Here is a 57,671-nt window from a genome sequence, read left to right as displayed (position 1 = left end):
GCGGTAAAAAGGTGATGGTTGGGGCCATTGACGTGGCAAGCAATACCATTGAGACGCCGGAGGAAGTCGCCGCGACGCTTCGAAAAGCGCTTCAGTTTGTCGACGCCGACAAACTCTACCCTTGCACTAACTGCGGCATGATCCCTTTACCTCGCGGCGTAGCAAGAGGCAAGCTGGATGCGTTAAGTGCAGGCGCAGAAATCGTCCGCAAAGAACTCTTGGCCAAATAACGTCGCCAAATAGTCGATGGTTTGAAAGCAGCTCAGCCCGGCGTTAGCCGACTGAGCTGTTCTTCGTTGCGATGTTTATGGCGAGGCAACCTACATCACGTATTTATAATATTGCCTCAAAGCGGAAAAGAGGATTACCCAGTCACCTGTTTCAATGCCCACAGGGTTACAGCAACTGGCCGCCAGAAATATCGAACGTTGTGCCGTTTGCCCAGGCCAGGTCCTCAGAGAGGATAGCGGCGACTGCACGGCCTATATCGTCCGGCAGCCCCACACGCCCCAGCGCGATCCCCTGAGCCACAAAATCATTCACCTCTTTATTGTCGCGTACCGCGCCACCGCCAAAATCGGTAGCGATCGCTCCCGGCGCAATGGCGTTAACCCGGATCTGACGCGAGCCTAGTTCTACGGCCATAAAACGGGTCAACACCTCCACTGCGGCCTTCATTGCCGCATACAGGCTGTATCCCGGCAGAGTAAAGCGCACGAAGCCTGAAGAAACGTTCAGGATACGGCCACCGTCTTCCAGCAGGGGTAAAAGCTTCTGCGTCATGAAAATCGGGCCACGAAGGTGGGTAGCGGCCAGCGAATCAAACTGTTCGATGGTCGCATCGGCAAAGTTTGCAAAGAGACCATTGCCGGCATTGTTGATGAGGAAGTCGAAGCGATCGCGGCCGAATCTGGTCTTTAGCGTAGCCGCGACTTCTTCTGAAAAAGCCTGATAGCCGGCGCTGTCCGTAATATCGAGCGACAGCATCGCAGCCTTGCCGCCCAGTGCCTCTATTTCTTGTTTAAGCGTATCGGCTTGCGCAACGCCGCTACGATAGGTGCCGATGATGTGGATCCCGCGTTTCGCGAGGTGAAGCGCTATGTTGCGCCCGAGGCCGCGGCTGGCGCCGGTGATGAGTGCAATCTGATGGGTCATGGGCTGTCTCTTTAAGATTAGGGAGCACCTGCCGGTGCGTTATTGACCACGCCATAATAAGCAACGCCCCCCCTTTCCCCCACGCCTGATAATCTCAATTCATTGCCTGATTGTATCAACCGTCTTGTACGGTATCCGGGCTGCAGTATACTCGGCTCATGAAACATGAACTTGCCCCCCATCTTGATTTAGCCCGGCGCCATGCCCTGTCGGGGACTACTTTTACACCGATCCCGCGCGTGGAACTTTCCGTCGGCCAGGGTTCTGTAGATAAAGCCCCTTGTCTGTATCGCTCAATGATCTGTTTCATTTTGCAGGGCTCCAAGCAGGTGGCGCTTAACGAGCATCTTCTGAGTTACGACAGTAAACACTATCTCATCAGTGCGCTGGACTTGCCTTTAACCGGGCAAATTTTTGATGCGGAAGATGGGCAGCCTTACGTTGCCGTATCACTGGTGTTGGATCCCGCCATACTGTCGGAATTAGCGGCAACCATGCCACCCGACCGCGAGCGCAGGCAAAGTGGCATAGGTATCGTGATAAACCTGATGAATGCGTCACTTCGCGACACCTTGTTGAGATTGTTGTCTCTGCTGGATACGCCAGAGGATATTCCGGTTCTTGCGCCCCTGTTTGAGCGTGAATTGCTTTATCGCCTCCTGCAGGGCCCACAGGGGCAACTGCTGCGTCAGATTGCCCAACCCGAGGGCGCACTGAACAGTATCCGGCGGGCAGTCGCCTGGATCAGAGATAACTACAATACCCGGCTCCGTATCGATGCACTGTGCGATATCAGCGGTATGAGCCGGGCAAGCCTGCATCGCCATTTTCTTGCGATAACAGGCAGCAGTCCCCTTCGCTACCAGAAACAGCTAAGGCTGCAGGAAGCCCGCCAGCTTTTACTCACCGGCGAACATCGTGCGTCGGACGTTGCCTTTATCGTCGGTTATGAAAGTGCATCGCAGTTTAACCGCGAATATTTGCGACAGTTCGGAGCGCCTCCCGGGCGCGACATGCAACAGATACGAGAGGCGATTGATGTATCGACAACAACACAGCGTCACGGTTAGTTCGGGCGTTTGCGAGTCGGGTCCAATATTCTCTCCCGCAGTGCGTTCAACCGGCTCAACACATCCAGTCAGAATGACAGTTTAAGGAAGTAATTTGACCGGATAGGTAACTATCAGGATGCGCAATGGTCGTATAATCGTGTTTTCCGCCATCGATAAGGCAATAACATGAAATTATACAGCCACAGTTTTAAAGACGGTGAGGTCATCCCAGGCAAGAACAGCTTTGCCGTTTATGATCCTGAAAACCGTATTCGTTTATCCGACAACCTCAACCCGCACCTTGCCTGGGAAGACGTGCCGGCAGGCACACAGGCGCTGGTGCTTCTGTGCCACGATCCCGATGTTCCAACCCGTGCAGAAGACGTTAATCAACCGGGGAAAACCGTTTCGGCGTCTCTGCCCCGGGCAGATTTCTATCACTGGTCGCTGTTGAACATTCCGGCGGATCAAGGCGAAATCATTGAAGGCGCTCAGTCCAGCGGCATTTCTGCCAGAGGCAAGCCAGGCCCTTCCGCTCCGGGCGGCCTGACTCATGGCATCAATGATTACACCGCGTGGTTTGCCGGCGATGAGTCGATGGCCGGAACATATTATGGCTATGATGGCCCCTGCCCGCCGTGGAATGATGAATTGGTTCATCATTACATCTTCACGTTATATGCGATTCCGACGCCGGCATTAAACGTAGAGGGGGAGCTGACTGGCGCTAACGTTCGTCGTGCGCTGGAAAACAGCAATGTACTGGCGACGGCCACGCTGACAGGGATCTATACCCTGAATCCGGACGTCCACGTTTAACGCACCGCGAGCCATCAACAGGTAAATCATGACCAGAGAAAGTCGGTTAGTTGTCCCGGATGAACAAGACGCCATGAGCAATGAATCGCTTTCCTGGTCAGACTATTGTGGCCACAATCTCAGCCGCGATAATCTGGTTTCGGTGGCTTATCCGCAGCTCAGGGTGGGGCAAAGCACACCCTCATTTTGCTTCTTCGAACTGACGGTGCTCATCGTACTGGCGGGGAGAATTGAATTTCTGACCTCAGGAGAAAGCCATAGCCTGGCTGAGGCTGCCGCCGTGGGGTTTATAGATCAGGGCGTCATTGCCGATTATACCAAGTACCCTCCGGATAACGGCTCCCCGTTCCGATCGCTGTTTCTGACTTTCAGCGCCGATGTGCTGGAATCTTTTTATCAGTTCTCGCAAAGCCATTTATCTCTCTCGGGTGAGAGAAAGAAGCCGAAATTTACCGCGACGACGCTTAACGGCGCGCTGCGAGAGTCGTTGCAAACGCTGCTGAAAAACCTGGCGCAGCCGAATCTCAGTGATGCAAGAATACGTTTGAGGATATTCGACTTGCTGCTGGTACTGGCAGAACAAAACATTCATTTTGCTCTGCCCCGGCGACAGGGCGTTTTACCGCGCTTAAGCAATCTGCTGCGCGCTTCGCCAGAAACCGACTGGACCGCACGCTCTGCCGGCGAAGCGCTGGCGATGAGCGAATCCACCCTGCGCAGACGCTTACGCGAAGAGGGTAGCCGCTTTGAGAAGCTGCTCGTGGATATACGCATGCACCACGGCCTGATGCTGATACAGACCACCCGCTGGAACATGGCGCAGGTGGCCGATGCCTGCGGCTACAAATCGGTTTCGCGTTTTGCTGAACGATTCACCCAGCGCTTTGGCCTGCCGCCCTCACGGTTGCGCTAGCCTTTTCATCAGGGGCCGGTTAAAGGTTTGCGGCAGATTCCCGGGCCTCTTTGCCCCGCTCGGCATTTTCCGCCCCTTCGCCCTGTATGAGCCCTGTCACAAAATATGAATGAAGTTTTTAGCCTGTAATGAACCGGGCAGTACAGGACAATCTTGTTAACTACCCGTTGCAGCTTATCGCAGCCAATTGTTAACGATTATTCATGCGCCAGGCGCATCAGTTCATGCGTTTATTGCGCTTATTTACTTTATTTTCATGGTCCAGTCTGCATCAACAGGCGCGGCAAAAGCGCTAAAGCAAACTGGAGATAAAGATGCATTCACCTAACGCACCCATGACGACTCGGGCAAGGATCGGCGCGATACTGCGCGTGACCTCCGGCAACTTTCTGGAGCAGTTCGATTTCTTCCTGTTCGGGTTTTATGCCACCTACATCGCCCACACCTTTTTCCCGGCCAGCAGTGAATTCGCTTCGCTGATGATGACCTTCGCGGTCTTTGGCGCGGGCTTTTTGATGCGCCCTATCGGCGCAATAGTGCTGGGCGCATACATCGATAAAGTCGGCAGACGCAAGGGGCTGATTGTTACCCTGTCGATCATGGCCGCAGGGACCTTCCTGATTGTCCTTATCCCGTCCTATCAGACGATTGGCCTCTGGGCACCGTTGCTGGTGCTGGCCGGCCGTTTATTGCAAGGCTTCTCTGCGGGCGCCGAGCTGGGCGGCGTATCGGTTTACCTGGCTGAGATCGCCACGCCAGGCCGTAAAGGCTTTTACACCAGCTGGCAGTCCGGCAGCCAGCAAGTGGCCATTATGGTGGCTGCGGCGATGGGCTTCGCACTGAATGCCTTCATGGAGGAAAGCGCCATTCGCGAGTGGGGCTGGCGTCTGCCTTTCCTGTTCGGCTGCCTGATTGTGCCTTTCATCTTTTTCCTGCGCCGCAAACTGGAAGAAACCCAGGAGTTCACCGCCCGCCGCAACCACCTGGCGATGCGCGACGTGTTTAAAACCCTCCTGGCGAACTGGCAGGTGGTTATCGCCGGCATGCTGATGGTCGCCATGACCACCACCGCGTTTTATCTGATCACCGTCTATGCGCCGACCTTCGGTAAAAAAGTGCTGATGCTCAGCGCCTCCGACAGCCTGCTGGTGACCCTGCTGGTGGCGATCTCCAACTTCCTTTGGCTGCCGGTAGGCGGCGCCCTTTCGGACCGTTTTGGCCGCAAGCGCGTCCTGGTGACCATGGCGCTGCTGGCGCTGGTCACTGCCTATCCGGCACTTAGCCTGCTTGCCGAAGCCCCCAGCTTTTCGATGATGCTGACGGTACTGCTGTGGCTGTCCTTCCTCTACGGCCTCTACAACGGCGCCATGATCCCGGCGTTAACCGAGATCATGCCGACGGAGGTCCGGGTTGCCGGTTTCTCGCTGGCCTACAGCCTGGCGACTGCCGTCTTTGGCGGGTTTACGCCGGTTATTTCTACCGCACTGATTGAGTACACCGGCGATAAAGCCTCACCCGGCTACTGGATGAGCTTTGCGGCGCTATGCGCATTACTGGCGACGCTTTATCTGTACCGCCGCAGCACGTTGTCACTACAAACCGCACGTTAAATAAGGGATTACGTCATGCAAAAAATTTATCGTTCACTGCTCGCCACGCTGGTGCTTTCCTCTGTCAGCACCGGAGTGCTGGCCAAAGACGTGACCGTCATGATTTCAGGCGGGTTTAAAGCCGCACTGGAAAAACTGGCCCCGCAATTTGAAGCCAAGAGCGGCGACAAAATCATTTTGATTTCCGGCCCTTCTATGGGGAAAACCCCCCAGGCGATCCCGGCGCGTCTGGCTCGCGGAGAAAAGGCCGATGTGGTGATTATGGTGGGTGATGCGCTGAAAAACCTGGAAAAGGATAACTGGATCCAACCGGGTTCGCGCGTGGAGCTGGCCGACTCGCCAATTGGCATGGTGGTCAAGCAAGGCGACCCCAAACCCAATATCCAAAAGGATAGCGATCTGCGCAATACCCTGCTGCAGGCCAAATCCATTGCCTATTCGGACAGTGCCAGCGGCCGCTATGTCAGCGACCAGCTGTTCAAAAAACTGGGCATCGAAGATCAGGTGAAAGAGAAAGCGCACATGATTGAGCGCATTCCGGTGGCATCCGAGGTGGCGCAAGGGAAATATGCGGTAGGTTTCCAGCAAGTGAGTGAATTGCTGCCGGTTGCGGGCGTCACCTTTATTGGCGAGCTGCCTGACGATGTGCAGTACATTACCCGCTTTGCCGGCGCGGTCACCGCCAAAGCGGAACACCGCCAGGAAGGCAAAGCGCTACTGGATTTCCTGTCTTCCGCCGAGGCGCAAAACACCATTCGCGCCACCGGGATGAGAGCCGTGAAAGCTGAACAGCCGGTTAAACAGCGTGATACTGTTCAGTGATCAGCTTTTCCAGCTCGGCGGCAACGTAGGACTGCATGCGCCCGCTGCGCCTGATCAGGCCAACAGTGCGCTTTACCACCGGGTCGGTCAGCGGCAGGTGCGTCAGCACCGAATGCTCTGACGCCGGCATCGACATGGCGGGCACGGCGGCAATGCCGACGCCCGCTTCAACCATGCCCAGCATGGTCGTCACATGGCGGGTTTCGCAGATGCTGGGGCGCTCCGGAATAATGTGCTCCAGCATCTGATCGAGCAGATTGCGGTTACCGGACGTCTTATCCAGCCCCACATAATCCTGCTGATAAAACTCGCGCCAGGTCAGGCTTTTTTTACTGGCGATGGGATGATCGCGCCTGCAGGCAGCCACGTAGACATCCCCCACCAGCGGCAAAAATTCGATATTGGGTTGCAGGCTTGTCGCGAAACAGATGCCGAAATCCGCCTGCCCGCTGGCAACCGCTTCGATGACGTTACCCGCACTGCTGTCGATAAGCTTGACGCGTACCCGTGGGTAGCGGGCCTGGAAACGGCGGATCACGTCGGGCATGAAATAGTAGGCCGCCGAGGGCACAGTAGCGACGGTGACCAGCCCCACGCGATCCTGACTGACCTTATTGATATCCGCCAACACCAACTCGACATTCGCCAGTAGCTGATCCGAACGCCCGGCAAAGGTCTGCCCATATAGCGTCAGCGTGACGCGTCGGGTGGTTCTGTCGAACAATTTAATCCCCAGCGCGGATTCCAGTTTCTCTATCCTGCGGCTCAATGCCGACTGCGAAAGACAGATGGACTCCGCGGCAAGCCGAAAATTGCCGTATTCGACCAGCGCTCGGAAGGCATAAAGATCGTTGAGATCAAAATTCACGGGCATAGCGGCAGACAATCCTTTCAGGGGCGACAAGGGCGTAAAGGAGAGATGATAGCCGCTTATTGGGCAACGGCAACCTTTTAGACACCGATCGACAGCCTCCTCTGACCTCATGCTCTGGTTGCGTTTGCACGTTAAGACGCTTGCAAATCCCCATCGCATGCCATTCAAAGTGCCGTTCGCCGGTAATAAAGCCCCCAGGGCGTGAATTCACGCGTTTAACGGGGGCCAATGGTGAAATCCGCTATTTAAAGCGGATTGAAATTCACTTCCACGCGGAAATGGCGAATGTCCCTTCGGGTTTCACCGGCAGATACTTATTATAGTAATCCAGGTAATTCTTTACCGGATCCACATCTTTAAACTGCTCTGGGTAAAGTGATTTGGCAATAAACTGAATCATGGCGAAATCGGAAAGCGTTCTGGATGCGCCCTGGTATACGCCGAAGAGCTGTTTGTTTTTTATCGCCGGCAACGCGGCCCAGCCATTGCGCGCAGAGAAACCGATAAGCTGCTGAGTGGCCACGTTTTTATCAACGCCAACCCCCATTGATAGTGCCGACGAAATCTTGTTGTTTTCTCTTCCCGAGATAAAAATCGCATCTGGCATCGCAACGAGAACCTGCTCTGGATTAATGACGCCCCACCACTCAAAAAGTGATGCCGCTATATTATCCGCGCCGGCGAGCTTCAGCATCGCCCCCCACATGTTCTCGCCATAGGTAAATGAATATTCACCAGGTCCCTTATTGCCAAACTCAATATAAACCTTGGGCTTCTTCAGACCCGAGCTATTTACTCTGCGTTGCACATCAGCAATATTATTGGCGTAAAGGTCCGCGAGTTCCTGGGCCCGTTTTTCTTGCCCTGTCAGTATGCCGAATATTTTTGTAGAGCTGACGTGTTTTTCTACCGTTTGCGCATTGTAGTCGATCACAACCACCGGGATTTTCAACGCTTCAAGGCGGGACACTTCATATTTCAAAGCGACATACTGCCACTGAGCCAAAATGACCACGTCAGGTTTTAACGCTATGATATTCTCAAGCGAGATATTATGGAGATCGACTTCACCAATATCGGCGATACGGCCAAGGGACGGCATATGTTTAATATACATATTCCAATTGGCGGGGACTTTCCCCCGCCATGCTTCACGCGAAATACCTATTACGTGTTCGAATGCGGCTTCCCCGCCCACCGCCATGTAATCTTCAAAATTAAACCCTAAAATAGCCCGCTTTACAGGCGTATCGACCGTAACCTGCCGCCCCATAACGTCTGTGAAGGTCGTGCTGGCTGCATTAGCGATGCCGGACACCGTTAAAAAAACGGTGAACATCATAAAGGTGATTAAATTGCGAACGCCCATAAAATGAAAATCCTCAGGATTTGGGTTCAATCTTAGAATAATTTATTCTATTTTCTTGAAATCAAGATGTAAATGATAATAATTTCTATTAAAATTAACATCAACTGCAATCGCCGCACCCTTTAGATTTTGTGTAAAAAAACCAGCCTCATCATCAAACCCAGCATCTCTAACCAGCCAGAAAAACAAAACCAGCATAGAAAACCGCAGCAAAACAAAAATCAACATGCTGATTTAGAATCGGAAAGGGATCCCTGTTTACGCAGTTAAAGAGGGTTTAAATGGCCATGGCGAAAATATCACCCTGGCCTAAACCATCGATGAATCAGCCGGTTGCAGCGGTTTGCCTTTAAACCGGCACGGGGTCGAGAAACACGTAAAGCCGGGCGATCTTGCCGCCGACGATCTCGACAACATCAACCCCGGTTATCGCCGGTGGCCCCTCTTGCGGCCCGAAATGCCAGCGCATGCGGCCAACGCCGTGATGCCCAACCGCCGGCCCGAAGGTGCCGAAAACAAAGCCCGGAGGCGCCTTCGATAAAACCGCGTCGACGACCTGTTCGATACCTTCATACCCGCTCGCTTCGACGTCGGGTTCGTAAACCCGAACGTTTTCGGTATAGATATCTCGGATCGCCGCACGGCGCTTCTCCGCATCTTGCTCGGCGAACACGCGATGGATAGGCGCCTGCATTACGGCGTCGTAATCGATAAAGGTTTCCCTGGATATGCTCATGATTGACCTCTTGGTTAAGTGAGTACTGCGCTTGAACGTTCAGTATTGAACAGGGGGTAGATTCAGTTCGGCTTGCTCCGCGCCCCCGGCGGCAGGCGCGTTGGGGCGGTATGTTCGAGCATCCAGCCGGGATATTCCGGCGCCAGCTTGCCGGCCTCGTCGAGTGCGGCAAGGTCCTCGGCGTCCAGTTTGAGATCAACGGCGGCCAGATTCTGTTCAAGCTGCTCGAGCCGCTTCGCGCCGGTGATCACCGACGTGACGAAAGGTTTGGACAATACGTAAGCCAGTGCCACGCCGGCGATGCTGGCGTTATGTTTATCGGCCACCAGTCGCATCGCAGCCATACAGGCACTTGCCCGCCCCCCATCGACAGGAGGAAAATCAAAGGTTGCGCGCCGCCCTCCGCTCGCCGAGCCGGGTTCAAATTTGCCGGTAAGCAAGCCCCCGGCAAGCGGCGACCAAACCATCAGCCCCATTCTCTCTTCGGCCAGCATCGGCGCGATCTCCCGTTCCAGGTCACGGCCTGCAATGGAGTAATAAGCCTGCAAGGTTTCAAAGCGCGCAAATCCGCGACGCTCTGCAATGCCCTGCGCCTTGGCGATGCGCCAGGCCGGCCAATTCGAGACGCCGATGTAACGCACCAGGCCGCGCGAAATGAGATCGTCGAATGCCCGGAGCGTCTCTTCCAGGGGGGTTATCGGGTCGTTGGCGTGTACCTGATAGAGATCGATGTATTCCATTTGCAATCGCGCCAAACTCGCCACGACCGAATCCATGATATGCCCGCGCGAAACGCCCCGATCGTTAGGGCCGGAACCGGATGGATTGAAGACTTTGGTCGCAATGACCACGTCTTTGCGTTTAACGCCGAGGTTCTTCAACGCCTGGCCCAGCATCTGCTCCGACTTGCCGTGGGTATAAACATCGGCGGTATCGAAGAAATTCACGCCCGCAGCCAGACTGCGTTTAACCATCTCGTCAGCCGTTGCCTGGTCCATGCCGGCGATGTCTTTATAGAGCCCTTCCTGCCCCGATGGGCCGAATGTCATGGTGCCGAGGCAAAGCTCGGACACGAAAAGCCCCGTATTGCCCAATGGGTTGTAACGCATGGCGACCTCCGAACTCCGTGGGGCCAGCCCTTCTGGCTCCCGGAGAGGCGACTATGCGTCATTCTATTTTTGTCATAAAGTATGCCAATCGAAACCCATAGTTATCGAGAAAAGACACAATGCAAGATCTCGACTCTTTGGCCATTTTTGTACGTATCGCGGAAATGGCGAGCTTCACCCATGCGGCGGAAAGCCTCGGCATTCAAAAAGGCCGGGCATCGAACGTGGTGCGCCGCATCGAAGCGGCCATGGGTGTGCGGCTGCTGCACCGCTCGACGCGTACCGTGCAGTTGACCGACGACGGCCGCGCATTTTACCACCGCGCCCGCGCGTTGCTGGCGGATGCCGAAGAATTGAATACCATGTTTGCAGGCAGTAAAACGCCGCTGCGCGGGCGGCTGCGCGTCGATCTGCCCACCGAGCTGGCCCGTACCCCGATCCTGCCCGCACTCCCTTCGTTTATGGCCAAATACCCTGAAATTCAGTTAGAGATATCCAGTACCGACCGGCGTGTCGATCTGATTCAGGAAGGCATAGATTGCGCGCTGCGAATCGGAGACATTGTCGATGAAACGCTGGTCGCGCAGAAGATTGGCGCTTTAAGCATGGTCAACGTGGCAAGCCCCGCTTACCTGAAAACCCACGGCGTGCCCCTTACGCTTGAGGATTTATCGGCGCAGGAACACCGCATGATTCACTACGCGCCCATATTGGGGAGCCGGCCGTTTGGATGGGAATACCCGAAGGGCGACGGCTACGCCACGCTGATGCTGGCAGGCTCCATCAGCGTCAATAGCGTGCAGACCTACCATGCCGCAGGTCTGGCCGGTTTGGGGCTGATCCAGGCGGGACGCTCAAGCCTGATCGAATATATTGAGAAAGGCGAGCTCATAGAGATTCTGCCGGATTTGCGCCCCGAGCCGTTGAGCGTTTCATTCGTCGTCGCTCACCGGCAAAACTTGTCGCGCCGCGTACGCAGCTTCATGACGTGGTCGCAACAGGTATTGGCACCGTTTTTGGATAAGTAGAGGGTCGAGGGTAAATATATCGTTCCGCGAATTCACTACAAGCATCCACATTACTGACTCAATTCACGCAGCAGCCTGGTGTTGATATACAGTTTTTCACGACCCGCTGTCGTCTCCTCCAGCACTCCAATATCCACTAATTGTTTGAGATATGCTGATGCCGTTTGACGTTTGGCTACACCCCGTTCAACAAGGTTATCGATCCGGCAATATGGCTGCGCAAAAATCGCCTGGATAAGTTCATGGGTGTAGATTTTCGGCAGCTTCTCGCGCACATAGGCTGTGGTTTCTTCCATCAATTTCCGGACAACCGATATCTTATCGATCGTCCACCGGGACGTGTTCTCCACTGCCTCTAACATAAACAAAATCCACGATTCCCAATCCCCTTCTTCTGTTACCTTGCGCAGTAACAGGTAGTAATCATCACGCCTTTCCAGGATGAAGCGGGACAAATACAGGATAGGCAGAGAAAGCAATCCCGTCTGAATCAGGTACAGGATATTCAGGATACGGCCCGTTCGCCCGTTCCCGTCAGGAAATGGGTAGATGCACTCAAACTGATAGTGCGCAATAGCCATTTTCACCAGCGGATCTAAATCATCATCACCGTGTATAAACCGTTCCCAGTTCGCCAGTAAGTTACGAATGGCGTCCTCACCCACCGGCGGTGTGTATATCACGTTATTGTTCTGATCACGCAATACCGTACCCGGTGTTTTCCTGATATCGGTTTGCACTGCGCGTAATTTGGTGCAGATAGTGACCGCTGTGTTTGTGCAGAGTGGGTAATCCTCAAGGTGGATATAGCCGTCATAAAGCGCTGTACGATAGCGCAGCGCCTCTTTGGTGGCCGGATCTGCGCCATCTGCGCGCTCAGCATACTGAAACAGCTGATCGCTGGTCGTTACGATATTCTCAATGCGCGAAGAGTCTTTCGCTTCCAGCATCGGAAGGAGGTTTATCAGCAAAGCCTGATCGGGAATCAACTCCCCGGCCGTTTTCAACACTGCGATTGCTGCGCGCGCACTTATGCACGCTTTGAGTATGAGGCGCGTTTCAACGCGCTCCAGATCGGGCGGCAGTATCGGCAACGCGTTGTTAGGGGTTTCTGGATCCCAATTCATATGATTAGAAAAACCGATTTTATCGACATGTAGCCATACTATGTCGATGTTATGAACATGTCACGCCATCATGTTTAAAAAATCGCGTTTTATCGACATATGCTCGAAACGCGTCGATACCGTAAATATGTTCGGGCATATGGACTGCGTGGCAACACTAAAGAGCAAAGCACGGCAGTGCCAGGAACACTCACCGGGCTTCTGACCACAACATTATGAGGACTAATGCTATAGCTATAGCTGACACCGATAGAAACACGCGCTCGCCTTACCAATCACTGCCGGATTGCGCGAACCTTTATTCCGCCATGAATGCCGCGCTGGCTCATTTAGACTTTTCAAATATCGACGAGAGCGAACGCTCGCAGGTAGCCGAGTATTGCGCCGAAACACGCGCCGGGCTTTGCCATTGTCTGAACTTCATTGGCGACGCACTGATTACCTTTGCCGATAACGACGTGTGCGAATCTACGCCAGAAAGCCTGTGCCAGTTGGGGCATGGGCTAACCGCGATAAGTTTGCTCATCCCCACGCTTACCGATATGCAAAGGCGCGCGCACGCACTAACCGCCAGGTAGTCCTCTGAATGGTGCATGCCTGATTAAAGCTTTTCTGAATATGAAAACAGTATCGGAAACGGCTCTGAAGTGCCTAGATTACCAGTGTCGATTCAGTTTACTCACAACCAAAATACTATTATTTATATAAATACCATTACAAAAGTTTGAAAGCAGACAAACTCAAAGATCCAAATCAATCCTTTGAGTTTGTCTTCATAAAGAACTTAATCTGTGATCGTTTTTTTATTCTCGACAATCAAAGACTCTTCCCTAAGAATAGCTCCTTTAAAGAGAAGTTGTTCGATCACATCTGAAATTACCTTGCGTAAACTACCGCTCGTCGCCTTGAATCCAAGAGATCTGGATATCGAAATAATTATCTCTTCATCTGTCGCACCTAGATTATTTTTCACTACTGCCTCGACTCCTACGGCAATTTCCTGAGGGGGTAACATTTCAGACTTACGCAGCCCAGATGACTGCACATTCTGTCGATTTCGCAAAATAACATCTGATTTCAAATGTATTAAAAATTGCCCATCCTGAATGATTTCACCTCTGCTGCAGACTAGATTTATAGCTCTGTTAACAACAGCCTCAATCCTGGCACCTGCACGTTGCAATCCCCACGCAGTTCGTAATCTTGTGATAGTTTCACTTACATGAATAGGAGATTCGACTTCAACTATCTGTTCAATCATTTCACTCAAAATACCTAAAGGGGTTTCATGGAGTTCATAACCCAGACTAGCAGCAAGAATTGCTTCCACGTAGGCAATTTCAGATGTAGTTGAAATGTGTGAATCAACGAGGCCAACTTCAACTACAGGGCCTCTATCGACGGTAACTATTTCAACAGGCACCGCACGGGCCTTCTGTCGTGATTGTTCAGTCCGCTCTGACAGTTCTCTTTTTGCTGACTCTATTGCCTTAAGTGTACGCTCTAATTGTTCTTCCGGGCGATGGAACCAATCGGTACTCCAGATACGATGTATAATCCATCCATGATCTTCAAGTACAGCCTGACGTAAGCGATCGCGTTCGCGAGCAGAACGTGATGAGTGATAAGCGCGGCCATCGCATTCAATACCAATCAAGTACCTCCCTGGCATATCTGGATCTGCGATGGCTAAATCTATAAAGAATCCAGCGATACCAACCTGAGGATGAACCTGATAACCGGCTTTCTGAAGTGCACCAGCAACTTGTTCTTCAAATACACTATCCATTTCTCTTTCAGAACGTTGAGCCAAGGATATACGCCCGGTACGGGCATACTGCAGGAACAGTTTAAAGGCAAAGACACCTTTTCCCTTTGCCCGTTCCAGATCGATATCTTCATCTGTGATAGATGCGAAAACCTCGCAACGTCGTTTAGCTCGGCTGATTAATACATTCAACCTTCGTTCCCCTCCCTCTGCTCCCAAGGGGCCGAAACGCATCGCCATGTATCCTTGCGTATTTTTCGCATAGCCGACGGATATCATAATCACATCTCGCTCATCACCCTGTACATTCTCGAGGTTTTTAACGAAGAAAGGCTCACTCTGATGCCCATTGAAGAACTCTTCCAAATCAGGATTCAGACGACGTAATAGCTCGAGTTCATCCTGAATAGCTTTGCGTTGAGAAACAGAAAATGTTGCAACACCAAGCGACTGTTCAGGAAATTTGCGAGCATGCTCCATGATTGCTTTGGCAACAGCTTTCGCTTCTACCGTATTGGTTCCCTTACCCCCTGACTCGAACACGCCATCAGGAATGTGATGAAATTGTAGACCCATACCCGCTTCTTGAGTGTACGGGCTCGGTACGATGAAAAGTTTGTTTTCATAGAACTGACTATTGGAGACAGCAATCAGTGACTGATGGCGGCTGCGATAGTGCCATCTCAACATACGTTGGGGTAATCCTCTGGCGACAAATAAACCCAGAATACTTTCTATATCAGCAACCTGAGATACTTCATCACTGTCATCATTAGCAGCAGACTCTGTCATTTTAGCGAAGAATCGCGTAGGCGGAAGTTGGCGCTCGTCCCCCACGACAACAACCTGCTTACACCGGGCAATTGCACCAATCGCATCCACTGGTTGTATCTGACTCGCTTCGTCCATGACCAGAAGATCGAACTTTTGCTTGCCGGGAATGAGGAATTGAGCGACGGATAACGGGCTCATCATCATTACCGGTTTTAATGCCTGAACTGCAACACCAGCCTTCAGCATTAACTGACGTATCGGCAAATGACCTCTCTTCTTCACCATTTCCGAACGCAGAACCCCTACTGGACCGACCCCACCACTCTTGGATGGAATTTGTCTATGGTGGGCACGTGCAACCTCGAGGCTAGCAACTTTGATACGTTTAAGGTCAAGTTCTGCAAATCCTGTAACCTGACGAGAGTGAAGTTCGCCATCAAAACGAACCAGTTCCGGTTCCTCTAAAGCCATTATTTTAAGTAGCGACTCAAAATAAGTTCGTTCAACGGCGGGAATCGAAGAGTCTGCCGAAAGATCTCCACAAGCGAGTTTTTCTACAACTTCAGATAATCCATATTTTCGAGCCTGCGTCACACGATGCTGATATGCAACCCATTTAGACAGTTGCTCTGAATTATCAACCCACTCTTGAAGTTTCTTGCATACAACCGATATGTTTAATTCATTAAATGTCGATCCGAAAAATCTTTCGATAGATCCGTTTAATTCCTTCGCTATTTTTTCCAGTTCATTGACTATTTTTTGGCTTAGCAGGTGAGTTTCTCGTGCAATCTGGGCGGTTTCGACTCTGTTTGTAAGTTTTGCCACAACAAAACGTAAAGCACGATTATCCTCTACCCAATAGCAGGCCTGACTCAAGCTCTCCCAGTCAGATGACAGCTCTTTCCACTGTCTGTCAAAAGCACTCTCGGCAAGCGGGGTTTCCGCACGTAGTTCCGCAATGAGTTTCTGTATGTCAATAATTCGATTGACTAATTGGTAACGTACACCTATATCCGAAGATGGTTTCACCATTACACGAGCGCATTGTTCATCAAGTTCTATAAGTTTCTTAATTTTTTGTTCAATGAATACAAACGAAACACGAGTGACAGATATCTGGTTGCTAAAGTGTTCTTCAGCTGATGGACCGAATGCGTTCCAAAGTATGTCCAATTGGGGGCGAACCTGTTGCAATAACTGATTTAGTTGTTGCACTCGGAGTTTAACACTCTCGCGATCAACAAGTCGGCTGGCTAACAACCGGGCTTCAGCCCCTACGCCACGGAGCGTTCTCATCCATTCAACTAATGCCATTAAAGAAGAACTATTACTTTTTTCACCGCGCCAATCGCTACCGAAGGCAGAATGACCAAAATCATTTTCCCTCAGGATTCTTTTCCTCTCTCCTTGCGCTTTAATTAATTCGTCCAGTAACAGCACCTGTTGGTCAATAGGTAGAGAACGCTCTCGTAATAAAGAACTTGCCAGAGCTTTCGCTTTTCTCCAATTCCCATTCAGGTAGCGAAAAATACCAGTATGGCTCGCAAGAATATTTCTGGCCTCAAAAACATCAGCCCCCCAAGCAGCCTCATTTATTTTTGACTCAAGATATTCGCTAGAGGTTCTGAAGGAAGCTATCGACTCGACCAACTCAGCAGCTTTCTCAACACCATGATCCCAAACAGAAGCAATAAAAGCGTCGGGACTAGCGTTAGGTGCTGCAGCAATTCTGTCGCCCAGCGCGATTAAACGCTCTATTTCTTGAACAGTGTAACCCCCATCTTGAGTACCTAGTTCGTCATGTAGGCGTTTTGCATCAAGACGTAACTTAGCTAGAGATGTCGGCAGAGAACGAGCTGCAAAAAAACCGTTAACATCAAAATCCCGAGGAAGCTGCGCCAGTGCATCTTCCAGTTCAGTAACTGGAGTTTCAATTTCTTCAGCAACTATATCTTTTTCAAGATTTAAGCGACTTTGCTGATACTGTTTACCCAACGCAATAAGTCGTTTAATCGCAGGTATGTTGTCGTGCCAAACAGCGGAGGTAAAAGCTTTCGCAGATAAATCTGGAGCTTTAATAATGTATTCAGCAACTTCAACTAATTTCCCAATAGAAGAAAACATTTCCGGCATTGGAGTCACAGCAAGTTCGCTAGACAAGCTTGCGACATCGCTTGTAACGCATACAACATCTTCTATAAGCGCTTTCAAACGTGGGATTAGTTTTTCTACATCCATGGGTAAGATCTGCTCAAGGCCAACACCATTCCACGGGTGCTGATCGGGTAAACCAATATCTCGGATACGATCAACAATTTCTTTTACGAGGTCTAGTCGTTTCTCAAGGTCATTGGCATTCCAATGTTCAAAATTTTCGAGACTAAAATCAGTCGGAGCTTGGCCTAACTGACGCAACCGAACAAGATGCCCCATGACTTGATAGGGAGAAAAAGTGGAAGGATAATATATCTTATGCAACCTTGCGGGATGCTCGTTAAGTTTATCTCTAGCATCCGTTAAGTTCTCAACCAGCGTATTTGGAAACTCTCCCCTGGGGGATCCTAACTCCCAAACCCTCTTTAATTCCTCTAAGAACACCCTTTTGTTCGTCTTATTACTATGCAACTCTAAACATGCATCTCCGACACCTGCATGGTCGAGACGACGTTTCACCACCTCAAGTGCAGCCATTTTTTCCGCGACGAACAAGACCGTTTTGCCATCAGCAACTGCAGCAGCAACTATGTTCGCAATCGTCTGAGATTTACCTGTGCCAGGAGGCCCCTGAATAATTAAGTTCTTTCCTTCACGCACATTATGGATAGCCAGAGTTTGAGAGGTGTCACTATCCATGATGTGTAGCATATCCTTCGGAGAAATGAAGGGATCTATCGACGCATCATCTGAAAGTCTCTCATCTGTCTCATCAAAACCATCAACCATAAGTGACCGAATTATAGGTTGATCTGTGATACTTTCATTCTCAGGCCAGTTTTCTGGGTCTAAATCCCGGTACATAAGAAATTTAGCAAAGGAAAAGAATCCCAGAGTAATATCATTTTCTTGAACGCTCCAATCAGGTTTTATCTGGATAATCTGAGCAACCTCATCGATATACTTTGAAAGTTCTAACTCCTCTTCTGTATTGATCTTAGGCAATGAAAGCTCGTGCGTTCGCTGGAGATATGCCTCTAGGGAAAGGTTTTCAATAATTTCATCTTGCCTTACCCGCAACTTAAACCTCTCACCAGCTGTTCCACGCTCAAGAGAGACAGGGATCAAGATTAAAGGAGCATATCTAACGTTTTCTTTATTATTCGGATCAATCCATTTTAGAGTTCCGAGCGTCAGATATAGTATGTTTACTCCCTGCTCTTCTTCTAACGTTTTAGAATCATGGTAAAGATCCAATAATCGTTTTTGCAAACCTTGCGGGGTTAATCGTGTTTGCAGTTTTGTATCCTGATGCTCAGAACGAATGATGTTTGGATCAACATCGTCATCAAAGGCAAGTAATAGCTCATCTACGATAACGTCACCCGAATCCATTTCAGTGTTTTCAGCATCGATTAATTCCCCTTTCCTTCCTGCTCGCCCTGGTAGAAAAGTAAATGCTCTTCCTTCTTTAACCAGTAATCGATATATTTCAGACGATCTCTCATCGATAATTTCTAATAGCTTTGCTGTTTTAGAACGAGGAATATTTAGGAGTTTATTACGTGCAGACAAGTCAAGCAACTCTGTTCGAGCTCGCTCTAATTTTTGCTGAATAGAAAGATTATTATTCTTAAATATTGAGTCTTCGTTGTCATTCATAGCACGGATTCCGTATGTCCCATAAAATAATCATTGCATACCTAACATCTGCTATAACGAAGGTATTCAACGGCAGAATTCTAGTATCTTAGCTATTTTTTTAGGAAAATTCTAATCGATCTCATTAAAATATGTGCCTGTTAGGTACCCATATTCACACCATACTCACATGAGCTGACATAGCTCTTGTCCCGATATCTATCCCCCACATGCAATTACGTTAAAAATACCTTAATAAACAATGATATGAATAATACCAATAAAAATTTAGTTCTGACTTTAATAATATTCCTAGAATAAAACTCCATATATTACCGCAAGAATACCACTATGTTTTCACACGCGATATGTTATAACGAAACTCGTTTAGAGCTACAAATCATGGTGGGTTTGACATGAGATATTTTTTATTTTCATGTTTATTATATAGTTACTGAAAACACCCTCCCGTTAGGGCAACCATATTAGAGAGGCTTGCTCAAGTAAGTATTAGCAAGCTATTCACTTTATGATTCGTGGCATTTAACAAAAAAACAGAATTTAATTTTATTATGTCCCCTCTGAAGAAGACGGATCAAAAGCCCCCCCTACTTCCTCCCCGCCCCTTTAAGCCCGCGATTTAAATCCTGAATGCGCTTCATGGTTTTCATCGTGCGTGCAGAGGTGGCCGAGGCGACGGAAAGAATCAGCATTTCCAGGCACACCAACACGGTGCCGTGCAGCGGTAAGCGGCCATTCTCGCCGCCCCGGGGAACGTTGATCACCACATGCGCTTCCCCGGCAAAAAATGAGTCGCTCGCGTTGGTCAGCAAAATAATCGGGATGCCGAGGCGCTTCGCTTCGCGAATGGTCGTCCTCCCTTCCCTGTGCGCCGACTTCTGCGCCATCATGATCAACACGTCGCCGCGCTGGAGGCTGATCAACTGTTCGGCGAGGGCAATACCGGAGCGGTTAAGCGATACCGCAGGAATGCCGATGCGATTAAACAGCCGGGCGCTGTAGTCGGCCAAAATCCCGGAGGCGTTAATGCCGAATAGCGCCACCTGGCGTGCCTCTATCAGCAAGCTCACCGCTTGCGAGATGGCCTGGCGGTTGTGCGGTTCAGATAACACGTCGCAGGCACGCTTATGCCCACCCAACACGAAATCGATGCCGGAATTGATGTCGCAGGCCAGATCGCTCACGGTCGCGTTCATCTTTTCTTCCGAGTTAACCGCAGTGCCAAACCAGGCTTCCAGCGTGCTTTTCATGTCGCGCAAACCGGCAAAGCCCAATGCCTGCACCGCCCGCACCACGGTGGCATCCGAGGTGCCCGTCGCTGCGGCAATCTCCATGGCGCTCGCTTCCATTACGGACTCGCGGTGCTCATGAATGTAGCGCACCACCGCCTGCAATCGTGGAGAAAGGGCCGCCGCGCGTGCGCGGTAACGTTCGCCAAAAACATCGACACGTTTTTTTATTTCATTTCCCGCCATCATCTTTGCTCAATCCGCTTATTTTTCATCGGTTTATCGACCAGGGCCATCATGTAAAGGCTATCTCTTCCGCGCTAAATGTAGTAGCTATCAGGCTGTAAAAATAATCCCATCGCGGCCAACCAACGCAAAACCGTCGCCAACCCGCAACCAGAAAATAAACAAAATCACTTTAAATACATATAACTATACAAAAATAATCACCCACATAAAACGAGTCATTTTTTCGCGCACCGCTGTAGTGGCGGGTTTAATTTTCATATTTACTACTACATTGCCCTATGATTGAATGATTATCAATTACATTGAAGCAAGCGCATCCCTTACCCTGGCGGTTTCACTTAAAAGCAGCCGGGTTTTTATTGGCAAAAAGAAAATAACAACATCATTAACACCGGGTTTAATTAGATGAATAACAACAAATTGTTTTATTTTAAACGCAGCTGCCATCCGGCCATTCTTGCCGCAATCTATGGCGCCGCGTTTTTCACCTCAGGCGCCAGCTATGCTGCAGGGAACGACGATACCCTCACCGTTATCGGGCAAGCGGTAGACGAACAGGGTTACAGCGCCGGCACCAGCTCCGTTGCCGGCAAAACGCCAACCGCCAGGCTGAATGAAGCGCAGTCCGTCAGCGTCGTCACCCAGCAACAGTTAGAGGACTATCAGGCCGCAAGCCTGGCCGATGCGATGCGTTTTGTCAGCGGCGTCACCGAAGGCAACACGCTGGCGGGCACCGAAGATGGCTTTGTGCGCCGCGGTTTTGGTTCCAACTCGGACGGCTCCATTTACCGCGACGGCGTGCGCAGCAGCCAGGGGCTGAATTTCGATGCCACCACCGAGCGCGTTGAAGTGCTGAAAGGCTCGGCTTCGCTGCTGTACGGCATCCAAAATCCGGGCGGCGTCATCAACGTCGTCAGCAAAAAACCGCAATACGACTGGCACACCCGGGTCAGCGGCCGTTACGCCAGCGAAGGCGGCGGTGCCGGCACGGTAGACGTCACCGGTCCGCTCGGTAACGGTTTTGCCTTCCGGCTGATTGCCGAGAAGCAAAATCAGGATTATTGGCGCAACTTCGGCAGTGACGAACACACGCTGATCGCCCCGTCGCTGCAATGGTTCGGCGAAAAAGCGAGCTTCCTGGTCAGCTATTCCGAATATCGCTACGACATTCCTTACGATCGCGGCACCGCCTTTATTGACGGTAAACCGGTCGATATCGGCTATAAGAACCGGCTGGACGACAAGGCCAACCATGCCTGGGGCCACAACAAAACGCTGAATGCCCAGTATGGCTGGCAGTTCAACGAAGACTGGAGCACCCGCCTGACGCTGGGCTGGAACCAGCGCCGCTACGACAACAACGAAGTCCGGGTGACCGGCGTCAACGCCACCACCGGCGCAGTCACGCGCCGCGCCGATGCCAACCGCGGCTTCAACCATAAAACCAAGTACGTCTCCTGGGACCTGATCGGCTCGCAGAATATCTTCGGCATGACGCACGATATCCTTCTGGGTACCGATTATGAGATGAACCAGACCTATCGTGCGCATCAATACCAGGGCAAAGCGAACAGCAACTTTAACCTCAACGATCCGCAATACGACATGCTGTCGCCCGTGACAGACAGCAGCACGGAAAAGACCGCCAACAGCAATAACCTGAACCGCATTCACAGCCGTTCGCTGTACGCCAAAGACAGCATTTCACTGACGCCGGACTGGATCGCCGTACTGGGCGGGCGCTATCAGCATTACGAGCAGCGCGCTTCCAAAGGCTTCAATCCGGTGGTGGAAACGCTGGATGACGAAGGCAACAAGTTCCTGCCGCAGGCTGGGCTGATTTATAAACTGACGCCGGATGTCTCGCTTTACGGCAGCGTCAGCAAATCCTTTACGCCGTCCACCAACGTCGACGATGACGGTGACGTCGGCAAGCCGGAACAGGGCACCACCTGGGAGATGGGCAGCAAGTGGCAGGTTTCGCCGCGCCTGTTCGCCAGCGTGGCAGTGTTCAATATTGACGAGCGCGACATGTCGCTCAGCATCAACGGCGCAACGCGCGCTATCAATAAAGCGCGTTCTCGCGGTGCGGAATTCGAACTGAACGGCGAGATCTTGCCGGACTGGGAGCTGAGCGCCAATTACAGCTACACCAACGCCAAAATCATTGACGATGGCGTAAACGCCGCGAATAACGGCAACCGTCTGCAAAATGCGCCACGCCATTCAGGCGCGCTCTACCTGAGCCATAACCTGGTGGTCAGCGGCATTCCGGGCGACTTCCGCGTCGGCGGCGGCGCGCGCTACGTCGGCACGCGGGCGGGCGATCCGGAGAACAGTTTCACCCTGCCAAATTATGTGGTGGCCGACAGCTTCATCGCGTGGAACAACCGCCTGTTTGGCGAGAAAACGCAGTTGAAGCTGAATCTGAACAACCTGTTTAATGAGCATTACTACACCTCCAGCGGCGGCAATCTGCGCGTGCGCGAAGGGGAAACCCGTAATCTGATGGTGCAGGCGAGCGTTGAGTTCTAAGCCGTTCCGCCCCCGTTAGCCAGACCGAAGAAAAAGCCCGCTCGGGGCAAACCTGAGCGGGCTTTTTGTCGGGGCCGTTCCCTGGCTCACCTGCGTTGGCGATAAGGAACTACGGCGTGGCGGTGTTAGCCTCCGCCGGTGCGCGCAGGCCGCGCCCCGTCAGCGTGAAATAGGAAATGACGGTAAAGGTGGTGGTGATCAGGCCAAGGATCAGATAGGCCTGATGGAACCCTACCGAGTCATACATTCTTCCCACCCAGGCGGAAAGCACCACGCCCGAAAGCTGTTTGGACAAATTAAAACCGATCAGGAACAAGGTTGCCGATACCCGCGGATCAAACACCGAGGAGATGTATTTAAAGGTGCCCACCAGCAGGAAAGGCAGCTCAAACATATGCAGCGTTTTCAGTAAAATCACCTCAATGCCGCTGCTGGCGAAGGATGAGCCGATAATCCTCACCGACATGATGGCGCCGGCCACCAGCAATGCATTTTTGGCGCCGATGCGGTTAATGATAAACGGCGCGCAGAACATAATGCAGGCGTTTAATAACTCCCCGCCGGTGGTGACGAAACCGAAGATCTCGGTGCCTCTTTGCGGCGATGAAAAGAAGCCTTTGAAAAAGTTGGCGAATTGCTGGTCGAACACGTCGTAAATACTGGCGACGCCAATCACGTATAACAAGAAGGCCCAGAAGCGCGGCATTTTTAACAGCTCCAACGCCATGGCCAGCGAGAACTCGCGCTGATTCGCCCCCAGTTTGTCCATTACCTGCGCCGTCTGGTTCGGTTGCGGGCGGGAAACAATCAACAAGACGGCCAGCACCACCCCAAACCCTGAGGCGATCCAGAAGGTAATGTTAGGGTTAATGCTGAACAGCAGCCCGGTTATCGACGCGCAAATGGCCCAGCCCACGCAGCCGGAAACGCGAACCTTGCCGTATTCAAAACGGTTGGTGCGGCTGACGCGTTCAATATAAGCCTCCACGGCACCCGCGCCGCCGGAGAACACAAACCCCAGGTAAAGGCCCCCCGCCAGCGCGCCGACATAAATATTGTATTGCAGCAAAGGCGCAAGCACGTAAATAAAGAACGGCGCGAATAAAATCAAAAGAATGACAATCGCCCAGAGCAGGTGTTTGCGCAGGCCCAGCTTGTCGGAGATTAAACCGAAAGCCACCTGGAAAATAATGGCAAACAAGGCAATAAATGAAAAAACCATCCCGGTTTCAGTTTTGGTGAGGTGATTGACATCCGAAAGCCATATCGGGAAAAAAGGGAAATACGCCGACATGATGAAATAGTAGAAAAAGAAGAAGAGCATAAAATAAATAAAGTTATGCCGTTCCTGCGCCGAGAGCTGAGTCAATTTCATAGTGTCACCTGGATTATTATTTTGTAATGGGAAAAATATACCCAAAATAATTGGAGTTGCATCACGGCGGCAAGAGAACGCAGCCAACACAGAGGCAGCTTCAAGTATGACGGGAAAAATATACCCAAAATAATTGGAGTTGCATCACGGCGGCAAGAGAGCGCATCCCGATGAGCTTACTGGAGTAAGTGATTCGGGTAAGTGAACGCAGCCAACACAGAGGCAGCTTCAAGTATGACGGGTATATCACCCCTCCACGTTTACTGATGCTTAACACTGACCTGATAACGCCACTGCGTTTCCTTTAACAACCACTTTTCATGCACGCTCGGCGTCCAGGAATCATCGCCCCCCACGCCCATGTGCTGCGCGTCCAGGGTGATCCAGATACCGGGTTCGGCGCGCAACAGATGCCAATGGTCAACGTCCATCAACTGTTTGCTGCCGTAAGGCATGATGGAGAAATGGAATAACCCGTCGACACGCCAGCCTCCCCAATTGAGCTCATGGGTGTTGCAGCGCAATCCATTCTCCGTAGGGAAGACGTACGGGGTGACCATCTCGCTCAACGGCAAGCGCCAGCGTGAGAAACAAGCACTTTGTTGGCGGTCAGGGTAGTTCTCATGCGGCCCCAGCCCTAGCCACTCGACCTCTGCGGCGGACGGGGCGGCCTGGAACACCATGCCGATACGCGCCAACGGCGGCAAATGGCCGGCGCGCTCCCCTTCTACGTTGATCTTCAGCGCGCCGTGGCAATCAATCGTCATCTGCCAGTGGCTGACGATCAGAACCTCATCGCCATTCCGGTAGTGGAAGGTGCTGCGGATCTCCACCCGATCGTCACAGGCCGCCGCCGAGCAGTGGGTACAGGTTCGCTGCATTTCATACAGCCCGGCTTTTTTCCAGCGCTCCACCCAGGCGTTAGGGTCGCATCGTTCAACTTCGCTGACCCCAATGTCGTTATCCAGCGGCGCACGCACAAACTGGTCGGTGAACGGGCTTATCAGTTTGTTTTCACCCGCCACCGTCCACTGCGTCAACAGACCGCTGTTGCGGTCGATAAACCATTGCTGTTCGCCGTGCCGCACCCGGTAACCGTCTTCATGAGTCTGCAGTTCAGGGCGAACGCCGGGTTTTGGCGCATCCGGCAACGCCAGCGCCGTCGGCAGCCGGAATTGTTGCCATGCGACGCGATGCCCGGCCGATGACCAGGCGGTGGCTTCCGGCTGAATAACTTCAAGGGTCAGCGTGACATTGCGGGCATTCGCCGGCAAATCGCTACGTTCCGCCAGGGTGACGACGGCATTGCCCTGCGGCGGGATGTCCAACGCCACTTCGCCCGACCGCCATGCGCGCCCATCCTGTTCAATCCGCCAGTGCAGCCTTTCATTGTCGGTACGGCGGAACAGGTATTCACTGCCGACAGCCACCTCAAGCGGCGCATGCCCCACCAACGCAAACTGGAAGAACTGCTGCGCATGTTTGGCTTCATGGAGCGAAGGGTGCGGCGTGCGGTCGGCAAACACCAGGCCGTTGAGGCAGAACTGCCGGTCATTGGGCGTGTCGTTGAAGTCGCCGCCATAAGCCGGCGCGGGCAAGCCATTCCCATCGTCTTTAAGCAGCGATTGATCGGCCCAGTCCCAGACAAACCCGCCCTGCAGCCGCGGATACTGACGAAACGCCCGCCAGTATTCGTCAAAATTCCCCAGGCTGTTGCCCATCGCGTGGGCGTATTCGCACAGTATCAGGGGGCGGTTTTCGCCCGGCATGCCGACCCATTTTTTTATCGACCATTTTGGCACCCCAGGGATGAGTTGATCTTCATCCACCCGGGCATACATCGGGCAAAGGATATCCGTTGCCGCACTGTTGGCCCCGCCGCCTTCGTACTGGACCGGCCGCGTGGGATCGCTGCTTTTAATCCAGCGATAAAGCGCATCATGCAAGCTGCCATGCCCGGACTCGTTGCCCAATGACCAGATGATGATGGAAGGGTGATTGCGGTTACACTGCACCATGCGGGTCACGCGGGCGCTGTAAGCCGGGAACCAGCTAGGATCGTCACTCAGCCGCGCCATCGGCACCATGCCGTGAGTTTCGATATTGGCCTCATCCACCACGTAAAGGCCGTAGCGGTCGCAAAGCTCGTACCAGCGCGGATTATTGGGGTAATGCGAACAGCGCACGGCATTAAAGTTGTTCTGCTTCATCAGCAGAATATCCTGCAGCATGTCCTCTTCGTTGATCGCCTGGCCGCGCTGCGGGTGATGCTCATGCCGGTTGACGCCACGGATCAGCAGCGGCTTGCCGTTCACTTTCAGCAACCCGTCCGTGATCTCTACGCGGCGAAAACCGGTGTCCGCCGCCTCGGCCTCAATCAGTTCCCCATCGGCGCCGTAAAGCGCAATGACGACGCGATAACAATGGGGTAACTCGGCACTCCATAAATCCGGCGCCTGCACCGGCAACGCAAAGGTCACCCGATCGGCATAAGCCCCCCGCTCGTCAATCGCCTCGGTGCCCAGCGGCTTGCGTTGGCCGGCGATTTTTTCATCGCCTCGCCACAGGGATAAATCCACCTGCAACCCCGTCGGCTGGGCTTTCCCCGCCGCGACCTGGACTGCGGCCTGCAAGGTGCCATGCCGATACTCCGTATCCAGCCCGGCGGTCAGTTGAAAATCGGTGAGGTGGGTGTCCGGCTTGTGCAGCAATGACACCGAACGGTATATGCCGCTCATGCGCCACATATCCTGATCCTCAAGCCAGGTCCCCGCGCTCCAGCGCATCACCAGCGCGCAGATACGGTTCCCACCGGCATGCAGCGCGTCGGTTAAATCGAACTCGGCCGGTAAACGGCTGTCCTGCGAATAGCCAATCCATACCCCGTTGCAAAAGAGGTGGAACGCCGAGTTCACCCCGTTGAAGATGATTCGGGTTTTGCCTGCCTTCAGCCAGTCTTCGGGGATGTCAATCTCGCGCGAATAGCACCCCGTCGGGTTCTCCTGCGGCACAAAAGGCGGCTCGGTCGAGATCGGGTAGCGGACGTTGGTGTAGATCGGCGCATCGTAGCCGTCCATCTGCCAGTTAGAAGGCACGGTGACGGGCCGGCTGTCCGGGCCATCCGCCACTAACCAGCGCGGGTCCGCCGCCTCGGGCTGCGCCAGATAAACGAACTGCCATTCGCCATCCAGCGAAACGCGCCGATCGGAGCGCCGGTCATCCCTGGCCTCTTCAAGCGCGCGCCAACTGCGAAATTGCGGGTGGGCGGGCAATCTGTTGAGGTGAGTGACGGCCGGGTTCTGCCAGTCCTGCCGGGCCAGAACCTGAGGGAGAACGTTGTCCGGCGGATTATCGTTTACCGAATAAAGAGGCTGCTTCATAACAATCCTTACCTGCTGTCAGAGGGATGTATAGCGCTATACATTTTTAAACGAGTAAATACGATATACGCCTTGGCGGGCAATGAATTTGGTGGGTATATTTGAGTTCAGTCACGCTATTTGTTGATTGTTTCCTACAATGTATTACGCATGACATCAGATGTTTTTTTTATACATTTTCAGACAAAACGGCACATTGCGGGCTAAATAACGCGTTTAATACCGCGCCCCCCAACTTGAGACAGGTGTGAGCATGCAGGTTAGCCGACCGTTGAGCGCATGGACGCGCGATACGAGCCTCCATGGACGGATTCACAGCGTGTCGGCGCTCTGCATGTTCCTCACCTGTAGCACTATTTAACGCTGCACTTTATTGCGAGATTGAATTGATGAATAAACGGCAGGCAACGCTGGAAGACGTGGCAAAAGAGGCGGGAGTTTCCCAGCAAACCGTGTCACGGGTGTTGAACAACCCGGATATCGTCTCCGAGCGCACGCGCAATAACGTGCTGGGCGCGATGAATACGCTCAATTACGTGCCTAACCGCTCCGCACAGATCCTGGCCGGCAAAACCTTGCCGACGTTTGGCTTGATCACCACCTCCCTTGCGCTGCATGCCCCTTCGCAAATCGCCGCATCCTTCAAGCACCATGCGGAATCTGCGGGGTATCAGGTGGCCATCTCGATGTTGAAAACCGGGCAACTGAGCGTCCTGCAGTCGGCGCTGAATGAATTTCGGGCGCAGAAGATCAACAGCGTGGTCATGAGCCTGCCGCTGGAAAAAGCCGATGCGGAAACCCTGACGCGGGATAACCCGGATATTCGGCAACTGTTTCTGGACGTGCCGCCCGCCGCAGAGGTCTGCCACCTTGGCTTTCTTCATAACGACGGCACCGCCGGCAGCGTCAACCTGCTGCTGGAACTGGGGCACCGGAAATTCGGTTTGCTGGCCGGCCCGGAAAGCTCCATTTCGGCACGGCTGCGCCTGGCCTGTTGGCGCGACACCCTGTATCAGGCGGGCATTGTGGAGACAGATACCGAATACGGCGACTGGAGCGCCAACAGCGGCTGGGTAAAAACCGTGGAATTATTCAGCAGACACCCGGATATCACGGCGATGCTGGTCGCCAGCGACCAGATGGCGTTAGGAGTCATCAGCGCCTTGCGGCAACTCAACAAGCGCATACCGCAGGATGTGTCCGTGATTGGCTATGACGATACCCCCGACAGCCAGTATTTCCACCCCGCCCTGACCACCGTAAGGCAGGACTTTGACCTGATCGGTAAACGCGCGGTCACCCATTTGTTGAGCATGGCGAATCAACCGCAGGAGGCGTTCAACGATCTGTTGCCGACCACCCTGGTTATCCGGCAGTCCACCGGCAAACCGGAGGCCGCAGGCTCGGAGAATGCGCTCATCAGGCAACTGAAAGCGCTGGTGCAACAACTTTAGCGAAAGAACAAAAACCGGAGGCAGGCTGTTTTGCATGGCATCACTGTCCCCCACGCTGATACTTTTGTTTATAAATTATGATATTATTATCAATATTTCGTTAGTCTTCAGGGGATATTATGATAACTAAAAAACAAATAATAATGAATGTCGCGACGGAGTTATTTAATAAAGAAGGTTATCAAGCGGTGGGTATTGACAAGATCATTACCGAGGCGGGTATTTCCAAGCTGACGCTATATCGCAACTTCGCCTCAAAAGATCAGTTAATCATTGAAGTATTAACCCAGCGCAAAGACGATTTCATTAAAAATATCACGGAGGTGATTGAAAACAACAACACCCCTAAAGATAAACTCTTTTCATTGTTTAATTTTTATCACACCTGGTTTAAAGACAAGAGTTTTCGCGGTTGCATGTTTACCAATTCATTGCTTGAGTTCGGCAATAAATCGAAAGAAATTTCCAGTATAAATAAAGAGATGAAAGAAGCCCTGGTGGCGCTGATCACCGGCATTCTGTTTTCGCTGGTTAAAAAAGAACGAGCTCAGCGCATCGCCTTCACCTTTGTCATGTTGCTGGACGGCGCAATCATCTCTGAACTGACCTACGCAGACCACAGCGAATACTCGCCGGCACTGATCGCGTGGGCAACGGCCAAAACCATCCTCGAAGCCGAAAACATCGTGCTGTAACTCCCCGCACGCCCCAATGCCGCGCCTATGCCGCACCTATGCCGCACCTATGCCGCGCCTATGCGGCATTTTATTGCCGCCCCTCCTGGGACTCACTTAATATATTAATAATAACTAATGTGTACCGATCTGTTTATCACTGGGGTGAATGTGATTTAAATCACACTAAAAAACAAACTCAACAAAATAAAATTACACTACAATCAATAAAATAAATAAAAATGAAACATTTTTGCAATATTAAATTTGAAAAACCAACCTGTTTACATTAGCTTTTATATCAGCAAAATTTATGGGTATAAATGATGGATAGTTTAGATTTGGTAAACACTAAACTGACGCAAGGCCAACTGCTGTCCACCAGCCTGGATGAGTGCGTGGCAGGTCTGTTGCGCATAGAGGATTTGGACGCATTTTTTAGCCGTCATCCCACCCTGCCGGCAATGCTCCAGGCCACGACAGAGGCTGAACTGATCTCGGCCTATCACAGCACGGACATTGAGCACAGCCGCAAAGCCGTGCAAAAGACCTTATTTTGGTTGTACCAGACATTTTTAGCCGACCCGTTAACGGCAGAAAGCAAAAACCAACACCACCCTGTGATGGTCACTATCAAACGAATGATAGAAAAAAAATGGTTGGCGCATGAGACCGAACATTTCGCCGCGCTGCCCATCGCGACGAGCCCGAAACGGTTTACCGAAAGCCTGCGGGAACTCTGGTCGCACCACCGGTCAGCCACGCATCCGCTCTATGAGTTTTTGCAGCATGACGCGTCAAAAACGCAAATGAACGCCTTCTTCAAAAGCGACAGCGCATTGAATTTGCTGTTTTTTGATTTAATCGCCATGGCGATGGTGGGCGCACGCATCGAGGTGCGAGGCGAGCTCAGCCGCAATATGTGGGATGAGTGCGGCGAAGGCAGCGACCGCCATACTCATGTCAACTTGTATAAAGATTTGCTGACGCGCAATCGCATTGAGTTGCCGGAAAACAATTTTGCCGACACCCTGGCCTGGCAAGGATTGAGCGGTTACAACCTGTTTATGTTGGGGGGCACCAACCGCGAACATTACTTCAAGCTGATCGGCGCCCTGGCCATTACGGAATTGCTGGATCCCAGCCAATACGAAAAACTGGTCCTGGGCTGCAAACGACTTGGTTTTACCGACCGGGACCTGCGCTACTACACCGAGCATATCGGGATTGACGTGGTCCACGCGGAAGGCTGGTTGCAGCAGGTGATCACGCCAATTGCGGAAAAATCGCCGGCGGCAATGGCGGAAATATGGATTGGCGCGAATATGCGTCTTAACACCGTAGATAGTTATTATAATCACCTGTTAAACAGCCTCATTGATTTAAAGTAAATAATTGCAGAAAAACGGCCCCGCCTTCCTCAGTGCGACGGCAAAAAAAATCATTCGGCGATTGCAGGTGCCTTTAATTATTCTCGTCACCCTTCCTTATGACAGGCGTAATTATTGGGTCTTATGCTTGCTTTGATTATTCTGATTAGTCCCTGATATTTTCACTATGAAGAGCCATTGAACCATCACTGTATATCAATGTTAATTGAGGTAATGCTATGAGAAAAACATCGGCTTTAAAGAATATACTGCAAAAGAAAGAACTCTCTTTCCTGATGGAAGCCCATAATGCCATGAGCGCTAAAATAGCCGAAGAAAGTGGCTTTGAGGCATTATGGGCTTCCGGGCTGTCTATTTCCGCCTCTATGGGGCTCAGCGACAGAAATGAAGCGTCCTGGACGCAGGTTATGGACGTTGTTGATTTTATGGTGGATAACACCGCCATCCCTATTTTATTGGATGGGGACACAGGTTTTGGCAACTTCAATAATGTCCGTCGTTTGGTTAAAAAGCTGTCTCAGCGCGGCGTGGCCGGGGTATGTCTGGAAGACAAATTATTCCCTAAAATAAACTCTTTTATTGGCGCAGGGCAGGATCTGGCTTCAATCAGCGAATTTTGCGGCAAAGTAAAAGCGGCGAAAGACAGCCAGTTGGACAGTGATTTTTGCGTGGTTGCCCGTGTGGAAGCGCTTATCAGCGGCTGCCCGATGGAAGAAGCCTTGAAACGCGCCGACGCTTACGCCAGTGCCGGCGCCGACGCGGTATTAATTCATTCCAAACAGTCGGACGGTGCGGAAATCATGGATTTTTGCCGCCAATGGCAAAATGATTGCCCGATCGTCATCGTACCGACGAAATACTATAACACCGCTACCGATGCGTTCCGTGAAGTCGGCGTATCCACGGTTATCTGGGCTAATCATAGCCTGCGCGCTTCCATCGCCGCGATGCGCGCTATTACCCGGAATATTCGCCAACATAATAGCGTTGCACAGATTGAACGTGAAATTGCCTCTTTGGACGATGTTTTCAATCTCACCAACGAATATGAAGTACAGCTGGCCGAACAAAAATACTTGACCCTGTAACGCGACAGTCAGCCGGTTTTCTATTCATCCGTGAGGAAATGGTTAGATGATTAACGTCCGCAATTTTGTCGATGCATTGATTGAGCAAGGCACGCACTATTTTACCGGTGTCCCCTGCTCTTATTTAACCCCGCTGATCAATGAAGTTATTGCTCGCGATGAAACCCACTACGTACTGGCCTCAAACGAGGGTGAGGCGCTGTCTCTGGCCTCCGGGCTTTGGCTTGCCAATAAAACGGCCGTTGTCCTGTGTCAGAACTCGGGGTTGGGCAATCTGATAAACCCGCTGACATCGCTTAACGAGCCGTTCTCGATCCCGGTCTTGCTGTTGGTGACCTGGCGCGGTCAGCCCGGCACCAAAGATGAACCGCAGCACAGGTTGATGGGCGAGATCACGCCTGAATTGCTGAGCCTGGCCGGGGTAGAGTGGGCCGTGCTGCCCGACGACGAGACCGGAGCCTTCGCCTGCCTGCAGCACGCCTGCAATTACATTCAGGCAGAACAGCGCCCTTACGCATTGGTTCTGACCGGCAATCAGTTTTGCGCCGCGCCGTCTCCGATACCTGAGCCGCAAGCGGCGTATCCGCGTCGTGAAGAGGCGCTGGCGACGTTGCTGGCTCACGCGGATCCCGAGGGCGTGATCATCGCTACAACCGGCAAAACCGGCCGGGAACTGTTTACGTTATCTGACCGCCCTGAACATTTCTATTGCGTCGGATCCATGGGCTACGCCAGCGCAATCGCTCACGGCATTGCCTTGGGCTGCGCCGGCCTGCCGGTCTACGTGATCGACGGGGATGGCGCTGCGCTGATGCATCTGGGGAATTTGGCCGGGATCGGCGCCGGCAAGCCGGATAACCTGATACATATTATTTTGGATAACGGCAGCTATGACTCGACGGGAGCCCAACCCACCGCGTCCCCCGGCGTGGATTTTGTCGCCATGGCCTATGCGGCCGGCTATGCCCACGCCCAGCATTGCAACGATGCGGACAGCTTCGCCAAAGCACTGCGTCAAACGGATATCGCCGGCCCCCGGCTGTTGCATGTCCCGATAAGCATCGGGTCGATGGCGCAGCTGGGCCGCCCGACGCTGTCGCCTTATAACGTCGCGCGCCGTCTGCAATCCCATCTGAAAACGCTGGCCCCCGCTTCACCCTGCAAAAAAACCATGGCAAATACCGTGCGGCCCTCCGAAGGGGCGCGCATTTCTCACTCAATCCCTACAACCGAGAACGGACTCATGAACATTCATGATACTACCCAACCGAACGCCCTCAATGCTGTTCTGACGGGCATGGATATTTATGCCTCAAAAGCCATTTCGCTGAAAGCGAAGGCCGATCCCTCCATTGCAAACCTGAGTTTTGGCGAGCCGGTTTTCGGGCCGCCGGAGCATCTGCTGAAGGCGATAGAACAGGAGGATTTGTCATTATCGGCGTTTATGGACGCCTCAAAACGTTACGAGGATCCCCGGGGGAGCCTGGCGCTGCGTCAGGCCATTGCCGCCTGGTATCGCGATCGCTACGGCCTGCATTTCGATCCTGAGCGTGAAATCATGGTGACGCACGGTGGCGTGGAGGCCATCACGCTGGCTCTGCTCGTCACGACATCGGCACAGGATAAAGTCGCTATCAGCGATCCTTCCTATATGCTCTACGCCCGCACGCTGAAGACGTTGGAACGCACCCCGCTGCGGATAACGCGTCCTGCCGGCAACCACGAGTATGCGGAAATGCTGGCGCAGGACGGCGCGCTGGAAGGGGTGAAAGCGATGATTGTCAACTCGCCGGAAAACCCGACCGGCTATGTCGCCAGCCCACAGGATTGGGCGGTGATTGGGGAACGCGCCGCGCGCAGCGGCTGCTGGATCATTCATGACGAAGTGTACGATGCCATGCACTTTGAACGCCCGCACCAACCGGCGCGCGCCGTCGCCTCCCTGGCCAACAACTCCATCATTATCAACAGTTTTTCAAAAAAATTCGGCCTGCCAGGCCTGCGTATCGGCTGGATGGTAGCGCCGCCGCAGGTTATCGAACAGGCCGCCAAAGCGCATGATTACCTCTATCTGGGCGTCAATATCCAATACGAGCGTATCGCGCACCGTTTGCTTAGCGATGACCGCAAATTTGCCTGGCTGGAGGACATGTCCTCCAACATCGCTCAGCGCTGTCAAACGGCGCTGAATACCCTGACGGAAGAACGTGGGTATCGCTGGCCACGTAAACCGCTCGGCGCCATGTTCCTGTTCCCGGAAGTGAGCGGCGTCTACCAACAAATGCCCGAAAAATACCGACAACCGGGCCGGCATATCGGCGACGCCGTGGCGAATTACCTTTTGGAAGAGCGCGGCGTTGCCGTTGTTCCCGGCTCGGTTTATGGCCCGCAGGGCAATAACCACATCCGGCTGGTGCTCTGCATGCCGGACGACGTTTTTAACCTTGCCATGAAACGCATGGTGTAACCCAGGATACACGGCGGCCGCCGCTGAGTGGCCGCCAAACGGATAAGGAGAAAGTGATGAACGCCTCACGTAACCATTTTCAACAGCGGGGTTTTGTCCACCTGGAAAAATCGCGGGCCAATCTCAATCTGAGCCGCATTGAATCCGCACTGGCCGAGATCAGCCAACGCGCGCTATCTGACCAAACCGATAACGCGTCGGGCCTGGTGGTGGTCACCGAAGCCGGCAATGCTGAACAACTGTGCCGTATCGAGTACCTCGCCGGCAGTTCGCCTTATTACGCGCAAGAGCTGGTGCCCTGGCTGGCGCAATTGATAGAGCAGCACCTCGGCCAGCCCGTCAACCTGTTCAAAGACAAATGCAACTTTAAATATCCCGGCGGCGGCGCGTTCACGCCCCATCAGGATATTACGGCCTATCGTCATTTCGCCTCAAGTTACCAGGTGACCGCTGCCGTGCTGCTCGATGCCGCCGTGGAAGAAAACGGAGCGTTGGAAATCGCCACCCACTGGGACCTGACGCCGAAAGGAGCGCGGTTGGTGGACACCCCCCGCGGGATCCTGCCCCAGTTGCCCAGCTATCAGGGAGGGCCTCGCAACGGGGATATCGAAGACCGTCTCTGCGAAACCATGCGCTGGCAGAGGATCGATGCCGCCCCCGGCGACGTGATCTTGTTCGACTCCTATATTCCCCATCGCTCCAGCGAAAACCGCTCGTCCTCGACCCGACGCATCCTGTTCTTCACTTTCAATCTGGCGAGCGAGGGGGATTTTTACCACCACTATTACCGTAGTAAATGGGCGACGCCGGACAATCCTATTTTTCACGTTTCCAGCCCGACTTTGCATAGTGCCCGGCAAACCAACGCCGGCACTGAGCCTCAACCCCGTTGAACGGTGACAACGATGCAATCACAGGAATTTCGTTTATTCACTCCCGGCCCGTTGAATACCTCGGCGCAAGTGCGCCAGGCCGCCGGCAGAGATTTAGGGTCGCGCAGCCCGGTCGCCACCCACTTGAGCGCCCGGTTGCGTGAGGACATATTGGATATCGCAGGATGCGACGCGAGCTGGAGCGCAGTGCCGTTATCAGGCAGCGGCACTTTTGCCGTCGAAGCGATGCTTTGTTCTCTGCCGGCGGCAGATGACCACCTGTTGATTATCGAAAATGGCGCCTACAGCGCCCGCATGGTGGACATTTGCCGCATCCACGCTATCCCGCATTCGGTACTGACGTTGCCGTCACATCAGGGGTTTGACCTGGCCCAGGTTGAACAGGCCCTGCAGCAAACGCCTGCGGTGACCCACATCGCCGCCGTGCATTTCGAAACGGCGCTAGGCGTGCTCAATGATATTGATGGCCTGACGCAGTTGGCAAACAGGCACGGCTGCCGGTTGCTGATTGACGCCATCAGCACCTTTGGCGTGCTGCCGTTGGACTACGGCGCGCCATCGCTTTGCGCCGTCGCGCTTTCGGCCAATAAGTGCCTGCATGGGCTACCTGGTCTGGCCTTCGTTTTAGTGCGAAAAACCGTGCTGGCAACTCACGTCGCCCCACGTACGCTCAGTCTGGATATCAGGGCGCAGGCCAAAGCGCTGGATGGCGATGGGCAGTGGCGTTTCACCCCGCCGCTGCAAATCATGCTGGCTCTGAAACAAGCTATTGACGAGTACCGTCAACAGGGCGGCAGGCGCACGCGCCACCGGGCGTATTCTCAACGTATGGCACACCTGCTCGGCGGTATGGCGCGTTTGGGTTTCAGCCCGATCATTCAGCCGCAGTTTTGCGCCCCGTTAATCGTCACGCTGGCGCCGAACCCCGGAACGCAGTGCGAAATCGACAAGCTGAACGACTTTTTATTCCAGCGCGGATTGGTGATTTACCCCACCAAACACTGGGCGGTAAATTCGTTCCGCATCGGGGTTATGGGGGAACTCAGCCTCCAGGATATCGACGATTTGCTGGCGGCGTTCGCTGAATTCACCGCCCAGGCCGCCCCCGAAACCCTGCAACCGAATCCCCTTTCGCTAAGGCCGGCACTATGAGTTATCACCTGTCATGCCATCATCAATTCGCAGAAATTAACCCCCAAGCCTATGCCGCCTTGTGGATGGACTGCGGGCAGCCGGCTTTTTATCACCCCAACCTGCTGGCGGCCGCCGAACGTCACCCCATGTTGCCGACGTTAGGCGCTTATTACCTGGCGGCATGGCAAGGAGAACGGCTTGACGCGTTGCTGGTGGTCTACCAGCAATCGCAGCCCGACCCCTTTGGTACGCTGGCCAAAAGTACCGGTTTTCATTTTGCCGCCCCCATCGGCGGGCTATTGGGGCACATCGCCCATTGCTACGACACGCAAATCCTGCATCGGCCGGGTTCGGAAGACGCGGCGCAACGCCTGATGACCGAACTCATTGCGCTAGCCGGCCGGCTGGGCATTCCGGGCTGCGGCCTGCTCAATCTCAGCGCCGGGCCTTCATTGAGCGCCGCAGAACAGGCGGGTTACCGTTGTAATTTCATGCATGACCGCTTCTTTATCGATCTCATGCCCTTTGAGCGATTTGATGATTATCTGGCGGCCCTCCCGCGCGATGGCCGCCAGGAGATGAAGCGCCAGTTACGGAAATTCGACAGCGATCGCGGCAACTACCGCGTGCTTTCGGGCCGGGACGCCGATCTTGCCGCCGCGGTCAAACTTTGCCACGCCACCAGTTCCCGAAACGGTACGCCGCACTACTATCCGATACAGACGTTTCTCCATTTCCTGGAAACTTGCGGCGAGCTGATTACCGTGGTCCAGATTGAACATGAAGGCCAGTTGGTGGCCGCCGTCATCTGCCTGAACGATCCGCAATGCCTGCACCTTTGGGCCGGGGGCGTCGACTATCGGCTTTCGAGCTTCAGTCCTTATACCGTCATGATCGCGGCCAGCGTGCAGTATGCGTTCTCGCAAGGTATCCGCCGGATTGAGGCGGGCAGGACCAATGCCCGGATTAAAGCGCGTTTGGGTTGCCAATCTCAGCCGCTGTATTCGGCCCTCTACCCGCTGGAGGTGGCCTGACATGCCTGTGACCTCAGCCACCCCGCCCCATGAGCAACCCTCGGCACAGCTGGCGCGCGGGCAATTACTGACCTTGCTGTATATCGCCCTCACGTCCGCCTCACAGGTATTTTTAAGTCATGTCGGCGGCGGTATACCGATAGAAATCAGCCTGTTCTATATGGCTCTGGCGGCCTGCGTGGTGTTTAACCTCTGGGAGTTCCGACGCCTGCGGCGCAACCACAGCGCGCTGCGCCGCCATTGGCGCATGTGGCTCACGCTTTCCGTCGCCTTCGTGCTGAACTGGATATTTTCTTATTACAGCGTGACGCACGCCTCAGCCGATTTTTTCATCGGCGTATTCTTCCTTTCTTCGGCACTGTGCAGTTGCCTGCGGGAAAGGCGCTGGCTGAAGTCGCTGTTCATCCTGATGGCAATCCTGTGTATTCATGCTCTCTCGGCCTTCCCGCTGCGGGTGCTTTACACCTCAATGTCGGCGGGGGCCATGATGTATTTTTACTACGTCAGCTCGCTGCGTTTCAGCCGGCAGAGCGGGCTTGGCCCGGTCTCGGTCGTTTCTCTGCGCTGCTATTTGCTGCTGGCCTGCAGCGCCGCTTACCTGTTCGCGCATCATGAGTTCGGCGCGTTGTGGGTCGCCCCGGAAACCCTGCGCAACCTGTTGATCCTTATCGTCGCCAATATGGTTTTACCTTCTTTTTTGTCGCAAACCTGCCTGCAGTGGGTCGGCGTCACCCTGTTTACCTTTATGAATTCGTTGATACCGGTGCTGGCCTTCGTGATGCAGTCGCTGGTCAGCGGCCAATGGCAAACCGGTATGTTGATCGCCGTAACCCTCACTACGCTGATGCTGAATTACGATCGCTTGATTCTGCTGGCGCGCAACCTTATCGCAGTAAACCCTCAATCAATGGATCAGGAATAAGAGGAAGACCATGCCTGCCATCAATGCGTATCTGGAACACCTGAACCCGCTCTCATCAAAGACGGTCTCTCAGCGAGCGAAAGCGAACCCTGCGATCCTCAATCTCAGCATGGGAGAACCCGATTTTGGTCCGCCCGCCGCGCTGGTCGACGTGATCTGCCGAGAGGATCTCAACAAAGAACGGTTTCTGGATGCGGTCAAGCGCTATGAGCACTCACGCGGCTCGCTGTCGCTGCGCAGAGCGATAGCGGCGTGGTATCGGCGTCGTTACGCTATCGATATCGATCCCGAAAGCGAAATAATGGTGACTCATGGGGGGATTGAAGCGCTCAATCTGGCGTTGCAGGCGGTGACCAATCCTGGCGACGGCGTCCTGCTGGCGGCGCCGGCCTACACCCTTTATCAGCGTGCCATTCACTTGTTGAACCGTAAAAGCCATCCGCTGCTGCGCCCTGAAGGCGAAAACGAATATGCGACGGCGCTGGCGGCAAATACCCACGCCTCGGCGCGTGCCGTGCTGATCAACTCCCCGGAGAACCCTACCGGCTACGTTATGAGCGACACGGACTGGCAAGCGCTCGCCGACGACTGCCGCGAGGGTGACCGCTGGGTCATCCATGATGAAGTCTACGACACCCTGGCTTTCACCCGCCCTCACCTTAACGCCTGGTGCATTCCGGCCCTGCGCGAACGCAGCCTGCTGATTAACAGTTGCTCAAAAAAGTTCGGCATTCCCGGTTTGCGCACCGGTTGGCTGATTGGGCCGGCCAAGGTGATTGAAGCCGCCAGCAGGGTCCACGAAAGCCTGTGTCTGGGCGTGAGTATTCTTGGCGAACCTATCGCCGAACGGCTGCTGAGCACCCCCGAGGTAGACGACTGGATGCAACAACAGCAGGACATTCTGGCGGCCCGCAACCGTTATGCGCTTTCGGCGTTGGGCGAGACGCAGGGTTTCCGTTGGTCACGCCGCCCCATGGGGGGAATGTTCCTGTTCCCGGACGTTTCCGCACTCTATCCGGCCTTACCCGCCCGCTGGCGCGATTTTTCGCCTGATGCCGGCAGCGCAGTCGCGGAATATCTTCTGGTGGAACGGCAAGTCGCCACGGTGCCGGGGATCGTTTACGGCGTTGAAAGCCGACAACACTTGCGATTGACCAATTGCGCCAGCGAGCAGGTTTTCACTCAGGCCATCGCGCGTCTTTCATCATTGAATATGGGAGGAAAAGGTGATTAAAAATACGCTTGATCAACAGGTTATGGACTTCTACTCCACGCAGGGCGGCGCCGAGTCCGCCGACGCCTTTTCCCAGGCGTTGCTCAAGGTACACCCCGGCGACTGGCGCGCCACCTTCCCGCCTGCGGTGTTCCCGCCCGGCCATCTGACAGCCATCGGCGCCGACGCCGCGCGGCTGCTGGCCCTGGTTTTCAGCCTGCCGGAGCGCCTGTTCGGCGGGGATTATTCGCGTTTTCTGGCCGCGCAATGCCTCACGCCGCAACAGCAAGAGGACATCCTGCCCTTCTGCACGCCGCACCTGTTAGCGCGCGCACGGCTGTTTGCCAGGCCGGACGCATTGCTGACCCACGATGGCTTCAAACTGGTTGAAATGAACGTGACGCCTTCGCTCGGCGGGCTGGGCATCTGCGATCGTTATGTCACGACCTTGCAGGAACATGCGCTTAGCCATCGGCTGCAGGCGGCGGGAATTACCCTCCATGCCCCGGACATGGGGCGCCTCTGGGCCGAAACATTGCACCGCCACCGCACGCCGCTGGCGGACGACCGCACCCCGGTAATGTTGGAATTGCTGGACGATCCGGACGAGATCCCGGAGGACAATTTCGGCTGGCCCGACTTTGGCCATATCGCCCGCCGTGGCGGTTTTCGACTCCTGACCGGCAAACCGGCGGACGTCCATTTCACCCCAACGGGCGTCTATGCTTTCGGCGTAAAAATCGACATCGTTTTTACCGATTTGGTGTACGCCGAACAGCTGCAATACAACATCGACAACGCGTTTATTGCGGCACTGGTCGCGGCGGAAAATCAGGGCCAGATAGACCTGTTCAGCGTGCCGGCCGGCTGTGCGGTTTACGACAACAAAGCAAACCTGGCCCTTCTCACCGATCCCGATTATGCCCACCTGTTCACTGAGCAGGAGCGCGCACTGATCGATACCCATATTCCCCCCACCTTTATTTTAACGCCGGGCAATGTGGCCAGAGCGATACGCGAACAGAGCAATCTGGTTTTAAAACCGGGGCTGGGCCTGTGCGGTTACCAGGTGATGTTTGGCCGACAGATGTCGGCTCCGCAATGGCGTGCGCAATTGGAACGACAGCTGACGGAAGGCGGTTCTTTTGTCCTGCAGGACATTGTGGATGACATATGGACTTACACCCTGCCGCATCAGCCGGACAATCCAAGAATGGTATGCATTGGCCCGATCGTCATCGATGGCCGTTACACCGGCACCTTCTCGCGCGATGAGGCTTATCACGGTAAAGCGATCGTTGTTAACCATGCGCAAGGCGCAAGCTGGTCAACCGGTCTGGAACGCGCCGAATAACCCCCGGCCTGCCACCCGGCGGCTGTTTTACACAAGGAGATTGAAAATGCGTCTTGCATGTTTAATGGCAGGCTCCAGCAGCAGGCTACTGCCACTGACCACATCCCGGCATAAAGCCTGTCTGATGCTGGGAAACCGACGAATGGTGGATTACCAACTCGAATCCTTTGACCGCGCCGGCATCGGGCATAAAACCTTTGTCCTGGGGCACGGTGCCGCGGAGGTCGCGCAGATTCTGTTTGAATCATTGGGGGGCAGCCATTTTATTGTCTCGCACAATCCCCAGTTCAAATCCCGGAATCTGGACTGGAGCGCCTGGCTGGCCCTCAGTCAACACCCTGGACCGGTGATTTACTATGAGGGCGACCTGCTCATCCCGCCGTCGTTGATCAAGCAGGTCATCGACAACCCGGCCGAAATTTGCATTGCGGTGGATTCCGACAGCAAGAACCCCAGTATCGATACGCTGGTTATCGCGCCCAACGGCAAGGTTGAACATTTGTTGTTTATTGAGCATGGGACGGCAAAAAGCCAACCGGGCGATGGCGCCATCGGCGAATTTATCTGCTTCGTCAAATTGGGCGAAGCGGCACGGCAGTTTATCGTCGATGCGCTGAGTACCTTGCCGTTTGAAGGGGAAATGCAGCTTTACAAAATTTTCGAACAGGCATTCTCCCGTTTTCCGACGGCCTACGTCGACGCCGGCGGCCGCCCCTGGATTGAAGTGGACAATCACAACGACCTGCAACGGGCGACCCATCTGGCCGAGGAGATCTTAACCTCATGAAAGAGCCTAACGCATTGGATCAGGTGAAACCGGCGCGGCTGAACAGCACGTTGTCCGACATCGGCGTTTACGTATCAAAAGCCATCTCGCAGGCCGCGCGTGACAATCCGGATATCATGAACATGAGCATCGGCGAACCGGCATTTGGCCCACCCGCGCATTTGCTGGCAGAGATTGCCCAGACCGATCTGACCCAGGAGGCGTTTCTCTCCTCGGCGAAACGTTATGGGCACTCGTTGGGATCCCTGGCGCTGCGTCAGGCGATCGCTGACTGGTATCTGCGCCGTTATAACCTCAAGATTGATCCTGAGACCGAGGTCTTAATCACCCACGGCGGCGTTGAGGCCGTCGCACTGGCGATTCTGTGCTGTTCGAACCCTGGGGATACGCTGGCGATCACCGATCCTTCCTATATGCTGTATGAACGCGCCCTGCTGGCTCTCGGCCGCCAACCTCGGCGCTTTTCGCGCCCGGTCGGCGATGCCGAATTCAGCGATTTGATCGACAGCGACCCGTCATTCCGACGCCAACTCGGCGGGGCAAAAGCGGTGATTGTCAACTCTCCGGAAAACCCATCGGGGTATGTGCTGTCGGCCGATGAATGGCAGCAGCTCATGCGCTGCGCAGAACGCAGCGGCGCCTGGATTATTCACGATGAAGTCTATGACAGCATGGCATTCAACCGCCCGCATTATCCTGCACGCAGCTTTGATCCCCTGGCGAGCAGGACGGTTCTGGCCAACAGTTTTTCCAAAAAATTCGGCATTCCCGGCCTGCGCATCGGCTGGTTGGTCGGCAGCGCCGAATTTATCGCCACGGCCAGCAAAACCCACGACTACCTGGTGCTTGGCGTTAACCGCCAATATGAACAGATTGCCCTGCGCATACTCCAGGACGCACAGACCGACGATTGGCTGGCGGACAAGCAAAAAATGCTTCACTCGCGAATTCGCCTGGCAAAACAGCGGTTAACGCCGACGCTGGGGTTCAGTTGGCCACGTTCACCGATGGGGGGAATGTTTTTGTTTCCCTGCGTTCGAGGGCTCTATCAACGTTTGCCGCCGGCGCAACGGCAACGCTTCGCCACCGTGGGCGAGAGCGTCGCCGATTACTTATTGCAGGTTGCGCACGTCGCCACGGTCCCCGGCATTATTTACGGGCAAAGCTGCGCCGACCATATCAGGATCGTCTTGTGCTGCGATGAACCGACGTTCCACACCGCGCTTGAACGATTGGCTAATTGCCACCACGCCACCCTCACCCAAAAACTGGAACTGCCATGATGTCACCGCAACGCCACTGGCTGATGCCCGGTAAATATATAGATGGCGCGAATCTGGTAACCGCCATCAATGTTCTGGCGGGGATCGTAGCGCTGATGCTGGTTTTAGCCCACCGCGCAGAGTGGGCAATCCTGCTGGTGTTTATCGCTATTTTGCTCGATCACCTTGATGGATATCTGGCCCGGCGTTTTTATGCTCATCAGCAGGAGAAACGGGCATTTGGCAAACAGTTCGATACGTTGGCCGATATGCTGAATTTCAACGTGGTTACCGCCGTATTGCTGTTCCAGCAGTTTGCCTATGCCCCCCTGCTGACCGGCGTTATTTCGGCCTCCATCGTCCTGTTTGGCTGCGTACGCCTGTCGCACTTTACTCTGCAGACAGGCGCGGGAGACGAGAGCGCTTATGGCCTGCAAACGCCTTATGCCGCTTTTATCATCATCAATATGCTGTTGCTGAACACGGCCGGTTATTTGCCCGGCGGTCTGGTGCTGCTCATTACGGCCATCATTTCCATTTTGCAAATAACCTGCGTTCCCATTCGTATGCCCAACGCCACGTTCTGCGTCACGGCTCTAAGCGTGCTGTTCTTTATCAATCTGTTGATCTGCGGTTTCCCACATTAGTTGCTACTTTATTCCAAGGAGAAATGCTTATGGCTCACGTTATCTTTATCGACAGCACCCCGACCGGTCTGAACGCCTTTCGCAGCGCTCAGCGGCTCGGCCATCAGGTCACCTTTATTCATCCGACCAAGTCGTCGAGCTTCGTCAGCATCATGTCGAAAGACCCGGCGAAACTGGCTAACCAGTTAGGGCATGTCGATCGTTATATCGAGGTAGACACCTTGGAAAACGAGCATCTTTTCCCGGTACTCGAGGCCTTGGTGAAAGAGAATCCGTTCGACACGGTAATCAGCTCGGCCGAGACCGGCATCATGGCGGCCGCCTGTGCGGCTGAAAAATGGGGAACGCGCTATCCCAGCCCGCAAGATCTGGGCAATGCGATATTTAAAAATCGCTTGCGTACCACCCTTAAGAACAACGGTATCCGCTCACCGGACTTTGAGGTGTTAAATGAAGAGGAACTGTTGCAAGGGCCAAAAAAAATCAAGCTGCCGTTTGTGGTAAAACCCATTCGCGGCTTTGCCAAACAATTTTCCGCTATTTGCCACACGCAGAGCGATTTCGATAGTTATATCGATAACCTGAAGATCGATCGGGCCAACAGCGCCTTGATTGACAGCCTTGTGTCGCATGAATATATCATCGAAGAATACGTCACCGGCACCCTGCACTCCGCCGAGGTGATCGTGCGTGAAGGCGAGGTCATGTTTTACGCCACCACCACCCGTTACCGCGCGCATTATTACGACCTGCTGGAGCTGGCGGCGGTCATGCCCTCCGGCCTGCCGAAGCAGACGCGTGAAGAGATGAAAACCTATCTGCAAGCGGTGTTTACCGCCCTGAACATTCAGATTGGCCTGTATCACGTAGAATTGCTGTTAACCGACAGCGGCCCGGTGCTGGTGGAAATCAATGCCCGAATGATGGGCAGCGTGTCTCCGATCATGTATCAGATTCAGACAGGCCACGATCCTTTCGAGTATCTGATCCGTCTGCATCTGGGGGAGCCGGTCAATGTCAGCGACGATGGGTTTACCAATGCGGGGATCACTCTCGCGGTGGCGGCCAGACATGGGGGCACCATCTCCTCATCCTTCCGACCGGAACAGCTCGATGAACTGCTGGCTCGCTACGAGATCCCGCACAATACGCTGAATATCTTTGCCGGCAAGGAGGTTGGGCGCTACGGGGGCAATTTCAGCATTATGGGGCACGTCATTATCCTGGCCGAAACCCCGCAGGAAGTGGCTGAAAAAGGGCATCGCTTCCTGAACGAAATAGATGCGCTGATTGGATTGGAAACGGCAAAATACTTTGCGTAAGTTTTACTGCATGCACACTGGCGAGTTAAGGAAGATACTCAAATGACGACACGGGATTCGATTTTTCATTATCCGGCCTTCGTACGATTCTGTATGGGAGATATCGCCACTCAGCTCGGCACGGCGATAGTGATTATCGTTATCCCGCTCATCGCCATCACCTTTCTTGATGCGACCCCCTTTGAGATAGGCCTTCTCGCCGCCAGCGAACGTTTGCCCTTTATCATCTTCAGCCTGATCGCCGGCGTGTCTGCAGATAAGTGGGAGCGCCGGTCGATTCTGTTTTGCGCCAATTTTCTGCGCGTCGTTTTGTTGCTGATCATCATGTTTATCGTTTGGATCGGCGCATTGTCGGTGATGACCCTGGCGGCGATGGTCTTTATCGTCGGCGCCGCCAATGTCTATTTTGAAGTGGCCTACTGGACTTATATCCCTGCGCTGGTTCCCGGACGGCTGATTGCCAAAGGCAACGGCGCTCTGGCGGCCATTGCCGGCGCGGCAGAGTTGGTCGGGCCTGCCGTGGGCGGCATGCTGTTAAAAATTGCCGGCATTCCGGGAGCCTTGTTAGTGAACAGCCTGCTGTTTCTGGTGGGCAGCGGCATGATCCTGACCGTACCCAAGAATAAACCAGCGCCTCCCGAGGGCGCCCGTCCGTCAAGCCTCAGTCAAATCAAGCTGGGCATTCACACCCTTTTCCATTCACCGCCGTTACGCCGCCTGGTGATTATCGGCGCGGTGTGGAACATCTTCGCCTGCGCGGCGACCCCGCAAATCATGGTTTATCTCACCCGAACGCTGGGCCTTGCTACCACGCAGGTCGGCTTGATTCTGGGGTTGCAGGGGCTGGGTGGATTGATCGGCGCGCTCTGCGCCGGCAAGGCCAGCGAACGGTTGGGGCATGGGCGCAGCATCATGGTGGGCGGGATGATCTACAGCCTTTTTACTTTGGCTATTTGCACCGTAACGCAAGCGGCACCGCAAGATCAGCTGCTACTCGGCGTCTTCCTGTTTTGCGCAGGCTGGGGCTCGTCCATTGGAGTGGTCAATATTATCAGCCTCCGGCAGTTGGTTAGCCCCGAATACCTTCTGGGTCGGATCAACGCCAGCTTTCGCTTCATCACCTGGGGGATCATGCCGCCGGCCGCTCTGCTGGGGGGCGCGCTGTCGCAGTTGATCAACAGCAGGTTTGTCATCATTTCCGCCTGTTTGCTCGGGCTCGCCTTTATCTTGTGTTCATACCGTAAAAGCACCGCCATACTCGGCATAGACGCACCGCCCGATCGCCTGAGTGAAAACGGCTAACCTGCACGACAAGCCCGCCAGGGGGAAAACCGGCGGGCTTTTTCTGTTCAAAAACTTCTTCTGGCCACCAAAAAAGCGCCCACCACCAACAAAACGGCGCCGAGTAGCGCAGGCAGGTTGTCGCGCAACGCCGCCGGCCCGGCCTTGTAAATGTCCGCCGCCAACCCCGCCACCAGCTGGCTGGCGACCAACACCGAAATGGTGGTCGCTGCCCCCAGTTTTTGGTAACCCAAAATGCCGGAAAAGACAAAAAACGACCCCAGCAGGCCGGGCAACAGCATCCAGATCCTGAAGTTGCCGGTCACCTCAGCCAGGGCGCTCGCGCCGTTTTTGGCGAACAGCAGCGTCATCAACAGCAACAGGCCGACGCTGGAATTCAACACCAGGGCGATCAGGATCGTCGATGCGCTTGCGCTAATGCGCACCATCAGCAGGTTCTGGACGACCAGGCTGACGCCCGCCGCCACCAGCAGCAATAGCATGATATTCATAGTATTAGCGCGCCGGCGGTGATATTTCGTGATCAAGCTGCAACTGCAAAAAGGTCAAATCCAGCCATTTGCCGAATTTGGCGCCCACTTCGCTCATCCGCCCCACGTTCTGGAACCCCAGATTCAGGTGCAGCCGTATCGACGCGTCATTGCCGGATTCGATGCCCGCCACCATCACATGCTTGCCGATAGCTCTCGCCTGCTCAATCAGGGCAAGCAACAGGGTTTTCCCCACCCCGCCGCCGCGGCTGTCGCGCCGCACATACACCGAATGCTCCACGGTGTGACGATAGCCGTCCCACGCCCGCCAGTCGCCAAACGAGGCATAGCCAATCACCTCACCCGCCTCATTGTTGGCCACCAGCACCGGATACCCCGCCGCCTGGCGTTCCGCCATCCACGCCGCACGGTTCGCCGCATCGACGGTGAGTTCATTCCAGATCGCCGTGGTGTTAAGCACGGCGTCGTTATAGATAGCGGCAATGCCTTCGCTATCGGTTATAGTCGCGTTACGGATAAGCATGTTGACCCCCTGGTTGACTGTCCACTATCATACTACGATATGAATAATAAATTAGACAACCTAAATCAGCGCATCGGCGCACGCATCCGCATCGAACGCGAAGCCCGCCATTGGTCCTTGTCCGATCTGGCCGAACGGGCCGGCGTTTCGCGGGCCATGGTGCATAAAATTGAACGCGGCGACAGCAGCCCTACCGCCATGCTGCTGGCCAGGCTCTCCGGCGCCTTCGGCCTGAGCATGTCCAAACTGATTGCCCGTGCGGAAACGCAGGGGGGCCGGCTGTTGCGCCGGGAGGATCAACCGGTCTGGGTCGATCCCGAAAGCGGTTACGTTCGCCGTCATGTGTCCCCGCGCTCAGACATTCCGCTCGATCTGGTGCGCGTTGAACTGCCCGCCGGGGCGGAGATCCCGATGCCGGCCTCCGTCTACGCCGCCAAACGCCAGTTAATCTGGCTGCTGTCCGGCGAGCTGGTGTTCCAGGAAGGGGAAAATCGCCATGAAATGGCCGAAGGGGATTGCCTGGAACTTGGCCCACCGGCGGACTGCGTGTTCAAAAACGAGAGCGGTGAACCCTGCATTTATCTGGTCGTGGTGATGAGCAAAGCCTGAAGAAAGCAAAAAGCCCGCAAAGTCATGCTCTGCGGGCTTTTTCACGTCAGACGGAACTATTACAGGGTGAAGTTCAGCCCTTCGACCACCGTCTGCTCCAGCGGCAACCGCCCTGAAGGGATCTCCTTTTGCTGCAGGAACTCCGGCAACAGGGATTTATCGCCCGCTTTGCCGATCGCCACCATGCCGTGTACCACATAGTTATCCGGCAGGTTCAGCGCCGCCTTGATTTTGTCGTGGTGGACGCCGCCCATGCAGTGGGTCAGCCAGCCTTTCAAATGCGCCTGCAACGCCAGGTTCGCCCAGGCGGCGCCGGCATCGAACGCATGGCTCGGGTTAGCGACTTCCTTCTCACCGTTCAGGCTGGTGGTTTTGGAGATCACCACCACCAGCGCCGAGGCGTGCTGCGCCCAACCGCGGTTGAACTCAATCAGGAAATCCAGATAGCTGTCCCAGCTGGCCGAACCGTGCTTGCTGTAAGCAAAACGCCAGGGCTGGATGTTATACGCCGAAGGCGACCAGCGCGCCGCTTCAAAGAAGCTCAGCAGGGTTTCGTCGTCGATCGGATCATTGGCCAGCGCGCGCGGCGACCAGCGTTCAATAAACTGCGCATCAATCGGGTAATCAGAAGTTCTTGGCTGGCTCATGGACATCTCTCTCATGGGAATGGAATATCGAATTTACCCAATATTCCCACGCCCCACATCAGAAAAATTTTTATTTTGTGCTTTGTTCGCTACCGCAATTCCTGCTGCAACCACCCCAGAAACGCCCGCACCGGCGGGTGTCGTTCGCGCCCAGGCACGCAAAGCGCGGTGTAAGCGGCGCCCGGCACGCAGATATCCGGCCGGTATGCCGCCAACAGGCCGAAGCGGCGCGGCCTCAGTCGTCGAAGGGCTCGCCCAGCGTCAGCATCAGCCGGTTGGCCCAGGCAAAGAACGCCGTCGACTGCACCAGGTCCAACAACGCCAGTTCGTCCAGCCCCTGCTCGCGCAGCGCTGCCAGATGCTGAGCGTTAGCCTGCGGCGGCGTGGCGGACAGCGCGGCGGCAAAATCAATCTGCGCCCGCCAGCGCTCCCCTTGCCCCTCGCTCAGTACGCCGCCCGGCGCTACGTCCAGCAGACGCTGCACCTCTTCCGTTTGTTTCGACAGTTGCGCCGCCTTGCGCGCGTGTACCGAGGCGCAATAGATGCAGCCGTTGACCTTGCTGGCCACCGTCGCCGCCAGTTCGCGATCTTTACGCTCCAGCCCGCCGGGGGTGTAGAAAATCGCCCTGTCCGCCAGCGTGCGCTGTTCCAGCACCGGGTGATTGCGCGCCAACAGGCGGAAATAATCCGAATCGCCATGGCCGAAACGCGTCAACAACGCCTGGCCCGGCTCATCGAACTCCGCCAGCGGCTTGGCGGCGATCCACGGCTCCCACCCCAGTTCCTGGCGGGTAAACGCCGGCGGCGCATGGCGGCCGCTCAACGTGACGGCGTCGGTGCGCCAGACGCCGGCCCTGACCGGGGCGCCGCTCACCTCAACCGGGCGATCGCCCAGCAGCCGGTAACCGGTCAGCAGGCGGCTTTGGAAGCTGACAAAAGCGATCAGTTGCGACAGCGTGACGATATCGTCCAGCGACCAACCGGCCTGTTGCAACGCCTGCAAATGCCGTGCGTCGGCGCTGGCGGGTTTGAACGCCAGCCGTTCGGCATGATCCAGCGCCGCCTGCCAACGCGGGCCGGACGGTGCGCCGCCCAGCTGTTGCAGCAACGCCGCATAGTGTGCGGCCAATGGCCGGTCGGCCTGCCATTCGCTGATGCGCTGCGCGATCAGCAGCCGCTGCGCCGGCGGGAAATCCCCGGCGTCGGCGGGAGCAAACAGCGCCAGATAGCTGGCCTGAATGGCGTCCGTCGCCGCCTGACGCGTCGCTCTGGCCTGCGCCAGGGCCGAGCCGGGCGCGATCTCTGCCAGCGTCGCCAGCAGATCCTCAGTGTTCAATGTGGCTGTCATACCTTTTCCTCAGCGTGATGTTCGTGGGAGATGGAAGCGGGATTGCGGCGTTGCCAGCCCAGCGCCGGAGCAACATGGCGGGCGATCAGCTCGATCGAGCGCAGCACATGGGCGTGCGGCGGATCGATCGAATGCACCTGAAACGCCAGATCGGTCACTCGCGCCAGCGCGCTGTCTTTTTGCAGCGAGGCGATAACCTGTTCCGGCGTGCCCAGGTGCACGTCAAAGGCGCGGATCAATCCGTCGAGCGATTCATCGGACGGCCGATGGCCACTGGCGCGCAGGCGTTCCAGCCCACGGCCAAGCCCCTGCGCGGCGAAGTCCCGCGCCTGCTGGCCGTGGTCGGTGACAAACGCCGTGCGCGAACCCATGATGCGCGGCGCGATGCCGGGCGGCAGCGCCGCCAGATAGGCGTCGATAATCGGGTTTTGCAATGCGTCCAGCGGCAAATCCGGCGCATCCGCCGGGCGCGGTTGAGTGCGCGACAGCATCAGGCCGTCACCGGCCCGCCCTGCGCGCTCGCCGCCTTCCGCCGAGAAGGTGGCTTGCCAGACGCGCTGCGCCAACTGCGGCGCGGCCGGATACAAACGGTTATCCTCGCCGCCCAACGCCTCGCCGCGCCAGGCCCGCAGCAGGGTGTCGAAGTTGTCGGCAAACACTGCATTGCGCTGTTGGGCATCGAACCCGAAGGCGCTGAACGAGGACGGGGTGCCGCCGGCGGCAATGCCAACCTCCAGCCGGCCGTCGGACAACAGATCCAGCACCGCGGTGTCTTCCGCCACGCGAATCGCCGATTCCATCGGCAGCGTGATAACCCCGGTGCCCAGCCGAATATGGCGGGTGCGCGCCGCCACCTGTGCCAGAAACACCAGCGGCGAAGGCAGGCCGCCCTCATCCTCATGGAAATGGTGCTGCGCCACCCAGGCGGTATCAAATCCGGCCCGTTCGGCATGCACGATCTGTTCGGTCGCCAGCCGGTAACGCTGTTGCGCGCTGCCCTGATCCAACAACCGGGTGAAAAAACCAAGTCTCTTACTGCTCATGGAACGCGTCCTCACTCTTTGGCTGTGCGGCATACCTTTGGCGGCCGGGAATGGCCTCAATCAGTTGACGGGTATAATCGCTGCCCGGCAGGGCGAACAGATCGCGGGTCGCGCCGCCGTCCACCTGCTGCCCGCGGTGCAACACCGATACGCTGTGCGAAATCTGCCGCACCGTCGCCAGGTCATGCGAGATAAACAAATAGGTCAGCCCCAAGGCTTGCTGCAAATCCTGCAGCAAGCGCAGGATCTGCGCCTGCACCGTCACGTCCAGCGCCGAAGTGGCTTCGTCCAGCACCAATACCCTTGGCTGCAACACCAGTGCGCGGGCGATGGCCACCCGCTGGCGTTGGCCGCCGGACAACTCGCGCGGCTTGCGGCCAAGCAAATCGTCCGGCAGCGCCACCCGTTCGAACAGCTCGCGCACCCGGCGATAGCGCTCGGCTTTGCCCAAGAGTTCGAAGTTCAGCAACGGCTCCTCAATGACCTGATACAGCGTCTGCGAAGGATCGAGCGAACCGAAGGGGTTCTGATACACCAGTTGGATGCGGCGGCGGAACTGGCGCAGCGCTTCCCCCTTCAGCCGGGTGAAATCGGTGCCGTCGATAATGATTTGCCCGGCGTCCGGCCGCTGAAAACCGAGCAGGCAGCGCGCCAGCGTGGTCTTGCCGGAGCCGGATTCCCCCACCAGCGCATGGGTAGTGCCGCTCTGCACGCTGAAGGAAACCTGATCCAGCGCGCGGTAGCTTTTGCCGCCGGAGCCGGCCAGGCGAAAATCTTTCACCAACCCGTTAACCTGGATCGCCGGCGCTTGCGTGCCAGGGTTTAGCCGCGGCGCGGCGGCGCCGGTCAGCGAAGGCACATCGGCAAACAGCCGGCGGGTATAGTCGCTGGCGGGGGCGCGCAGCACCTCGGCGGTCACGCCCTGCTCCTGCACCCGGCCGTGGCGGAACACCAGCAGCCGATCGGCGCGCTCCGCCGCCACCGCCAGATCGTGGGTGACCAGTAATACCGCCGTGCCGAATTCCTGCCGCAGCTCGTCGATCAGATCAAGAATGCGTTTCTGCACCGTGACGTCCAGCGCGCTGGTGGGCTCATCGGCGATAATCAGCGCCGGCTGCAACGCAATGGCGATAGCGATCAGCACCCGCTGTTTCATACCGCCGGAAAGTTCGTGCGGGTATTGGCGCGCCCGCAGCTCCGGGTGCGTCAGGCCAACCCGGGTCAACAGCGCCACCACCCGCTGCTGCACCTGCTTGCGCGGCAAACGGCGGTGAATGTTGACGATCTCCGCCACCTGTTCACCGATGGTTTTTACCGGGTTGAGCGAACTGGAAGGGTCTTGCGGGATCAGGCTGATTTGCGCGCCGCGCACCGCATCCAGCCGGCGTGACGACCAGTGGGCAATATCGGTGCCGTTGAGGCGGATTGCCCCCTGCTCCAGGCGGCCGTTTTCGGTCAGCAGGCCAATGATCGCCTGCGCAGTGGTGGTTTTGCCCGAGCCGGACTCGCCGACCAGCGCCACCACCTCACCCGGTTGGATCGAGAAAGAGACGTCGTGCACCACCCGGCGGCTGCCGGCCGCCTCCTGATAGGCGATGGAAACCTTGTCCAGCTCCAGCACCGGCGTAGCGGCGGCGCGTTGCAATGCGGTTTGAATGCTCATCAATGCCTCCCCGCCAGCGCGCGGCTGATGCGGTTAGCCGCCAGCACCACCGCTACCACCGCCAAACCGGGGAAAGTGGTCAGCCACCAGGCGGTGGAAATGTAGTTGCGCCCTTCGGCGATCAACAGCCCCCATTCCGGCGTTGGCGGCGGCGTGCCGTAACCGAGGAAGCTCAGGGTGGCGATCGCCAGAATGGCGCTGCCGAATTGCAGCGCCGAGAAGGCGATGACCGAGGTCAGCGAGTTCGGCAGAATGTGCCGCCACAACACCGCCCAAAAGGTGCCGCCGCTGCCATAGGCCGCTTCGACGTAATCGCTGTGCCGCACCCGCACCACCTCCGCGCGCGCCAGGCGGGCGAAGTTGGCGACCGAGGTGATCCCGACGGCGATGGCGGCGTTCACCGTGCCAAAACCCAGCAGGATAATGACGCTTAGCGACAACAGCAGGCCGGGAATCGACAGCAGCACATCGACCAGGCGCATGACCGCATCGTCCGCCACCCCGCCCACCGCACCGGCGATCAGCCCGAGCGCGGTGCCCAGCAACAAGCCCAGCGCCACCGCCACCAGCGCGGCGGACAGCGTTTGCGAAGTGCCATAAACAATGCGTGCGTACAGATCGCGCCCCAATTGATCGGTGCCCAGCCAGTGCGCCCCGCCCGGCGCCAGCCGCTGCGCGCCGGCAATGCCCTCGGTGCCGCTGTAGGCGGTAAACAGCTGCGGCGCCAGCGCCCACAGCACCGCGATGGCGATCACCGCCCAGGCCAGCAGCAGCGTCACCGGCACGCGCCTGCGGCGGCGCGGGCGGCTGGCCGGCAAAGTGCCTTCGCTTTCCAGCCCGGCCAGATCGCGTTCCGGCACGGTCGCTTTTTCAAAGGAGATACTGCTCATAAGGCGGCTCCTGTCTGCGTTTTCAAGCGGGGATCCAGCAGCGGGAACAGCAGATCCACCAGCAGGTTGATGGTGACGAAGGCGGCGGCGGAAATCACCACGATCGCCTGCAACACCGCCACGTCTTGATTAAGCACCGCCTGCAGGGTCAGTTGCCCCAGCCCGCTGCGGCCAAATACGGTTTCGGTAATCAGCGCCCCGGCGATCAGTTCGCCGAACAAAATGCCGGCGATGGTCAGCGCAGGCAGCATGGCGTTGCGCGCCACATGCCGCCACAGCACCCCGCTGCGGCTGGCGCCTTTGGCGCGCGCCACGGCGACAAACGGCTGGGTCTGAACCTGATCGATGCTGCGGATCAGGATCTGCGCCAGCGGGGCTGAAATCGGGACCGACAGCGTCACGATCGGCAAAATCAACCCTTCCCACTCGCCCGGGTTGATCACCGGGATCACCCTAAGCTGGAATGAAAAGACCTGGATCAACACGATGCCCAGCCAGAAGGTAGGCACCGAGACAAACAGCGAGGGCAGCGATTGCAACGCCGATCTCAGCCCGCCGAAACCGCTCAAATTGGCGAGAAAGGCAATCGCCAGCGCCAGAATCAACGCCAGCGAGAAGCCCAGTACCGCCAGTTGCAGCGTGGCGGGCAGGTTGGTGGCCAGCAGACGGGTGACCGGCACGCCGGCCTGAATCGAGTAGCCCAGATCGCCGCGCAGCACGTTGCCCAGCGCGTGCAAATACTGCTGCCACAGCGAGACGTTGGCCCCATAAGCGGCGCGCATGTCGGCGATTTGCGCCGGGCTTAGCCCCATGTCCGGGTTCTGAAACTTAATCAGAATCGCATCGCCGGGCAGCACCTGCAGCAGGACAAACGACAGGGTAAAGGTCGCCCACAGCACCAGCGCCGCCTGCCCAATGCGCCCCGCCAGATATCGGGTCATCGTGGCCTCCTTAATGTTTCTCTAACCAGGCGCCATAGAAACTCGGGCGGCCGACCGCTTCAAAACTGACGCCCTTCAGATAAGGCGCGCCGGCAAACACCTGCGGCTCCTCAAAGAACGGGATCACATAGGCCTGATCGAGCAGGTAGTTTTGCGCCTCGCCGGCGATCTGCAGGCGTTTTTGCGCATCCACCTCGGAGGCGATGCCCAGCAGCAGCGCGTTCAGCTTGTCATCGCTGAATTGGCTGTTCTTGCCGCTGCCGCCCTTTTGCAACAGCGCATCGCGGTTGGTCGGGTAGAACTGGCTTTTAATCACGTCGGGATCGGCGCGGCCCACTTCCACCACCGTCGCCGGGGTTTTCTGCGGATCGAGGTTATCCGCCACCCGGCTGCCGGCGTCGCCGGCCAGGATGTTCAGCCGCGCACCCACCTTGCCCCACTGCTGCGAAACCAACTGCAGCACCGCCTTGTTCTGGGGCTGCGGCAGGGATTCATACACATTCAGCAGCAGTTTTTTACCCTCTTTCTCGCGCAGGCCGTCGCTGCCCTTTTTCCAGCCGGCTTCATCCAGCAGGCGGTTGGCTAACTGCGGATCGAACTTCAGCTTGTCGGACAGATCGACAAAACCGGCGGCGGACGAGGCGATGACCGATTTGGCCTGCGGGTAATTGGCGGAGAACAGCGTCTCGACGATTTGCTTGCTGTCGGTGGCGTGCAGCAGCGCCTGTCGCACCCGCAGGTCGCTTACCAGCGGGTTGTCCGGCCGGAAGGCGACGCTGTCGTTCACGCCGCGCGTCGGTGCGGCGTAAATCGTGAACCCCTGATCCTGCGTCTGCTTCTCGTCATAAGCCTGAATCTGGCGAATAAAGTCCGCCTGGCCGGCCTGCAACGCGCCAATGCGCACGCTGTCTTCGCCGGTGACGATCACCTTGATGCCGTCCAGATTGGCGCGCCCCTGCTGCGCCAGTTTGGCCGGCCCCCAGCGGTAATCCTTGCGTACGCTGAGATCCACTTCGCGCCCCAGCGTTTCGCCGCTGACCACGAACGGACCTGAGCCGATGATATGGCGCGCGTCGCCGAGTTCGTCGTAACTGCGGTTCAAGGTGCTGAGGGACACCAGCCCCGAACCTATGGTGGCAGTGCCCTGCAGGAAGCCGGGCGATGAACGTTTGAAGTAAAATTTGACGGTCAGCGGGTCGATCACTTCGCTGCGGTCGTAATTGTTGATCACCTCCGACACCGGCAGGCGTTTGTCTTTGTTGCCCAGGCCGTAGGTATCGAAATTCTTCGCCACCGCGCTGGCATCCAGCGGCGTGCCATCGGAGAAGGTGACGCCCGGGCGCAGCTTGAAGGTGTATTCGGTTTTATCGGCGTTGCTGCTCCAGGATTCGGCGATCCAGGGTTCAATCTCCAGCGTTTTCGGGTTCTGATAGGTCAGTTTGTCGGTGATCTGGTTGAGGATACCGCCGTTGGGGTAGAAACCGCCGGAGGGCGGGTAAAGGTTGGTGTGCGCCTGCTGTTCCAGGTAGACCAGCGTGCCGCCCTGCACCGCCGCCAGCGCCGGATGAACGCCCGCCGCCAGGCCCAATGCCACTGCTATCCCGCGGGTTAATGTGTTGAAAGAGAACTTAAACATAGCTTTGCCACGCCTTCTTTATTTCGGAACGTTATGGGTTAGATAACAAACCAAAATGGCGGGTTGTTGAACGAACTAATTTCGCTAACCAAGGGTGGAAAACGCACAAGGCGCTCTGGCTTGGCAGAACGGAGGTAATGTTATACTGTATCAAAACCAAAAATCAGGAGAGCCAGGATGAAAACTCAACTCTCGCTGCTGTTCCTTGGCCTGCTGGCCGGGCGGGCTGCCGCGTTTCAGTCGAAGGTGCCGGAACCGCAGCCGGAACAGGCGCGTGCGGCGGAAAATACTCTCGAGAATAGGTTCTACGGTTTTCACGCGATGGATGCGCAGGCGGTCAACACCGGCACCTGCCCAGCATTGCCGCAGGCCGGATGCCAATGCGCTTTCTGCACCCTGCTGCGGCAGGCCGGGCCGGCGAAATAACCCTGGTGGGCGCGATCGAGGCATGCCAGTTTGACGGGTAAACTGATATTCATGTGAGTTATCCCGAGGGAGGTTTAATGAATACCGATCCAGACAGGGTTTTCTGTTTATCGCTTTAAAACATCACATGTCATACCGTGACTTGTATGACACCCTTCCGGAGCAAAAGCGAATCACTGTCGCACCGCAATCAATCACCCGCGCCGTAAATCGGAATGGCGATCGTAACATAAATTTATGCCACCTTGGCCTGGCCCAGCCACGCAAAAATGCGGTGAAAAACTTCACACCTGTAGCCTGGCGTGCTATACCACAGGCATGTTGTAGGACAACTTATGCGACGGGTATCATGAGTCTTCAATCGATCCAAAAACACAACGTGGTCAACGCGGTTTACGAACAAATTAAAGAAAAACTGTTGGACGGCAGTTGGCCGCCGGGGAGCAAACTGCCTTCAGAAGCCGAACTGACCGCCTCTTTCAACGTCAGCCGGGTCAGCATTCGCAGCGCGGTGCAGCGGCTGCGCGATTTGGGCATTGTGGTGACCCATCAGGGCAAAGGCAGCTTCGTCGCCAAACATCTTAATCCGCAAAACCTGTTCAACGAACAGCAACCCATCATGCACCTCAGCCGTGAAGAGTTTCACGACATGATGGTGTTCCGCCAAACGGTAGAGTTCAAATGCATGGAGCTGGCGGTATTAAACGCCACACCGGAAGACATCACCGCGCTGGAACAGGCGCTGAACCGCATGCTGGTCAACAAAG

At 55.4% G+C, this 57,671-nt stretch carries 48 protein-coding genes and 1 pseudogene (2 of these 49 running past the window's edge); 28 read left to right on the top strand and 21 right to left on the bottom strand.

Annotated features, from left to right (window positions below; all coding sequences use genetic code 11):
- Positions 1-230 carry the 3' end of a methionine synthase gene (locus JK621_RS25035; RefSeq protein ID WP_212558122.1) on the top strand. The gene continues 802 nt to the left of window position 1, outside the view, so the window shows 230 of its 1,032 coding nt (coding positions 803-1,032); the start codon falls outside the window, past its left edge; it ends in the stop codon at positions 228-230.
- A 166-nt stretch (positions 231-396) separates the two neighbouring features.
- On the opposite strand, the gene JK621_RS25030 is transcribed toward JK621_RS25035, so the two are convergent.
- The gene (locus tag JK621_RS25030) at positions 397-1,155 is read right to left on the bottom strand and encodes an SDR family NAD(P)-dependent oxidoreductase (protein ID WP_212558121.1); all 759 of its coding nucleotides are present in this window, start codon (positions 1,153-1,155) and stop codon (positions 397-399) included.
- A 158-nt stretch (positions 1,156-1,313) separates the two neighbouring features.
- Between JK621_RS25030 and JK621_RS25025 the strand changes: the two genes are divergently transcribed.
- From JK621_RS25025 to JK621_RS25005, 5 genes are all read left to right on the top strand, one after another.
- Positions 1,314-2,225, top strand: coding sequence for an AraC family transcriptional regulator (locus JK621_RS25025; RefSeq protein WP_212558120.1), 912 nt, complete (start codon positions 1,314-1,316; stop codon positions 2,223-2,225).
- Between the two features lie 168 nt (positions 2,226-2,393).
- Positions 2,394-3,026, top strand: coding sequence for a YbhB/YbcL family Raf kinase inhibitor-like protein (locus JK621_RS25020; protein ID WP_212558119.1), 633 nt, complete (start codon positions 2,394-2,396; stop codon positions 3,024-3,026).
- 28 nt (positions 3,027-3,054) lie between these two features.
- Positions 3,055-3,939 (top strand): AraC family transcriptional regulator, encoded by an 885-nt coding sequence (locus JK621_RS25015; protein WP_212558118.1) that lies wholly within the window; start codon positions 3,055-3,057, stop codon positions 3,937-3,939.
- A gap of 314 nt (positions 3,940-4,253) precedes the next feature.
- Entirely contained in the window at positions 4,254-5,549 is a 1,296-nt protein-coding gene (locus JK621_RS25010) for an MFS transporter (protein ID WP_212558117.1), read from the top strand.
- Between the two features lie 15 nt (positions 5,550-5,564).
- Positions 5,565-6,371 (top strand): substrate-binding domain-containing protein, encoded by an 807-nt coding sequence (locus JK621_RS25005; RefSeq protein ID WP_212558116.1) that lies wholly within the window; start codon positions 5,565-5,567, stop codon positions 6,369-6,371.
- Here the strand turns inward: JK621_RS25005 and JK621_RS25000 are convergent.
- From JK621_RS25000 to JK621_RS24980, 5 genes are all read right to left on the bottom strand, one after another.
- Complete coding sequence (locus JK621_RS25000) at positions 6,346-7,245, bottom strand: LysR family transcriptional regulator (protein WP_212558115.1); 900 nt, start codon at positions 7,243-7,245, stop codon at positions 6,346-6,348. The two genes, JK621_RS25005 and JK621_RS25000, sit on opposite strands and share 26 nt — an antisense overlap.
- A gap of 262 nt (positions 7,246-7,507) precedes the next feature.
- Positions 7,508-8,614 carry an ABC transporter substrate-binding protein gene (locus tag JK621_RS24995; protein ID WP_212558114.1) on the bottom strand — a complete coding sequence of 369 codons (1,107 nt, stop codon included), beginning with the start codon at positions 8,612-8,614 and terminating at the stop codon, positions 7,508-7,510.
- Positions 8,615-8,656: 42 nt separating this feature from the next.
- Positions 8,657-8,812 (bottom strand): hypothetical protein, encoded by a 156-nt coding sequence (locus JK621_RS24990; protein WP_212558113.1) that lies wholly within the window; start codon positions 8,810-8,812, stop codon positions 8,657-8,659.
- Positions 8,813-8,963: 151 nt separating this feature from the next.
- A complete protein-coding gene (locus JK621_RS24985) occupies positions 8,964-9,350 on the bottom strand; it encodes a nuclear transport factor 2 family protein (protein WP_212558112.1) in 387 nt (128 codons plus the stop codon).
- A 62-nt stretch (positions 9,351-9,412) separates the two neighbouring features.
- The gene (locus JK621_RS24980) at positions 9,413-10,459 is read right to left on the bottom strand and encodes an aldo/keto reductase (protein ID WP_212558111.1); all 1,047 of its coding nucleotides are present in this window, start codon (positions 10,457-10,459) and stop codon (positions 9,413-9,415) included.
- A gap of 119 nt (positions 10,460-10,578) precedes the next feature.
- Between JK621_RS24980 and JK621_RS24975 the strand changes: the two genes are divergently transcribed.
- Positions 10,579-11,487: a LysR family transcriptional regulator gene (locus tag JK621_RS24975; protein ID WP_212558110.1), complete on the top strand. Its 909-nt coding sequence runs from the start codon at positions 10,579-10,581 to the stop codon at positions 11,485-11,487.
- A 50-nt stretch (positions 11,488-11,537) separates the two neighbouring features.
- Here the strand turns inward: JK621_RS24975 and fic are convergent, their stop codons facing one another.
- Positions 11,538-12,614, bottom strand: a complete 1,077-nt coding sequence (fic, locus tag JK621_RS24970) for a protein adenylyltransferase Fic (RefSeq protein ID WP_212558109.1) — start codon at positions 12,612-12,614, stop codon at positions 11,538-11,540.
- 236 nt (positions 12,615-12,850) lie between these two features.
- Here fic and JK621_RS25540 point away from each other — a divergent pair, with 236 nt between their 5' ends.
- Complete coding sequence (locus JK621_RS25540) at positions 12,851-13,192, top strand: hypothetical protein (protein ID WP_349305403.1); 342 nt, start codon at positions 12,851-12,853, stop codon at positions 13,190-13,192.
- Between the two features lie 206 nt (positions 13,193-13,398).
- Here the strand turns inward: JK621_RS25540 and JK621_RS24965 are convergent, their stop codons facing one another.
- Both JK621_RS24965 and JK621_RS24960 read right to left on the bottom strand, forming a co-directional pair.
- Positions 13,399-18,975, bottom strand: a complete 5,577-nt coding sequence (locus tag JK621_RS24965) for a DUF3320 domain-containing protein (RefSeq protein WP_212558108.1) — start codon at positions 18,973-18,975, stop codon at positions 13,399-13,401.
- 587 nt (positions 18,976-19,562) lie between these two features.
- Positions 19,563-20,450, bottom strand: coding sequence for a MurR/RpiR family transcriptional regulator (locus JK621_RS24960; RefSeq protein WP_081248352.1), 888 nt, complete (start codon positions 20,448-20,450; stop codon positions 19,563-19,565).
- Positions 20,451-20,858: 408 nt separating this feature from the next.
- On the opposite strand from JK621_RS24960, the gene JK621_RS24955 reads away from it, so the two are divergent.
- Positions 20,859-22,988: a TonB-dependent siderophore receptor gene (locus JK621_RS24955; RefSeq protein ID WP_212558107.1), complete on the top strand. Its 2,130-nt coding sequence runs from the start codon at positions 20,859-20,861 to the stop codon at positions 22,986-22,988.
- A 109-nt stretch (positions 22,989-23,097) separates the two neighbouring features.
- Here the strand turns inward: JK621_RS24955 and JK621_RS24950 are convergent, their stop codons facing one another.
- Together JK621_RS24950 and JK621_RS24945 are read right to left on the bottom strand one after the other, a co-directional pair.
- The gene (locus tag JK621_RS24950) at positions 23,098-24,363 is read right to left on the bottom strand and encodes an MFS transporter (protein WP_212558106.1); all 1,266 of its coding nucleotides are present in this window, start codon (positions 24,361-24,363) and stop codon (positions 23,098-23,100) included.
- A gap of 260 nt (positions 24,364-24,623) precedes the next feature.
- Entirely contained in the window at positions 24,624-27,743 is a 3,120-nt protein-coding gene (locus JK621_RS24945; protein WP_212558105.1) for a beta-galactosidase, read from the bottom strand.
- Positions 27,744-28,132: 389 nt separating this feature from the next.
- Here JK621_RS24945 and JK621_RS24940 point away from each other — a divergent pair, with 389 nt between their 5' ends.
- The 16 genes from JK621_RS24940 to JK621_RS24865 all read left to right on the top strand — a co-directional run bounded on the left by JK621_RS24940 (position 28,133) and on the right by JK621_RS24865 (position 46,687).
- Positions 28,133-29,197 carry a LacI family DNA-binding transcriptional regulator gene (locus JK621_RS24940; protein ID WP_212558104.1) on the top strand — a complete coding sequence of 355 codons (1,065 nt, stop codon included), beginning with the start codon at positions 28,133-28,135 and terminating at the stop codon, positions 29,195-29,197.
- A 119-nt stretch (positions 29,198-29,316) separates the two neighbouring features.
- On the top strand, positions 29,317-29,892 hold the full coding sequence (locus tag JK621_RS24935; RefSeq protein WP_212558103.1) for a TetR/AcrR family transcriptional regulator: 576 nt from the start codon (positions 29,317-29,319) through the stop codon (positions 29,890-29,892).
- Positions 29,893-30,269: 377 nt separating this feature from the next.
- Complete coding sequence (locus JK621_RS24930) at positions 30,270-31,262, top strand: iron-containing redox enzyme family protein (protein ID WP_249337123.1); 993 nt, start codon at positions 30,270-30,272, stop codon at positions 31,260-31,262.
- A 218-nt stretch (positions 31,263-31,480) separates the two neighbouring features.
- A complete protein-coding gene (aepX, locus tag JK621_RS24925; protein WP_212558101.1) occupies positions 31,481-32,350 on the top strand; it encodes a phosphoenolpyruvate mutase in 870 nt (289 codons plus the stop codon).
- Positions 32,351-32,396: 46 nt separating this feature from the next.
- The gene (gene aepY, locus JK621_RS24920; RefSeq protein ID WP_212558100.1) at positions 32,397-34,817 is read left to right on the top strand and encodes a phosphonopyruvate decarboxylase; all 2,421 of its coding nucleotides are present in this window, start codon (positions 32,397-32,399) and stop codon (positions 34,815-34,817) included.
- A 56-nt stretch (positions 34,818-34,873) separates the two neighbouring features.
- Positions 34,874-35,710 (top strand): phytanoyl-CoA dioxygenase family protein, encoded by an 837-nt coding sequence (locus JK621_RS24915; protein ID WP_212558099.1) that lies wholly within the window; start codon positions 34,874-34,876, stop codon positions 35,708-35,710.
- A 12-nt stretch (positions 35,711-35,722) separates the two neighbouring features.
- Positions 35,723-36,862 (top strand): 2-aminoethylphosphonate--pyruvate transaminase, encoded by a 1,140-nt coding sequence (locus JK621_RS24910; protein WP_212558098.1) that lies wholly within the window; start codon positions 35,723-35,725, stop codon positions 36,860-36,862.
- Positions 36,859-37,878 carry a GNAT family N-acetyltransferase gene (locus JK621_RS24905; protein WP_212558097.1) on the top strand — a complete coding sequence of 340 codons (1,020 nt, stop codon included), beginning with the start codon at positions 36,859-36,861 and terminating at the stop codon, positions 37,876-37,878. Before JK621_RS24910 ends, JK621_RS24905 begins: the two co-directional genes overlap by 4 nt.
- Before the next feature lies 1 nt (position 37,879).
- Complete coding sequence (locus JK621_RS24900; RefSeq protein ID WP_212558096.1) at positions 37,880-38,800, top strand: hypothetical protein; 921 nt, start codon at positions 37,880-37,882, stop codon at positions 38,798-38,800.
- A gap of 10 nt (positions 38,801-38,810) precedes the next feature.
- Complete coding sequence (locus tag JK621_RS24895) at positions 38,811-40,034, top strand: pyridoxal phosphate-dependent aminotransferase (RefSeq protein ID WP_212558095.1); 1,224 nt, start codon at positions 38,811-38,813, stop codon at positions 40,032-40,034.
- Positions 40,027-41,367 (top strand): hypothetical protein, encoded by a 1,341-nt coding sequence (locus JK621_RS24890; protein WP_212558094.1) that lies wholly within the window; start codon positions 40,027-40,029, stop codon positions 41,365-41,367. The genes JK621_RS24895 and JK621_RS24890 overlap by 8 nt, the downstream gene beginning before the upstream one ends.
- Positions 41,368-41,413: 46 nt before the next feature.
- Complete coding sequence (locus JK621_RS24885) at positions 41,414-42,154, top strand: sugar phosphate nucleotidyltransferase (RefSeq protein ID WP_212558093.1); 741 nt, start codon at positions 41,414-41,416, stop codon at positions 42,152-42,154.
- Entirely contained in the window at positions 42,151-43,437 is a 1,287-nt protein-coding gene (locus JK621_RS24880; RefSeq protein ID WP_212558092.1) for a pyridoxal phosphate-dependent aminotransferase, read from the top strand. Before JK621_RS24885 ends, JK621_RS24880 begins: the two co-directional genes overlap by 4 nt.
- A complete protein-coding gene (locus JK621_RS24875; RefSeq protein ID WP_212558091.1) occupies positions 43,434-44,063 on the top strand; it encodes a CDP-alcohol phosphatidyltransferase family protein in 630 nt (209 codons plus the stop codon). Before JK621_RS24880 ends, JK621_RS24875 begins: the two co-directional genes overlap by 4 nt.
- A gap of 29 nt (positions 44,064-44,092) precedes the next feature.
- On the top strand, positions 44,093-45,385 hold the full coding sequence (locus tag JK621_RS24870; protein WP_212558090.1) for an ATP-grasp domain-containing protein: 1,293 nt from the start codon (positions 44,093-44,095) through the stop codon (positions 45,383-45,385).
- A gap of 42 nt (positions 45,386-45,427) precedes the next feature.
- Complete coding sequence (locus tag JK621_RS24865; RefSeq protein WP_212558089.1) at positions 45,428-46,687, top strand: MFS transporter; 1,260 nt, start codon at positions 45,428-45,430, stop codon at positions 46,685-46,687.
- 47 nt (positions 46,688-46,734) lie between these two features.
- Here the strand turns inward: JK621_RS24865 and JK621_RS24860 are convergent, their stop codons facing one another.
- Positions 46,735-47,178, bottom strand: coding sequence for a DMT family transporter (locus JK621_RS24860; RefSeq protein WP_212558088.1), 444 nt, complete (start codon positions 47,176-47,178; stop codon positions 46,735-46,737).
- Between the two features lie 4 nt (positions 47,179-47,182).
- Positions 47,183-47,701, bottom strand: coding sequence for a GNAT family N-acetyltransferase (locus tag JK621_RS24855; RefSeq protein ID WP_212558087.1), 519 nt, complete (start codon positions 47,699-47,701; stop codon positions 47,183-47,185).
- A 39-nt stretch (positions 47,702-47,740) separates the two neighbouring features.
- Here JK621_RS24855 and JK621_RS24850 point away from each other — a divergent pair, with 39 nt between their 5' ends.
- Positions 47,741-48,310: a helix-turn-helix domain-containing protein gene (locus tag JK621_RS24850; RefSeq protein ID WP_212558086.1), complete on the top strand. Its 570-nt coding sequence runs from the start codon at positions 47,741-47,743 to the stop codon at positions 48,308-48,310.
- Positions 48,311-48,369: 59 nt separating this feature from the next.
- Here JK621_RS24850 and JK621_RS24845 read toward each other — a convergent pair whose 3' ends face one another.
- The 8 genes and pseudogenes from JK621_RS24845 to JK621_RS24815 all read right to left on the bottom strand — a co-directional run bounded on the left by JK621_RS24845 (position 48,370) and on the right by JK621_RS24815 (position 56,478).
- The gene (locus JK621_RS24845; protein WP_065506367.1) at positions 48,370-48,957 is read right to left on the bottom strand and encodes a nitroreductase family protein; all 588 of its coding nucleotides are present in this window, start codon (positions 48,955-48,957) and stop codon (positions 48,370-48,372) included.
- Positions 48,958-49,046: 89 nt separating this feature from the next.
- Positions 49,047-49,184 (bottom strand): annotated as a pseudogene (locus JK621_RS25535) (LysR family transcriptional regulator); the annotation flags it as partial.
- 8 nt (positions 49,185-49,192) lie between these two features.
- Complete coding sequence (locus tag JK621_RS24840; protein WP_212558085.1) at positions 49,193-50,305, bottom strand: alkylhydroperoxidase domain protein; 1,113 nt, start codon at positions 50,303-50,305, stop codon at positions 49,193-49,195.
- A complete protein-coding gene (locus JK621_RS24835; RefSeq protein ID WP_212558084.1) occupies positions 50,302-51,348 on the bottom strand; it encodes a putative FMN-dependent luciferase-like monooxygenase in 1,047 nt (348 codons plus the stop codon). Before JK621_RS24835 ends, JK621_RS24840 begins: the two co-directional genes overlap by 4 nt.
- A complete protein-coding gene (locus JK621_RS24830; protein ID WP_212558083.1) occupies positions 51,338-53,011 on the bottom strand; it encodes a dipeptide ABC transporter ATP-binding protein in 1,674 nt (557 codons plus the stop codon). The genes JK621_RS24835 and JK621_RS24830 overlap by 11 nt, the downstream gene beginning before the upstream one ends.
- Positions 53,011-53,901, bottom strand: coding sequence for an ABC transporter permease (locus JK621_RS24825; protein WP_212558082.1), 891 nt, complete (start codon positions 53,899-53,901; stop codon positions 53,011-53,013). The genes JK621_RS24830 and JK621_RS24825 overlap by 1 nt, the downstream gene beginning before the upstream one ends.
- Positions 53,898-54,842 (bottom strand): ABC transporter permease, encoded by a 945-nt coding sequence (locus tag JK621_RS24820; RefSeq protein ID WP_212558081.1) that lies wholly within the window; start codon positions 54,840-54,842, stop codon positions 53,898-53,900. The genes JK621_RS24825 and JK621_RS24820 overlap by 4 nt, the downstream gene beginning before the upstream one ends.
- Before the next feature lie 10 nt (positions 54,843-54,852).
- Positions 54,853-56,478 (bottom strand): TIGR04028 family ABC transporter substrate-binding protein, encoded by a 1,626-nt coding sequence (locus tag JK621_RS24815; protein WP_212558080.1) that lies wholly within the window; start codon positions 56,476-56,478, stop codon positions 54,853-54,855.
- 177 nt (positions 56,479-56,655) lie between these two features.
- On the opposite strand from JK621_RS24815, the gene JK621_RS24810 reads away from it, so the two are divergent.
- Together JK621_RS24810 and JK621_RS24805 are read left to right on the top strand one after the other, a co-directional pair.
- Positions 56,656-56,904 (top strand): hypothetical protein, encoded by a 249-nt coding sequence (locus JK621_RS24810; RefSeq protein ID WP_212558079.1) that lies wholly within the window; start codon positions 56,656-56,658, stop codon positions 56,902-56,904.
- A gap of 349 nt (positions 56,905-57,253) precedes the next feature.
- Positions 57,254-57,671: the 5' portion of a FadR/GntR family transcriptional regulator gene (locus tag JK621_RS24805; protein ID WP_212558078.1), read on the top strand. 299 nt of this gene lie beyond the right edge of the window; only the first 418 of its 717 coding nucleotides appear in the window; its start codon is at positions 57,254-57,256; its stop codon lies off the right edge, out of view.

This window comes from Serratia plymuthica (genome assembly GCF_018336935.1).
Taxonomy (GTDB): Bacteria; Pseudomonadota; Gammaproteobacteria; order Enterobacterales; family Enterobacteriaceae; genus Serratia; species Serratia plymuthica_B.
Note: the sequence above shows the minus strand (reverse complement) of the source record. Positions and strands in the feature narration are given on the sequence as shown.

What these genes read in the sequence shown, in the direction of transcription:
- JK621_RS24935 (WP_212558103.1), top strand. Translation starts at nt 29,317, where the DNA reads ATGATAACTAAAAAACAAATAATAATGAATGTCGCGACGGAGTTATTT.
- JK621_RS24965 (WP_212558108.1), bottom strand. Translation starts at nt 18,975, where the DNA reads ATGAATGACAACGAAGACTCAATATTTAAGAATAATAATCTTTCTATT.
- JK621_RS24815 (WP_212558080.1), bottom strand. Translation starts at nt 56,478, where the DNA reads ATGTTTAAGTTCTCTTTCAACACATTAACCCGCGGGATAGCAGTGGCA.
- JK621_RS24905 (WP_212558097.1), top strand. Translation starts at nt 36,859, where the DNA reads ATGAGTTATCACCTGTCATGCCATCATCAATTCGCAGAAATTAACCCC.
- JK621_RS24840 (WP_212558085.1), bottom strand. Translation starts at nt 50,305, where the DNA reads ATGACAGCCACATTGAACACTGAGGATCTGCTGGCGACGCTGGCAGAG.
- JK621_RS24950 (WP_212558106.1), bottom strand. Translation starts at nt 24,363, where the DNA reads ATGAAATTGACTCAGCTCTCGGCGCAGGAACGGCATAACTTTATTTAT.
- JK621_RS24860 (WP_212558088.1), bottom strand. Translation starts at nt 47,178, where the DNA reads ATGAATATCATGCTATTGCTGCTGGTGGCGGCGGGCGTCAGCCTGGTC.
- JK621_RS24940 (WP_212558104.1), top strand. Translation starts at nt 28,133, where the DNA reads ATGAATAAACGGCAGGCAACGCTGGAAGACGTGGCAAAAGAGGCGGGA.
- JK621_RS24870 (WP_212558090.1), top strand. Translation starts at nt 44,093, where the DNA reads ATGGCTCACGTTATCTTTATCGACAGCACCCCGACCGGTCTGAACGCC.
- JK621_RS25025 (WP_212558120.1), top strand. Translation starts at nt 1,314, where the DNA reads ATGAAACATGAACTTGCCCCCCATCTTGATTTAGCCCGGCGCCATGCC.
- JK621_RS24915 (WP_212558099.1), top strand. Translation starts at nt 34,874, where the DNA reads ATGAACGCCTCACGTAACCATTTTCAACAGCGGGGTTTTGTCCACCTG.
- aepX (WP_212558101.1), top strand. Translation starts at nt 31,481, where the DNA reads ATGAGAAAAACATCGGCTTTAAAGAATATACTGCAAAAGAAAGAACTC.
- JK621_RS24955 (WP_212558107.1), top strand. Translation starts at nt 20,859, where the DNA reads ATGAATAACAACAAATTGTTTTATTTTAAACGCAGCTGCCATCCGGCC.
- JK621_RS24875 (WP_212558091.1), top strand. Translation starts at nt 43,434, where the DNA reads ATGATGTCACCGCAACGCCACTGGCTGATGCCCGGTAAATATATAGAT.
- JK621_RS24945 (WP_212558105.1), bottom strand. Translation starts at nt 27,743, where the DNA reads ATGAAGCAGCCTCTTTATTCGGTAAACGATAATCCGCCGGACAACGTT.
- JK621_RS24990 (WP_212558113.1), bottom strand. Translation starts at nt 8,812, where the DNA reads ATGCTGGTTTTGTTTTTCTGGCTGGTTAGAGATGCTGGGTTTGATGAT.
- JK621_RS25020 (WP_212558119.1), top strand. Translation starts at nt 2,394, where the DNA reads ATGAAATTATACAGCCACAGTTTTAAAGACGGTGAGGTCATCCCAGGC.
- JK621_RS25010 (WP_212558117.1), top strand. Translation starts at nt 4,254, where the DNA reads ATGCATTCACCTAACGCACCCATGACGACTCGGGCAAGGATCGGCGCG.
- fic (WP_212558109.1), bottom strand. Translation starts at nt 12,614, where the DNA reads ATGAATTGGGATCCAGAAACCCCTAACAACGCGTTGCCGATACTGCCG.
- JK621_RS24975 (WP_212558110.1), top strand. Translation starts at nt 10,579, where the DNA reads ATGCAAGATCTCGACTCTTTGGCCATTTTTGTACGTATCGCGGAAATG.
- JK621_RS25000 (WP_212558115.1), bottom strand. Translation starts at nt 7,245, where the DNA reads ATGCCCGTGAATTTTGATCTCAACGATCTTTATGCCTTCCGAGCGCTG.
- JK621_RS25015 (WP_212558118.1), top strand. Translation starts at nt 3,055, where the DNA reads ATGACCAGAGAAAGTCGGTTAGTTGTCCCGGATGAACAAGACGCCATG.
- JK621_RS25030 (WP_212558121.1), bottom strand. Translation starts at nt 1,155, where the DNA reads ATGACCCATCAGATTGCACTCATCACCGGCGCCAGCCGCGGCCTCGGG.
- JK621_RS24865 (WP_212558089.1), top strand. Translation starts at nt 45,428, where the DNA reads ATGACGACACGGGATTCGATTTTTCATTATCCGGCCTTCGTACGATTC.
- JK621_RS24810 (WP_212558079.1), top strand. Translation starts at nt 56,656, where the DNA reads ATGAAAACTCAACTCTCGCTGCTGTTCCTTGGCCTGCTGGCCGGGCGG.
- JK621_RS24910 (WP_212558098.1), top strand. Translation starts at nt 35,723, where the DNA reads ATGCAATCACAGGAATTTCGTTTATTCACTCCCGGCCCGTTGAATACC.
- JK621_RS24820 (WP_212558081.1), bottom strand. Translation starts at nt 54,842, where the DNA reads ATGACCCGATATCTGGCGGGGCGCATTGGGCAGGCGGCGCTGGTGCTG.
- JK621_RS24900 (WP_212558096.1), top strand. Translation starts at nt 37,880, where the DNA reads ATGCCTGTGACCTCAGCCACCCCGCCCCATGAGCAACCCTCGGCACAG.
- JK621_RS24960 (WP_081248352.1), bottom strand. Translation starts at nt 20,450, where the DNA reads ATGGCGGGAAATGAAATAAAAAAACGTGTCGATGTTTTTGGCGAACGT.
- JK621_RS24880 (WP_212558092.1), top strand. Translation starts at nt 42,151, where the DNA reads ATGAAAGAGCCTAACGCATTGGATCAGGTGAAACCGGCGCGGCTGAAC.
- JK621_RS24995 (WP_212558114.1), bottom strand. Translation starts at nt 8,614, where the DNA reads ATGGGCGTTCGCAATTTAATCACCTTTATGATGTTCACCGTTTTTTTA.
- JK621_RS24850 (WP_212558086.1), top strand. Translation starts at nt 47,741, where the DNA reads ATGAATAATAAATTAGACAACCTAAATCAGCGCATCGGCGCACGCATC.
- JK621_RS25005 (WP_212558116.1), top strand. Translation starts at nt 5,565, where the DNA reads ATGCAAAAAATTTATCGTTCACTGCTCGCCACGCTGGTGCTTTCCTCT.
- JK621_RS24985 (WP_212558112.1), bottom strand. Translation starts at nt 9,350, where the DNA reads ATGAGCATATCCAGGGAAACCTTTATCGATTACGACGCCGTAATGCAG.
- JK621_RS24885 (WP_212558093.1), top strand. Translation starts at nt 41,414, where the DNA reads ATGCGTCTTGCATGTTTAATGGCAGGCTCCAGCAGCAGGCTACTGCCA.
- JK621_RS24825 (WP_212558082.1), bottom strand. Translation starts at nt 53,901, where the DNA reads ATGAGCAGTATCTCCTTTGAAAAAGCGACCGTGCCGGAACGCGATCTG.
- JK621_RS24980 (WP_212558111.1), bottom strand. Translation starts at nt 10,459, where the DNA reads ATGCGTTACAACCCATTGGGCAATACGGGGCTTTTCGTGTCCGAGCTT.
- JK621_RS24895 (WP_212558095.1), top strand. Translation starts at nt 38,811, where the DNA reads ATGCCTGCCATCAATGCGTATCTGGAACACCTGAACCCGCTCTCATCA.
- aepY (WP_212558100.1), top strand. Translation starts at nt 32,397, where the DNA reads ATGATTAACGTCCGCAATTTTGTCGATGCATTGATTGAGCAAGGCACG.
- JK621_RS24830 (WP_212558083.1), bottom strand. Translation starts at nt 53,011, where the DNA reads ATGAGCATTCAAACCGCATTGCAACGCGCCGCCGCTACGCCGGTGCTG.
- JK621_RS24845 (WP_065506367.1), bottom strand. Translation starts at nt 48,957, where the DNA reads ATGAGCCAGCCAAGAACTTCTGATTACCCGATTGATGCGCAGTTTATT.
- JK621_RS24855 (WP_212558087.1), bottom strand. Translation starts at nt 47,701, where the DNA reads ATGCTTATCCGTAACGCGACTATAACCGATAGCGAAGGCATTGCCGCT.
- JK621_RS24835 (WP_212558084.1), bottom strand. Translation starts at nt 51,348, where the DNA reads ATGAGCAGTAAGAGACTTGGTTTTTTCACCCGGTTGTTGGATCAGGGC.